The organism is Streptomyces sp. DI166, assembly GCF_900091315.1.
Classification (GTDB): domain Bacteria; phylum Actinomycetota; class Actinomycetes; order Streptomycetales; family Streptomycetaceae; genus Streptomyces; species Streptomyces fuscus.
This window is the reverse complement of sequence record NZ_FLSP01000003.1, coordinates 55396-112218: the sequence shown is the minus strand read 5'-3', so window position 1 is coordinate 112218 and position 56823 is coordinate 55396. Positions and strand designations below refer to the sequence as shown.

At 69.2% G+C, this 56823-nt stretch carries 56 protein-coding genes (2 of these 56 cut by a window edge); 26 read left to right on the top strand and 30 right to left on the bottom strand.

From position 1 onward, the window contains the following. The 4 genes in view from GA0115233_RS02660 to GA0115233_RS02645 are tightly spaced (at most 19 nt apart) and all read right to left on the bottom strand, a layout consistent with a single transcriptional unit that may run on beyond the window. Nucleotides 1-129: the start of a type II secretion system F family protein gene (locus tag GA0115233_RS02660; RefSeq protein ID WP_093718400.1), read on the bottom strand. Its footprint begins 846 nt before the window's first position; only the first 129 of its 975 coding nucleotides appear in the window; it begins with the start codon at nt 127-129; its stop codon lies beyond the left edge, outside the window. Between the two features lie 4 nt (nt 130-133). Then, nucleotides 134-1441 (bottom strand): CpaF family protein, encoded by a 1308-nt coding sequence (locus GA0115233_RS02655; protein ID WP_093718399.1) that lies wholly within the window; start codon nt 1439-1441, stop codon nt 134-136. After that, nucleotides 1438-2271: a hypothetical protein gene (locus tag GA0115233_RS02650; protein WP_093718398.1), complete on the bottom strand. Its 834-nt coding sequence runs from the start codon at nt 2269-2271 to the stop codon at nt 1438-1440. The genes GA0115233_RS02655 and GA0115233_RS02650 overlap by 4 nt, the downstream gene beginning before the upstream one ends. 19 nt (nt 2272-2290) lie before the next feature. Next, nucleotides 2291-3034 carry a hypothetical protein gene (locus GA0115233_RS02645; protein ID WP_093718397.1) on the bottom strand — a complete coding sequence of 248 codons (744 nt, stop codon included), beginning with the start codon at nt 3032-3034 and terminating at the stop codon, nt 2291-2293. A 438-nt stretch (nt 3035-3472) separates the two neighbouring features. On the opposite strand from GA0115233_RS02645, the gene GA0115233_RS02640 reads away from it, so the two are divergent. The 10 genes from GA0115233_RS02640 to GA0115233_RS02590 all read left to right on the top strand — a co-directional run bounded on the left by GA0115233_RS02640 (nt 3473) and on the right by GA0115233_RS02590 (nt 14235). Beyond that, nucleotides 3473-4375, top strand: a complete 903-nt coding sequence (locus GA0115233_RS02640; RefSeq protein WP_093718396.1) for a hypothetical protein — start codon at nt 3473-3475, stop codon at nt 4373-4375. A gap of 93 nt (nt 4376-4468) precedes the next feature. Beyond that, entirely contained in the window at nt 4469-6505 is a 2037-nt protein-coding gene (locus tag GA0115233_RS02635; RefSeq protein ID WP_093718395.1) for a hypothetical protein, read from the top strand. After that, nucleotides 6495-7736, top strand: coding sequence for a hypothetical protein (locus tag GA0115233_RS02630; protein ID WP_093718394.1), 1242 nt, complete (start codon nt 6495-6497; stop codon nt 7734-7736). Before GA0115233_RS02635 ends, GA0115233_RS02630 begins: the two co-directional genes overlap by 11 nt. A gap of 46 nt (nt 7737-7782) precedes the next feature. Beyond that, nucleotides 7783-8415, top strand: a complete 633-nt coding sequence (locus GA0115233_RS02625; RefSeq protein WP_093718393.1) for a hypothetical protein — start codon at nt 7783-7785, stop codon at nt 8413-8415. Between the two features lie 36 nt (nt 8416-8451). Continuing rightward, entirely contained in the window at nt 8452-9117 is a 666-nt protein-coding gene (locus tag GA0115233_RS02620) for a hypothetical protein (RefSeq protein ID WP_093718392.1), read from the top strand. Nucleotides 9118-9376: 259 nt separating this feature from the next. Beyond that, nucleotides 9377-10048: a hypothetical protein gene (locus tag GA0115233_RS02615; RefSeq protein ID WP_093718391.1), complete on the top strand. Its 672-nt coding sequence runs from the start codon at nt 9377-9379 to the stop codon at nt 10046-10048. After that, nucleotides 10039-11124, top strand: a complete 1086-nt coding sequence (locus GA0115233_RS02610; protein ID WP_093718390.1) for a hypothetical protein — start codon at nt 10039-10041, stop codon at nt 11122-11124. The genes GA0115233_RS02615 and GA0115233_RS02610 overlap by 10 nt, the downstream gene beginning before the upstream one ends. 694 nt (nt 11125-11818) lie before the next feature. Continuing rightward, nucleotides 11819-12490, top strand: coding sequence for a hypothetical protein (locus GA0115233_RS02600; RefSeq protein ID WP_093718388.1), 672 nt, complete (start codon nt 11819-11821; stop codon nt 12488-12490). Then, the gene (locus tag GA0115233_RS02595; RefSeq protein ID WP_093718387.1) at nt 12487-13572 is read left to right on the top strand and encodes a hypothetical protein; all 1086 of its coding nucleotides are present in this window, start codon (nt 12487-12489) and stop codon (nt 13570-13572) included. Before GA0115233_RS02600 ends, GA0115233_RS02595 begins: the two co-directional genes overlap by 4 nt. A gap of 21 nt (nt 13573-13593) precedes the next feature. Continuing rightward, nucleotides 13594-14235, top strand: a complete 642-nt coding sequence (locus GA0115233_RS02590; RefSeq protein ID WP_093718386.1) for a hypothetical protein — start codon at nt 13594-13596, stop codon at nt 14233-14235. Here GA0115233_RS02590 and GA0115233_RS40845 read toward each other — a convergent pair. The 4 genes from GA0115233_RS40845 to GA0115233_RS02570 form a co-directional block, all read right to left on the bottom strand. Continuing rightward, entirely contained in the window at nt 14198-15070 is an 873-nt protein-coding gene (locus tag GA0115233_RS40845) for a hypothetical protein (protein ID WP_255310028.1), read from the bottom strand. The genes GA0115233_RS02590 and GA0115233_RS40845 overlap by 38 nt on opposite strands. A 5-nt stretch (nt 15071-15075) precedes the next feature. Further along, complete coding sequence (locus GA0115233_RS02580) at nt 15076-15777, bottom strand: hypothetical protein (RefSeq protein ID WP_093718385.1); 702 nt, start codon at nt 15775-15777, stop codon at nt 15076-15078. Next, a complete protein-coding gene (locus GA0115233_RS02575) occupies nt 15777-17102 on the bottom strand; it encodes a putative T7SS-secreted protein (protein ID WP_093718384.1) in 1326 nt (441 codons plus the stop codon). The genes GA0115233_RS02580 and GA0115233_RS02575 overlap by 1 nt, the downstream gene beginning before the upstream one ends. A 212-nt stretch (nt 17103-17314) precedes the next feature. Beyond that, a complete protein-coding gene (locus GA0115233_RS02570) occupies nt 17315-17617 on the bottom strand; it encodes a WXG100 family type VII secretion target (RefSeq protein ID WP_093718383.1) in 303 nt (100 codons plus the stop codon). A gap of 333 nt (nt 17618-17950) precedes the next feature. Between GA0115233_RS02570 and GA0115233_RS02565 the strand changes: the two genes are divergently transcribed. After that, the gene (locus GA0115233_RS02565) at nt 17951-22615 is read left to right on the top strand and encodes an FtsK/SpoIIIE domain-containing protein (RefSeq protein WP_093718382.1); all 4665 of its coding nucleotides are present in this window, start codon (nt 17951-17953) and stop codon (nt 22613-22615) included. A 28-nt stretch (nt 22616-22643) separates the two neighbouring features. Here the strand turns inward: GA0115233_RS02565 and GA0115233_RS02560 are convergent, their stop codons facing one another. Both GA0115233_RS02560 and GA0115233_RS02555 read right to left on the bottom strand, forming a co-directional pair. After that, a complete protein-coding gene (locus GA0115233_RS02560) occupies nt 22644-24305 on the bottom strand; it encodes a serine/threonine-protein kinase (RefSeq protein WP_093718381.1) in 1662 nt (553 codons plus the stop codon). Between the two features lie 50 nt (nt 24306-24355). After that, complete coding sequence (locus GA0115233_RS02555; RefSeq protein WP_093718380.1) at nt 24356-25204, bottom strand: menaquinone biosynthetic enzyme MqnA/MqnD family protein; 849 nt, start codon at nt 25202-25204, stop codon at nt 24356-24358. A 286-nt stretch (nt 25205-25490) separates the two neighbouring features. On the opposite strand from GA0115233_RS02555, the gene GA0115233_RS02545 reads away from it, so the two are divergent. Both GA0115233_RS02545 and GA0115233_RS02540 read left to right on the top strand, forming a co-directional pair. Further along, nucleotides 25491-25694, top strand: coding sequence for a cold-shock protein (locus GA0115233_RS02545; protein ID WP_093718378.1), 204 nt, complete (start codon nt 25491-25493; stop codon nt 25692-25694). A gap of 168 nt (nt 25695-25862) precedes the next feature. Then, on the top strand, nt 25863-26627 hold the full coding sequence (locus GA0115233_RS02540) for a DUF899 family protein (RefSeq protein WP_093718377.1): 765 nt from the start codon (nt 25863-25865) through the stop codon (nt 26625-26627). A gap of 6 nt (nt 26628-26633) precedes the next feature. Here the strand turns inward: GA0115233_RS02540 and kstD are convergent, their stop codons facing one another. Both kstD and GA0115233_RS02530 read right to left on the bottom strand, forming a co-directional pair. Beyond that, on the bottom strand, nt 26634-28394 hold the full coding sequence (kstD, locus tag GA0115233_RS02535; protein ID WP_093718376.1) for a 3-oxosteroid 1-dehydrogenase: 1761 nt from the start codon (nt 28392-28394) through the stop codon (nt 26634-26636). Beyond that, nucleotides 28391-28888, bottom strand: coding sequence for an ATP-binding protein (locus GA0115233_RS02530; protein ID WP_093718375.1), 498 nt, complete (start codon nt 28886-28888; stop codon nt 28391-28393). The genes kstD and GA0115233_RS02530 overlap by 4 nt, the downstream gene beginning before the upstream one ends. Nucleotides 28889-29003: 115 nt before the next feature. Here GA0115233_RS02530 and GA0115233_RS02525 point away from each other — a divergent pair, with 115 nt between their 5' ends. Together GA0115233_RS02525 and GA0115233_RS02520 are read left to right on the top strand one after the other, a co-directional pair. Next, entirely contained in the window at nt 29004-29834 is an 831-nt protein-coding gene (locus GA0115233_RS02525; protein ID WP_107406409.1) for a helix-turn-helix domain-containing protein, read from the top strand. Continuing rightward, nucleotides 29831-30103 carry a DUF397 domain-containing protein gene (locus GA0115233_RS02520; RefSeq protein WP_093718374.1) on the top strand — a complete coding sequence of 91 codons (273 nt, stop codon included), beginning with the start codon at nt 29831-29833 and terminating at the stop codon, nt 30101-30103. Before GA0115233_RS02525 ends, GA0115233_RS02520 begins: the two co-directional genes overlap by 4 nt. On the opposite strand, the gene GA0115233_RS02515 is transcribed toward GA0115233_RS02520, so the two are convergent. After that, nucleotides 30067-31440, bottom strand: coding sequence for an FG-GAP and VCBS repeat-containing protein (locus GA0115233_RS02515; RefSeq protein ID WP_093718373.1), 1374 nt, complete (start codon nt 31438-31440; stop codon nt 30067-30069). The genes GA0115233_RS02520 and GA0115233_RS02515 overlap by 37 nt on opposite strands. 293 nt (nt 31441-31733) lie before the next feature. Here GA0115233_RS02515 and GA0115233_RS02510 point away from each other — a divergent pair, with 293 nt between their 5' ends. From GA0115233_RS02510 to GA0115233_RS02485, 6 genes are read left to right on the top strand one after another with little or no spacing between them, the layout of a single operon-like run. After that, nucleotides 31734-32381 (top strand): hypothetical protein, encoded by a 648-nt coding sequence (locus GA0115233_RS02510; protein WP_255310027.1) that lies wholly within the window; start codon nt 31734-31736, stop codon nt 32379-32381. Beyond that, nucleotides 32381-33448: a hypothetical protein gene (locus GA0115233_RS02505; protein ID WP_093718372.1), complete on the top strand. Its 1068-nt coding sequence runs from the start codon at nt 32381-32383 to the stop codon at nt 33446-33448. Before GA0115233_RS02510 ends, GA0115233_RS02505 begins: the two co-directional genes overlap by 1 nt. 19 nt (nt 33449-33467) lie before the next feature. Further along, a complete protein-coding gene (locus GA0115233_RS02500) occupies nt 33468-33779 on the top strand; it encodes a hypothetical protein (RefSeq protein ID WP_093718371.1) in 312 nt (103 codons plus the stop codon). Next, complete coding sequence (locus tag GA0115233_RS02495; RefSeq protein ID WP_093718370.1) at nt 33776-35056, top strand: putative T7SS-secreted protein; 1281 nt, start codon at nt 33776-33778, stop codon at nt 35054-35056. Before GA0115233_RS02500 ends, GA0115233_RS02495 begins: the two co-directional genes overlap by 4 nt. Then, entirely contained in the window at nt 35053-35775 is a 723-nt protein-coding gene (locus GA0115233_RS02490) for a hypothetical protein (RefSeq protein WP_141689470.1), read from the top strand. The genes GA0115233_RS02495 and GA0115233_RS02490 overlap by 4 nt, the downstream gene beginning before the upstream one ends. Next, a complete protein-coding gene (locus tag GA0115233_RS02485; protein WP_141689469.1) occupies nt 35766-36455 on the top strand; it encodes a US12 family protein in 690 nt (229 codons plus the stop codon). Before GA0115233_RS02490 ends, GA0115233_RS02485 begins: the two co-directional genes overlap by 10 nt. 20 nt (nt 36456-36475) lie before the next feature. Here the strand turns inward: GA0115233_RS02485 and GA0115233_RS02480 are convergent, their stop codons facing one another. Beyond that, nucleotides 36476-38404: an AMP-dependent synthetase/ligase gene (locus tag GA0115233_RS02480; protein ID WP_093718367.1), complete on the bottom strand. Its 1929-nt coding sequence runs from the start codon at nt 38402-38404 to the stop codon at nt 36476-36478. A 235-nt stretch (nt 38405-38639) separates the two neighbouring features. Here GA0115233_RS02480 and GA0115233_RS02475 point away from each other — a divergent pair, with 235 nt between their 5' ends. After that, a complete protein-coding gene (locus tag GA0115233_RS02475; RefSeq protein WP_255310026.1) occupies nt 38640-39482 on the top strand; it encodes a MaoC family dehydratase in 843 nt (280 codons plus the stop codon). Here GA0115233_RS02475 and GA0115233_RS02470 read toward each other — a convergent pair. The 9 genes from GA0115233_RS02470 to GA0115233_RS02430 all read right to left on the bottom strand — a co-directional run bounded on the left by GA0115233_RS02470 (nt 39475) and on the right by GA0115233_RS02430 (nt 46573). Next, nucleotides 39475-40155 carry a TetR/AcrR family transcriptional regulator gene (locus GA0115233_RS02470; protein ID WP_093718365.1) on the bottom strand — a complete coding sequence of 227 codons (681 nt, stop codon included), beginning with the start codon at nt 40153-40155 and terminating at the stop codon, nt 39475-39477. The two genes, GA0115233_RS02475 and GA0115233_RS02470, sit on opposite strands and share 8 nt — an antisense overlap. 27 nt (nt 40156-40182) lie before the next feature. Beyond that, nucleotides 40183-40482 carry a DUF4229 domain-containing protein gene (locus tag GA0115233_RS02465; RefSeq protein WP_093718364.1) on the bottom strand — a complete coding sequence of 100 codons (300 nt, stop codon included), beginning with the start codon at nt 40480-40482 and terminating at the stop codon, nt 40183-40185. An 86-nt stretch (nt 40483-40568) separates the two neighbouring features. Beyond that, the gene (locus GA0115233_RS02460; protein WP_093718363.1) at nt 40569-41093 is read right to left on the bottom strand and encodes a GNAT family N-acetyltransferase; all 525 of its coding nucleotides are present in this window, start codon (nt 41091-41093) and stop codon (nt 40569-40571) included. Nucleotides 41094-41109: 16 nt separating this feature from the next. Next, on the bottom strand, nt 41110-41748 hold the full coding sequence (locus GA0115233_RS02455) for a UdgX family uracil-DNA binding protein (protein WP_093718362.1): 639 nt from the start codon (nt 41746-41748) through the stop codon (nt 41110-41112). A gap of 43 nt (nt 41749-41791) precedes the next feature. After that, a complete protein-coding gene (gene mqnE / locus GA0115233_RS02450) occupies nt 41792-42955 on the bottom strand; it encodes an aminofutalosine synthase MqnE (protein WP_093718464.1) in 1164 nt (387 codons plus the stop codon). A gap of 38 nt (nt 42956-42993) precedes the next feature. Next, a complete protein-coding gene (locus GA0115233_RS02445) occupies nt 42994-43449 on the bottom strand; it encodes an Lrp/AsnC family transcriptional regulator (protein WP_093718361.1) in 456 nt (151 codons plus the stop codon). 73 nt (nt 43450-43522) lie between these two features. Further along, nucleotides 43523-44170, bottom strand: coding sequence for a UbiX family flavin prenyltransferase (locus tag GA0115233_RS02440; RefSeq protein ID WP_093718360.1), 648 nt, complete (start codon nt 44168-44170; stop codon nt 43523-43525). 52 nt (nt 44171-44222) lie between these two features. Beyond that, entirely contained in the window at nt 44223-45125 is a 903-nt protein-coding gene (gene mqnP / locus GA0115233_RS02435; protein ID WP_093718359.1) for a menaquinone biosynthesis prenyltransferase MqnP, read from the bottom strand. Further along, entirely contained in the window at nt 45122-46573 is a 1452-nt protein-coding gene (locus GA0115233_RS02430) for a menaquinone biosynthesis decarboxylase (protein ID WP_093718358.1), read from the bottom strand. The genes mqnP and GA0115233_RS02430 overlap by 4 nt, the downstream gene beginning before the upstream one ends. Before the next feature lie 87 nt (nt 46574-46660). Here GA0115233_RS02430 and GA0115233_RS02425 point away from each other — a divergent pair, with 87 nt between their 5' ends. Further along, nucleotides 46661-46966, top strand: a complete 306-nt coding sequence (locus GA0115233_RS02425; RefSeq protein WP_093718357.1) for a PLD nuclease N-terminal domain-containing protein — start codon at nt 46661-46663, stop codon at nt 46964-46966. Nucleotides 46967-47042: 76 nt separating this feature from the next. Here GA0115233_RS02425 and GA0115233_RS02420 read toward each other — a convergent pair whose 3' ends face one another. Then, nucleotides 47043-47366 (bottom strand): SCO0607 family lipoprotein, encoded by a 324-nt coding sequence (locus tag GA0115233_RS02420; protein ID WP_093718356.1) that lies wholly within the window; start codon nt 47364-47366, stop codon nt 47043-47045. A 140-nt stretch (nt 47367-47506) separates the two neighbouring features. On the opposite strand from GA0115233_RS02420, the gene GA0115233_RS02415 reads away from it, so the two are divergent. The 3 genes from GA0115233_RS02415 (at nt 47507) to GA0115233_RS02405 (ending at nt 51742) form a co-directional block, all read left to right on the top strand. Then, nucleotides 47507-47956, top strand: coding sequence for a nucleoside deaminase (locus tag GA0115233_RS02415; protein ID WP_176711614.1), 450 nt, complete (start codon nt 47507-47509; stop codon nt 47954-47956). A gap of 166 nt (nt 47957-48122) precedes the next feature. Then, nucleotides 48123-50195 carry a hypothetical protein gene (locus GA0115233_RS02410; RefSeq protein WP_093718354.1) on the top strand — a complete coding sequence of 691 codons (2073 nt, stop codon included), beginning with the start codon at nt 48123-48125 and terminating at the stop codon, nt 50193-50195. After that, entirely contained in the window at nt 50195-51742 is a 1548-nt protein-coding gene (locus tag GA0115233_RS02405; protein ID WP_093718353.1) for a hypothetical protein, read from the top strand. The genes GA0115233_RS02410 and GA0115233_RS02405 overlap by 1 nt, the downstream gene beginning before the upstream one ends. Here the strand turns inward: GA0115233_RS02405 and GA0115233_RS02400 are convergent. From GA0115233_RS02400 to GA0115233_RS02375, 6 genes are all read right to left on the bottom strand, one after another. Continuing rightward, entirely contained in the window at nt 51739-52140 is a 402-nt protein-coding gene (locus GA0115233_RS02400) for an SRPBCC domain-containing protein (RefSeq protein WP_093718352.1), read from the bottom strand. The two genes, GA0115233_RS02405 and GA0115233_RS02400, sit on opposite strands and share 4 nt — an antisense overlap. Before the next feature lie 55 nt (nt 52141-52195). After that, nucleotides 52196-53305 carry a c-type cytochrome biogenesis protein CcsB gene (gene ccsB / locus GA0115233_RS02395; protein WP_093718351.1) on the bottom strand — a complete coding sequence of 370 codons (1110 nt, stop codon included), beginning with the start codon at nt 53303-53305 and terminating at the stop codon, nt 52196-52198. Next, nucleotides 53302-55026, bottom strand: a complete 1725-nt coding sequence (locus tag GA0115233_RS02390) for a cytochrome c biogenesis protein ResB (RefSeq protein WP_093718350.1) — start codon at nt 55024-55026, stop codon at nt 53302-53304. The genes ccsB and GA0115233_RS02390 overlap by 4 nt, the downstream gene beginning before the upstream one ends. Before the next feature lie 3 nt (nt 55027-55029). After that, on the bottom strand, nt 55030-55800 hold the full coding sequence (locus GA0115233_RS02385) for a cytochrome c biogenesis CcdA family protein (protein ID WP_176711613.1): 771 nt from the start codon (nt 55798-55800) through the stop codon (nt 55030-55032). A 1-nt stretch (nt 55801) separates the two neighbouring features. Further along, nucleotides 55802-56392 carry a TlpA family protein disulfide reductase gene (locus GA0115233_RS02380; RefSeq protein WP_093718349.1) on the bottom strand — a complete coding sequence of 197 codons (591 nt, stop codon included), beginning with the start codon at nt 56390-56392 and terminating at the stop codon, nt 55802-55804. A 90-nt stretch (nt 56393-56482) separates the two neighbouring features. Continuing rightward, nucleotides 56483-56823: the final stretch of a polysaccharide deacetylase family protein gene (locus GA0115233_RS02375; protein WP_093718348.1), read on the bottom strand. The gene runs 916 nt beyond the window's last position; 341 of the gene's 1257 nt are visible here — the last part of the coding sequence; its start codon lies beyond the right edge, outside the window; the stop codon is at nt 56483-56485.

The window sequence follows — 56823 nt, the reverse complement described above, 5'->3', positions numbered from 1 at the left end:
GGGCTTGGCGGGCAGTCCGCGTACGGCGACGACGAACAGCGCCAGGCCGCCGCCGACGGCGACGCCGCAGGCGAGGGCGTACAGGACGGTCGTGGAGAACAGGCCGCCCATGGAGCCGAGTCCGGTCATGTGCTCACCCCCAGGTTCCGGCGGGCCGGTAGCCGTGCGCGATCAGGTCGTCCAGGCAGCCGATCGGCGCGTGCGGCACGACGCGTCCGTCGGGTGTCTCGGCGAAGATCTCGCTGGACAGTACGCGCCCGTCGACGCCGTTGACCTCGCGGATGGAGGTGACCATGCGCTGGAGCCGCCCGCCGTTCTGGAAGTTGTTGCGCCGCTGGATGAAGACGACGAAGTTCACCGCGCCCGCGATCAGCATCTGGCTGGCCTCGATGGGCAGCCGTTCGGTGGCCTGGAGCGCGTAGGTCGAAATACGGTTGAAGACCTCGCTGGAGCTGTTGGCGTGGATCGTGGACAGCGAGCCGTCGTTGCCCTGCGACATCGCGTTGAGCATGGTCACGATCTCGTCGCCGAGCACCTCACCGACGATGACGCGGGAGGGGTTCATACGCAGTGAACGCCGCACCAGCTCGGCCATGCTGATGGCGCCCTGGCCCTCGGAGTTGGGCAGCCGCTCCTCGAACGCCACGACGTTCGGGTGGAGTTCGGGGAAGGTGTCGAGCCCCAGCTCCAGGGCGCGCTCGACGGTGATGAGCCGCTCGTGCGCGGGGATCTCGTTGGCCAGGGCGCGCAGCAGCGTGGTCTTACCGGCGTTGGTGGCCCCCGCGATCATGATGTTCTTACGGGCCCGGACCGCGCAGGCGAGGAAGTGGCCGACCTCGGGGGTCAGCGTGCCGTTGCCGACGAGGTCGGAGATGAAGACCTTGCCCATCCGGGCGCGGCGGATGGAGAGCGCGGGGCGCCGGGCGACGTCCATGACGGCCGACAGTCGCGAACCGTCGGGCAGCCGCAGGTCGAGCTGCGGATTGGCGGAGTCGAAGGGCCGCGACGAAAGCCCGGAGTAGGCGCCGAGCACCTGGATCAGCTCGATGAGCTCCTCGTCGGAGTCGGCGACGGGATCGCCCCGTACCTCCCGCCCGTCGCTGTAGCCGACGAAGACCTGGTCGCACCCGTTGATGTCGATGTTCTCGACCTCGGGGTTGTCCAGCAGCGGCTGGAGCCGGCCGACGCCGAAGAGCGCGGCGTGCACGGCGGCCGCGTACTGCTCCTCGGTCTCCGCGTCCAGGGGAGTACGCCCGGCGTTGATCTCCGTACGGGCGTACTCCTCCAGTATCTGCGCGATGACGGCGCGGGCGTACTGCCGCTCGTCCTCGCTGGACATCGGAGTGACCCCGCTGACCTGGTCCAGGCGGCGCTGCTCGGCGATCCGGTCACCGGCCTCCTGCCGGAACCGCTTGACCAGCTGGTGGTCGACAGCGCTCATCGCGGCTGCCCGTTCATCTGGGCCTGGTGCGCCCAGGCGGCGCCGTACTGCTGGTAGATGTCGGCGGCGACCTTGCGCGCCGAGCGGATCAGCAGCGACTTGTCCAGGCGTCCGCGCTTGCGGCCCGCCAGCTGGTCGGCGCCGGTGGGGTCGTCGGCGATGGTGCCGATGACGCGGGCGCCGGTCTGGGCGTGCACGAGCATGTCGTTGACCTGGCCGGAGATCTTGGACGCCTCGCCCGGGTCGGCGACCAGGACGACCCCGATCAGCGGGGTGGCGAGGCTGGCGGCGCCGCGCGGGCCGCCGTGCAGCTTGGTGGCGAGGGCGGCGGCACGGTCCCGGACGCGGGCGATGGCCTCCGGCTCGGTACGGCTGATCAGCAGGACGAGCGCGGCGTGCGGGAAGAGTTCCACGGCCGGAGTGTCCCCGCTGATCCGTCCGCAGTCGGCGATGACGTCGGCGGGCGCGTTGGGTGAGTCGGCGAGGGAGGCGAAGGCCCGGCCGAGGGTGGGCCAGAGCCCGGCGAGACCGGCGGCCTGCTCGGCGATACCGAGCCCGACGAGGACCTCCAGACCACCGCTCAACGGCTGTACGTGGTCCCAGAGTTGGTCGGGTACGAGGCCGCGACGCGCGGTGGCGGCTATGGACAGCATGCCGGTGTTGGGGTTGAGCGGTCCGCCGTGCGCGGCGGCGCTGCGGTACACCAGGTCGCCGCCCGCCGGGTCGGTCTCGGCGAGCAGGACGCGGCGCGGCCAGACCGCCGAGAGGGCGACGGCCGCGGTGGTGACGCCGGGGGAACCCTTGTCGGCGGCGAGAGCGATGAGCGCCATGGGGATGTGCCGCCTCTTCTTAATTACTGCCGTTGTTGCCCGGGACCAGGACGAGCGCCACTGCGCCGTTGGAGGCGGCCTGGGCGAGCGCGGCGGCCTGGTCGGCGTCCACGGTCAGCGTGAGGGCGAGGTTGGAGCTGCCGACGAGGTCGCCCTCGTCCTTGCCCTGGGGCACGGAGGCGACGGTGGCCTGGTCGACGATGAGGCTGTTGCTGCCACCGGCCCCGGCGGCACCGCCGTTCTCCTCGTCGGAGTTGTTGCGTCCGGCGTTGGCGCCGACACGGTAGGCGGCGACGGTGTCACCGGACTTCAGACCGGTCGGGTACTGCCCCGCCTTGAGGGAGAGACCGACGGTGGCCTTGCCCTCGCTGACGCGGACCTCGTCGGTGAACATGTCGCCGATGACGACGGTGCCGGCGTAGATGGTGGACTTGGCCTTGAGGGTCTTGAGGGTCTTGAGCTGGCCCCAGCGGACGTAGTTGATGCTGTCGTCGTCGGCGACGAGTACGGAGGTGACGTTGCCGTCGGTCACCGACTGGCCCGCCTGTATCTCCTTGGTCACCTTGACGACCTCGACACGGTCGCCGGCCTGCAGCACGAGCATGGTGGCGCCGAGGGCGCCGACCAGGATGAGCAGGACGGCGAGGGCGGCAAGGGCGGGTTTGCGCTCGCGAGGAGGAGTGGGAAGCCGGTCACCGACCGAAGGCTGAGCCGGAGCCGCGGAACGTCCCGCGCCCGCCCCCGTACGCTCCTGGATCTTCACGCAACCGCTCCCCGTACACCCAAGAAATTGTCTGCCAAGACTGTCAAATACTCTGCAATTCCGGACACTTCACCCGCCCACCTGGGCCGTTCTCGCGTCCTGCGCGGTACCCATCGGCTGGGGTGAGTGTCAAGCCATCGCACCGTATCAGCCGCCCATAAGCCCCTCAAGGCACGTCCGGCCCCGTGCGGAGCGGGGACAGTTCTGTTACTCATCCGCAACTGGAAGCGCAGGTCACCCAGTTGTCGCGGCACGCACGAACAGGGTGCTGCTGTGCGGGCGCGAAGAGCTACGGGGGTGGGGGCACGTCCCTCACGGGGTGCCCATGAGCCCTGCACGTTTCGCACACGAGGAGAGCCGGGGGCTCGGCTCGCCCGATCGGATGAACCGGAGGCATATGCCGGACCCGTTCAGGGGACCGGGACCACACTTCGACGCATGGTCAGCTCATCCCATGAGGCGATGCACCACATTTTCCAGGAGGATCCAGGCGTCTTCGCCCGGACGTTCCGGACCCTCGACCTACCGTTCCCGGATCCGGTGGCTGTTTCCTTGCTACCGACCGACCTGACGGAGATCCAGCCCACGGAACGCCGGGTGGACACCCTCCTGAGGATCGACACGGCGTCGGGCGACAGCCATCTCCTCATCGTCGAAGCACAGAGCAAGAAGAACTCCCGAAAGCCCACCAGCTGGGCCTATTACGTCGCACATCTGCAAGAGAAGTACGGCATCCCTCCCGTTCTCCTCGTCATGTGCCAGGACATGAATACGGCGGCGTGGGCCTCGAAGCCCTTCACGGTCGGCCCTCCGCAGTGGCCGACACTCACCCTGCGCGCGCTGGTCCTGGGTCCGCACAACGTGCCCGTCATCACGGACCCGTCCACCGCCGCAAGGGATATCCCCCTCGCGACTCTGAGCGCCATTACGCACGCCAAGAATCCAAACGCCCCTGCCATACTGAAGGCCCTGGCCGTCGCCCTGAAAACCATCGACGAGGAGACCGCGAGGATCTTCGCCGAGCTCACCGAACTCGGCCTCGGCACTGCCACGGCCGCCGAGACATGGAGGCAATTGATGTCCGTGGACCTCTCCTTCTTCCGCTCAGAGACCTCACAGCGCCTGCGAGACGAAGGACTGGCCAAGGGGCGGATCGAGGACATTCTGCTGATCCTCGATACGCGGGGCGTCGAGGTCACCGAGGCGGCGCGCGAGCGCATCACCTCCTCCACAGACCTGGACGAACTCCGCGGCTGGCTCACCCGGGCCCTGACGGTGCGCTCAGCCGACGACCTGTTCACGGAGACGGATCCCGAAACCGAAGCCGGCCCCGAAGCCTGAAGCACCCCGCCTCCCCCGGCCTGCGTTTCGCAGCAGTGAAGGCCTGAGTAGAGTGCCTCGTTGAACTGCGGGCCTGGTACGGGGGAGGCGACAGTGGGCGCGGGGAAACTTTTGGTGCGGGTACGGGCGTTCTTCGTACTCGGCGTCCTGGCGGCCCTGTTCGCCACATTTGCCGCCGCGACTCCGGCGCGGGCCGCCGACACACAGGCCGCCTACCTCGCCGACCGGCTGCGCGAGAACCCGGTGTACGTGTCGGACCAGCTCCCGCGCGAGGTGCCGAAGTCGATGACGCCCGACTTCGCCGAGGTGGCGAAGCGGACCGGGGTGCCGACGTACGTCATAGTCCTGCCCAGCGGCGCCGTGAACGACGACGGCCTGCTCGGCGCGGTGCACGACCGGCTCGGCAAGGACGGGCTGTTCGTGATCGTCGACGACTCGTCGGTGTCGTACGCCGAGGCGTTCGGCGTACGCGCCCCCGCAGACGACGCCCTCACGATCTGTCTCTACGAACTCCCCTACGACGCACACCCCTTGGACGAGTTCGAGCTCTTCGCCGAAGTCATCGCCCAGGGGCCGGAGAAGGCGGCGCAGCGGGCGGATGCCGCGCGGGACAAGGGCGCCGACGATGAGCCGGACGAGATGTACGTCGGCCCGTCCGACCGCGAGAACCAGTCGATCCTCACCGGCGTCCTGGCCACGGCCGTACCCGCCGTCATCCTGCTGCTCTTCCCCGCCGTACGGCGCTGGCGGCGGAAGCTGAAGGGCGGTACGCCCAAGAAGGCGAAGAAGGGTAAGAAGAAGGGTGGAAGGGCGGGGCGGCCCCGCCGCTGGATGGTGCCCACCGCCACCGCCCTCCTCGCCTGCGCAGCCGTACTCCTCACCGCCAACGCCGCCTTCGACCAGACCAGGTCCAGCGCCGCCCCCCGCCCCCGCGCGATGGAGCTCAACGCCCGCCTCGACCGGGTCGCCGAAGGGCTCGCCGAGGACCCGGTGTACACCGACCCCGAGAGCCCTCGCATCCTGGACGGCGCCCAACTCGCCCGCCTGCACAGCCGTATCGAGAAGTTCGAGCGCTCCGAGGGCGGCGGCCCCGTCTTCGTCGCCGTCGTCCCGCAGATCTCCGAGGACGAGTCGGAGGGCGACGAGGAGAACTTCGCGTACGCGCTGCACGACAAGGTCGGCCAGGACGGGGTGTACATCGTCGCCGACCCGCTCTACGGCGGCATCGACGCCTTCAACCACGGCCTGCGGCTGGACAGTCTGGACCTGCTCCTCGACCTCCCGGAGTTCATCACCTACGGCGACGACAAGTCCCGCGACGCCGAGGACCACCTCCTCGGCGAACGCCTCGACGCCCTGATGACCCACCTCGACGAGGCCCCCCGCACGGACGCACCCGACAACCCCGGCGACCCGTACCCGGTCACCAACCCCGTCACCGAGGACGACCTCCCGCCGCTCTTCGGCGACGACTTCCAGGGCGGGCTGTTCCTGGGCCTGCTCGTCGCCGGTCTGGCGTACGGCCTGTTGGAGGCCCTCGCCGCGATCGCCATCGTGCTGCTTCGGCGCCGCGGCAAGGCGCCGTTGCTCACCTCCGCGCTGCCCGCCTCGTCACCGACGAAGCCGACGGCGTCGTACCTCCGCCGCACGGCCCGTACCGAACTCCGCGCGCTGAAAGCCGACTTCGAGTCGGCGCCCCCGTCCTCCGACCCCCGCCCCGGCGACTGCCTGGACGCGGCGCTGCTGTTGCTGGAGGGCGACCCGGCCCGTATCGACCACCCGGACACCGACTCCGCCGCCCTGGTCGCGGTCATCGTCCTCTCCCGCGCGGGCCGCGCCGCCCTCGACCGCAAGGGCTACAACCGCTGCTGCGCGGTGAACCCCCTGCACGGCCCGGCCGTCACCCGCCACCAGGTACGCCTGTCCGCCGAGCGCAAGGCACGCCGCCACGTCCACATCTGCGGCGCCTGCAGGGAAAAGGCCACGTCAGAGGCGTCCACCATGCCCACCCACGTACTGGCCCTCCCCGACCCTCCCGTCCGCTACTTGGAAGCCGAGCCCCTGGACGCCGTCCCCGACGGCATCCGCCGCCTGATCGAGAAGGTGAGGGAGATGGCACATGTCGCGTAACCGAGCGGTACTGACGGCAGCGGCACTGACCGCGCTCCTGACCGTGTTCCCCGCGACGGGATCGCAGGCGGCCGACGCCCCGAGCGCGGGCGAACGCATCGCGAAGGCGTTGCGCGACACACCGGTGTACGTGGACAAGGCATACACAGAAGCCGTACCACCCTCCCGCCAACGGGAGTTGACGCAACAGATCAAGAAGACCGGCCTGCCGATCAAGGTGGTGTTGACCCCCCTGACCAAGGGCGACCCGTTCAACGGCGAGGCCGACACCCTCGCCTCCGTCCTCCACGACCGCCTCCCTCAGCGCGAGCTGATCCTCATCACCACGGACGGCGTCTTCACGGACTCCCTCAACGGCTACGAGTGGCCGGCCGACACCCACCAGACCCGCGACGCGGTCGCCGCGACCGGCTTCCTGGACGAGATGCGGGACGCGGGCCTGGCGGACCTGACGTCGAAGGCGGTGCAACTGGTGGCGGAGGGAAACGGGACGGAGGTGTACGAGGAGGCGACGGAGGACTTGGGCGAGGGCGTCCCGGAACAGCCGACGCCGACGAAGAAGCCGGAAGGAAGCGCATGGCCGGTGATGGCGGCGTTCATGGGGCTGGCGCTGGCAGCCCTGACAACAGTGGCCCTCGTCGCCTACCGCCGCCGCCATCGCCGTAGGACAAGCGCGATGACCCCCGCCCTTGGCGCGGCCCGCGCCGCCGAGGAGGCGGAGGTACGGCGCAAGGCGGAGGCGGAGGTCGTGGCGCTCGGCGAGGCGGTCCGTACGGCGGACGCGGCGACGGCCCCGGACCTGTCCCGCGCGCTGGACGCGTACGCGGCGGCGGGCAAGGTCCTGGACGAGGCGAGGGACCTGACGGACCTGGCAGGAGCCCTGGCCCTGGCAGCGGAGGGCCGAGCCGCCCTGACGCCCCACCCCTCCCTCCCCCTCTGCTACTTCAACCCCCTCCACGGCCAGGCCACCACCCGCACGACGTGGCGCCGCTTGGGCCACCGCGAAAGCGTCACGGTCGCCACCTGCCCCACCTGCACCACAACCCTCGCCACTCACCGCACCCCGGACTCCCTGACGGAACTCACGGAGAACGGCCACCTGATCCCGTACTACGAGGGCCAAAGCATCTGGGCAGCCACAGGCTACGGCTCCCTGCCGGGGGACGGGATGGCGAGCCGGGTGGCGCGGGGGGACTTGGGGCGGGACAAGGACCGGGAGACGTCGGCGTGACGCCGACTGCGCCCTTGACCAATCTCACATCACACGGGGAGCCCACGTGAAGCGCCGCACCTTGCCCACCACCGCACTCGCCGCGACAGCAGCACTCCTGCTGACGGGATGCGGCAGCGGGGACGACAAAGCCGGCGGCAAGGACAACATCGCGAGCACTTCGCCGTCACCGAGGACGGACGTCTCCGCTCCCGTCGATCGACCGGAGATCACGTTCCCCAAGGACGTGGAGAACATGTTCGAGCGGTGGAAGACCGGCAACGCGACCGAGGATGCTGTGCTCGCGGACGTGGCGCAGACGGTGAACGCGGTGGACGACGCCATCCTCCAGGGAGACGCCAACTCATCGACGGTCGCGTACTACCGCCAAGGCCAGGCTTTGCTGAGCGCTCAGCAGTGGATCCAGGCATGGCTGGATGAAGGCCTCACCTGGACGGGCGTCACCCGCTATTTCGCCCCGAACGTGAAGGTCGCCGACAAGAACACGGCCGCCGTCACCTACTGCGCCGACGAGAGCAAGGCGTACAACAAGGACCGCAAGACAGGAAAGGTGGACAGGTCCCCGTCCGACGAGAGCCCGTACGTCGCGTACAGCGTTCAGTTGCGGAGGAGTTCCAAGGGCGTCTGGCAAACCACCGAGGTCCAGTCGAAGCGGGGCGACCGGACGTGCGCCTACTGACCCAATTCCATCCTCAAGTCCCACAGGGAGTCCACTGTGAAGCGCCGCACCTTGCCCACCGTCGTCGCACTCGCCGCGACAGCTGCACTCCTGCTGACAGCCTGCGGCAGTGGAGACGACGACGGCAACGACAAGGCCGCGGGCACCAGCCAGCAGTCCTCCAAGCCGGAGCCATCGAAGACAGCCTCCAGCTCACCGGCCGGAGAGAAGCCGGACGGGGTCGACCTCTCGCTCCCCCAAGACATGAACCTCGTCTTCGACTGGGACAAGCCCAAGGACGCCAACGAGGCGGCGGCCATGGAGGACGCGGCGAACTACGTCCGCGCCATCTACCACGGCGTCGACAAGCGCACCTCCAACGTCGCGGCCGTGACCGCCTACTCCACAGGTGGCGGCCTGACCTACGCGAAGACGCAGATCGACGACAGAGTCAAGGGCGGATGGACCGCCACCGGCACCCGGCGCCATTACGAGGCCACAACCCGGTCCGCCCCGAACGGGACCTCTGTGGAGGTGGCTTTCTGTGTAGACTCCGGCAAGTTCTACGGCAAAGAGGTCAAGACCGGGAAAGTGCTCAAGACCGAGCCCAGCATCGAGGACTTCGACCACTACAGAATCATCATGGTCAAGGTCCCCACGGATGAGAGCCTGTGGCAGGCATCCAAGGTGTTCGTCGAGACCAAGGCCGCCCAGTGCAAGTGAAGGCACGGCACCCCGCCCCAGGCCATCGTTTGCGCAGTGGCTCGGGCGAGCGGGGCAAATCTGATCCGTCTACCTGATGCCTGCCGGAGCATCGTAAAACCACCCCATTGCCCGCATTCCAGCCATGCGAGCTCCAGCACATCCGCTTCGAACATCCACAATTGCCCCACTTATCGGGCTAGTTCGCGGTGGCGAACCGGGAACCCCACCGATACCGTTTGTGCTCTTGACTGACCTCAAGTCTCACGGGGAGTTCACTGTGAAGCGCCGCACTTTGCCCACCGCCGCCGCACTCGCCGCGACAGCGGCACTCCTGCTGACTGCCTGCGGCAGCGGGGACGACGACGCCAGCGGCAACGACAAGATCGCCGGTGCCGACCAGCAGTCCTCCAAGCCTGAGCCGTCGAAGGAGGCCTCGGGTGCGCCGGACGAGGACAAGCCGGACGGCGTGGACGTGTCGCTGCCAAAGGACGTGAACCTGGTCTTCGACTGGGACAAGCCGAAGGACAAGAACGAGGCGGCGGCGATGGAGGATGCGGCGAACTTCTTCCGGGCCATCTTCCGGGGCGTCGACAAGCGCACGAGCGAGGACGCGGCGGTCACAACGTATGCCACTGATGGTGGAAGGAAGTACGCCGATACGCAGATCGGCGCCTACGTCGAAGGGGGCTGGACCGTCACCGGCACCCGACGACACTACGACGCCACCACACGGTCCGCCTCGAATGGGTCTTCGGTAGAGGTGGCGTTCTGCGCGGACTCGACCAAGTTCTACGGCAAGGAGACCGAGACCGGGAAGGTACTCAAGACCGACCCCAGTATCAAGGACTTCGACTACTTCAAGATCATCATGATCAAGGTCCCCACGGGTGAAGAGCTGTGGCAGGCATCCAAGGTGTACGTCGAGACGGAGGCGGCCAAGTGCCAGTGAAAGAAGCACGTCGCCCGCTCCTCGCCACCGCAGCACTGACATTGGCTCTCAGTACCCTTGTCCTCACCAGGCCCTCGTACGCGGCAACGGGGGTAGGCAGCGGCCAGGGCTCCGAAACCGAGCAGTCGGGTGGCAGTGACGGCAACGGCATCTACGCCACCGCCCGAATCACCTACTCCGGCTCCGTCGCCAAGAGCGGCGGCACCGGCAACGTGAAGTCCGCCGACGTCAACTGGACGCCTCCGCCCTGCTGGTACGCCCCCTTTCTCGGTGCCAAGGAGTTCAAGGAGAGGATGTCCAAGGACATCGAGCGCCAGATGAACGCCCCGGGCATGGGCGGCCACGCCGGCGCCGCGCTCAGCGAGCTTCAGCGGCACTACGAGGACGAGTACGGCTGGACCGACACCCCCGGCTACAAGGACTACAACGTCGACAAGGACGGCGAAGGCATGTTCTGGGCCGCCGTCGAGAACCCCAACGAGCCGGACATACTCAAGCGCAGCTCCTGCAACGACCTCCCCTTCTGGGTCGACAACGGCGAGGCCCCGCCGCCCCAGTACGAGGAAGCCATCACCCCCGAGATACTCGCGGCCCTCGCCTACCAGCACATGCAACTGCCCGACACCAAGGTCACCCTCGCCCCCGAGAACGTCACCAAGGTGAACCTGCCGACCTGGGCCTGGCTCGACAAGGCCGTGTTCGACGAGGTCCAGGCGACCGCCGCCCTCGACGTCCCCGGCTTCAACATCCAGGCCACCACCACCGCCAAACCCGTCGCCCTCAAGCTGGAACCCGGCACCCCGGACGCCGAGACCTACCCCGCGTCCGGTGAGTGCCTCATCAACGACGACGGTTCCATCGGTGAGCCCTACGCCAAAGGCAAGGCCGACAAGACCCCGCCCTGCGGACTGAAGTACCTCCGCTCCTCCGGCGACGGCACCTACAAACTCCAGGCCACCATCACCTGGGAGATCGAGTGGACCGGCACCGGCGGCGCCGGCGGCGACCTCCCCGACGGCACCTTCGGCAACGACCAGGCCGTCACCGTCCAGGAAATCCAAGCCATCAACCGGTGATCACACCGCGAAGCATGAGCCCCCCGGTAACAGAGGAGGGTAGATGGCAAACGACGGCGACAAGCAAAGGTGGTCAATCCCGAGCGCGAGCGGCTGGTGAAACTGAAGGAGCAGCTCGAAGAGGAACGCCCCGATCTGGTCGACGCCCCGAAGAGGGCGGCAACGGACGTCGGGAAAGGTGGCAGGGACTCCACGAAGGCTGGGAGGCAAGAACGCCGACAAATGGCACAGCGAGGTTGCCGGTCACCGCAACCGCAGTCAGCCACTACCGGCGCCGCGGCGACCCCCTGCCGCAACACCTACGAGCCTGGGCCACCCACCAACCGATCCCACCGATCTGCGACCCTCAAGATCTTCGGCTGTAGTACGAGCTCCGTCCGCCGCCCGCTGGTCGGCGTCCACGGGTGGGCGAGGAGACGAAGACCACACGGCGCCCCCCTCCGTGCATCAACTCGACCCTGGTGGCGCCTCAATGGCGAAGGCGAATCCGCAACACAACCCGAGAATCGGCAGTTCGGCGGCATCGCCCCGCCCGCCTCCCGCTGCAGCACGATCGAGACGCAGAGCACGGTTCTCCGCCTCCCCATACACCCGCATTGACCTGATTGCGGCCGAAGTTCGCGCTGGCGAACCGGGAACCCCACCGATACCGTTTGTGCTCTTGACTGACCTCAAGTCTCACGGGGAGTTCACTGTGAAGCGCCGCACTTTGCCCACCGCCGCCGCACTCGCCGCGACAGCGGCACTCCTGCTGACTGCCTGCGGCAGCGGGGACGACGACGCCAGCGGCAACGACAAGATCGCCGGTGCCGACCAGCAGTCCTCCAAGCCTGAGCCGTCGAAGGAGGCCTCGGGTGCGCCGGACGAGGACAAGCCGGACGGCGTGGACGTGTCCCTGCCCAAGGACATGAACCTCGTCTTCGACTGGGACAAGCCGAAGAAGGCGAACGAGGCGGCGGCGATGGAGGACGCGGCGAACTTCATCCGGGCGATCTACCGAGGCGTGGACAAGCGCACCACGCAAGACGCCGCATTGGCCGCCTACTCCACCGGCAATGGGCTGCGGTACGGGAAGACGCAGATCGAGGACAGGCTTGAAGGCGACTGGACGGCAACCGGGACCCGGCGCCACTACCAAGCCACCACTCGCTCCGCGTCGAACGGGAACTCGGTGGAGGTAGCGTTCTGTGTGGACTCGACCAAGTTCTACTCCAAAGAGGTCAAGTCCGGAAAGGTCCTGAAGACCGAACCCAGCATCACGGACTTCAACCACTTCAAGATCATCATGGTCAAGCTCCCTACCGGAGACGACCTGTGGCAGGCGTCCAACGTGTACATCGAGGCGAAGGCGACCAAGTGTCAGTGAAGAGGTCGCGACGAACGGCTCTGAGCACCGGCGTGGCTGCCCTGACGCTGGCAGTGGGCGTCCTCGCCCTTGCAGAGCCGGCTTACGCTGGAGAGCAGCCAGGCGATATCAACGGCTCCGACCCCGAGCAGTCGGGCGGCAGTGACGGCAACGGCATCTACGCCACCGCCCGAATCACCTACTCCGGCTCCGTCGCCAAGAACGGCGGCACCGGCAACGTGAAGTCCGCCGACGCCAACTGGACGCCTCCGCCCTGCTGGTACGCCCCCTTCCTCGGTGCCAAGGAGTTCAAGGAGAAGATGTCCAAGGACATCGAGCGCCAGATGAACGCCCCGGGCATGGGCGGCCACGCCGGCGCCGCGCTCGGCGAGCTCCAGCGGCACTACGAGGACGAGTACGGCTGGACCGACACCCCCGGCTACAAGGACTACAACGTCGACAAGGACGGCGAAGGCATGTTCTGGGCCGCCGTCGAGAACCCCAACGAGCCGGACGTACTCAAGCGCAGCTCCTGCAACGACCTCCCCTTCTGGGTCGACAACGGCGAGGCCCCGCCGCCCCAGTACGAGGAAGCCATCACCCCCGAGATACTCGCGGCCCTCGCCTACCAGCACATGCAACTGCCCGACACCAAGGTCACCCTCGCCCCCGAGAACGTCACCAAGGTGAACCTGCCGACCTGGGCCTGGCTCGACAAGGCCGTCTTCGACGAGGTCCAGGCCACCGCGGCCCTCGACGTCCCCGGCTTCAACATCCAGGCCACCACCACCGCCAAACCCGTCGCCCTCAAGCTCGAACCCGGCACCCCGGACGCCGAGACCTACCCCGCATCCGGCGAATGCCTCATCAACGACGACGGCTCCATCGGCGAGCCCTACGCCAAAGGCAAAGCCGACAAAACTCCGCCCTGCGGCCTCAAATACCTCCGCTCCTCCGGCGACGGCACCTACAAACTCCAGGCCACCATCACCTGGGAAATCACCTGGACCGGCACCGGCGGCGCCGGCGGTGACCTCCCCGACGGCACCTTCGGCAACGACCAGGCCGTCACCGTCCAGGAAATCCAAGCCATCAACCGGTGACACAGCGAGGAGGAGCAGCGCGTGGGCGGGTCCGCCAAGCCGCGTCGGCGTAGGGCGGCCGCCCCCGCGCTGCGGTACGAACGGCAGCCCAAGAGGCCCCAGCAGGGCAGGACGCGGAGCAAGAGGGACGCCGCCTTCGGGTGTCTCGCGGCGTTCACGGCCATGAGTGCCCTCATCGGGCTCTTCCTTCTCGACCGCTTCTGGGGAGACGACACCTGGCAGTGGGCAGCCGGGTCCTGGCCGGGGGGCGCCTACGGGTTCGCAGGTTTCCTGGGCTTCCTCGGACCGAGTCTCCTCGTGGTCTTCGGGGCCTGCGCATACGGACTGGGCAAGAAGTCCTTGCGGCGGCGTCCTGTCCGCACCGCTGCCCTGACGCTCACCCTCGCCGTCTCCGTAGCCGCGCTCGTGCCGTACGTGGTTCTCGTCCTCAACGCCCTGGACAGCGGCAAGTTGGGCAAGGGCGAGGACACGGAGCCCAGTTGGGTCTCCGCCCACTACCCCTGGCTCTGGGCCCTCGGTCTGCTTTCCACCCTCCTCACCGTCACCGTGTTCCTAGCAGCCGCGACCCTCCACCACAGGCACCGCACGCGGCACACACAGCAGACCAAGCCAGCGGCCACGCCCCTCACTCATGAGGAACTTCCTCAATCACCGTGTCCTTGAACCGCCACGCCCCCCGGTTGCCCACCGCCTCCGCCTTCAGCCCCATCTCCCAGGCGATCCGGGCCGCCCGCCCTTGGGAGAGGGCCGGGAACTCCCCCGGGGAAACCTTGATGTAGCCGCGCCGGTCGGCGGGATACGTCCGCAGCGCCTCCCGCAGCTTCTCCTCCTGCTCCCGCTGCGCGCGGTCACTGGCGGCTGTCTCGTCCCTCTTCCGCGTGCCGACCGATCCTCGCCACGCCATCCACCCCACCGCCACGACCGCGGCGAGCGCGAAACCCGCGGAACCGAGTGCGTCACCCGTCGCGTCCGCCTGGCCCGGGGTCTGCGGGGGCAGTTCGGCCTCGGGGTCTTCGATGACCGTGAGCACCTCGCCGACGTCGTACGCGTCCGAGGTCATCCGCATCTCGGGGCCGGGGACGGGCGTCCCGTCCTCGTGCTCCAGCGTGTAGAAGGTGTCACGGGACTTGCGCCCCTGCGCCTCCTCCAACCGCTCGCTCACCACCGTGGCGACCACCTTCTCGCCCCGCTGCTGCAAGGTGAGGTCGTTCCGGGCCATGTCCGCGACCCCGACCGCCATCACGGACGTGGCCACGACGAAGAGCGCCGCGCCCAAGCCGGAGTCCCTCACCCCGAACACACGGACCCCCACGATGAGCAGCACCACCGTGTGCAGCACCCACAGCGGGATCTGGACCGCCAGCCCGACGTCGTCCGTCAGGACGTACATGCCGGCGATCACGGCGAGCACGTAGCAGGCGGTCCCGACCGCCAACAGCACGACGCGCCAGACCCTGCGCCCGCGAGCCTCGTCGGACATTCCTGCCACGCTGCTCATGTTCGTCACTCCGTTCCTGGACCGGCCTGCGGCTGCTCGCCCCCGGACGTGCCTGCCCCGCCCGGCTCCTCCGCCGAGACCGACTTCATGATGCCGCTGAGCAGATCGAGGTACTCGGTCCAGTGATCGATGTCCTGCGTCATGAAGACGAACAGGGCGGACCCCGGCCCAGTCTTCAGCGGCACATTGAACTGCACCTGCCGGACGGTGGCCGGCACCGGGTCGTCCAGGCCGAACAGCACGCCGGGGATCAGCAGCTCCTCGTCGCGGATGCACAGGGCCGAGATGCCGTACGGCAGCATGACCAAGCCGACCTCCGCGTCCGGGTACAGCTCGCGCCACTGGGCGGCCGTACGCGTGGCCGAGCCCTTGCGGTCCTGGCTCTGCGGTCCGGCCTCCGGGCGCTCGATCATCACGAAGAAGGTGCCCTGGGAGAGCCGGTCGTCGGGCATGCGCAGCAGACAGCTCGACACATGCTCGACGCCTCGCGCGATCATGCTCTGAAGGATGTACTCGCTCGACACCACCATGCTGAGCTTCTGCTCCGCCGTCGCCTCGGCGAACAGCCCGTCGGCCACATCCGTCATCCGAAGCACGCGCGCCTCGGGGTCCTCGTCCAGGTCGAACTCCAGGAAACCCGGCGGCAGTTCGAACCACAGATCCGGTACGTCACGGGGGGCGACGGTCGCCGCGGTCATCGTCGTCATCAGTCCGTCAGCTCCCAGGCACCCAGGCCGATGGCGCTGCCCACGGCCACCAGTCCGCCGAACTTGCCGCCGCCCGCGCCGGTGACGACGTTGGCCACGCCGGTTCCCCAGGTCGCGGCGTCGTAGCGGCCGGTGCTCGTCTCGTAGGCGTTGATCGCGGTGGGCGCCGTCCAGGCGAGCTGGGCCGCGGCCTGCACGCCTTCCGTGGTCGTCAGGGCGGCGCCGCGCGAGACGCCCAGCTTGGCGGCGGCGGCCATGATCGGCTTGTCGATGACGGCGGCCACCGGGTCCGCGGCCTTCATGGCGTTCTTCGCCACCGTCGACCCCGTCTTGATGCCGACCTTGGTCCCGGCGACCACGCCGCCCGCGCCCCGGCCCGCCTTCAGTCCCGCCATGACGCCTGCCTTAGCGGCGCCGACACCGGGGATCATGCCGAGGGCGTCACCGCCGAGGGTGAGCCAGTTGCCGATGTTGGCCCCCGTGGGCGGAAACAGTCCGCTCATGCCGTAGGACGCGGCATGCGCGAGGAACGCCACCGCGCTCAGCCCGATCGCCAGCGGCGCGAGCACCGGGCAGAAAATGGCGATCACACCGATGACCGACGCCGCCACGGTGATCCAGTCGGCGTGGCTCTTGATCCATTCGCCGATGTCGGAGAGCACCTCGCCCACCTTCCCCGGCAGGTCGGCTATCGCCTTGCCGAGGTCCGCTATGGCGTCGCCCAGCTTGTCCCACAGGCCGGGTTCGTTCGGGGCGATGTCCATCGCCTTCTGCAGCCGCTCGGCGATCTCCTTGCCGTACTGCCGGTAGGCCCTGGCCATACCGCGGCCCTGGCGGCGAAGCTCCTCCAGCTCCTCCTCCTTGGCACTCACCGACTTGCCGGCTGCCTTGACCTTGTCCTCGTGGTCGTCGTCCTTGGCGTCGCCGTCCCTGGCGCCCTCGGCCTTCTTGAGCTTCTCCGACTTCTCGCGCGCCTTGTCCAGCTGCTCGTCGACCGCCGCCGCCTCGGCCTCCAGCCGCACGGCGTCGCGCTGCTTGCGCTCCATGTACGACGCCCAGTCCTCCAGGGCGGTCGCGGCGGCGTTGAAGGAGTCCCGGGCCTCGTCCATCCGCGGGCGGAACTCGTCGTCGAACTTCTCCCGGAAGACCTCCGCCGCCTTGCCCTTCCAGTCGCCGACACCGGTCCCGTGCAGGACGTGGCAGATCTCGACGAGCGCCTTCGCCGTCCTGCGTACGGTCGCGGCCACGTCCTCCGCCACCGTCTGGTCTCCCGGGCACGGCACGAATCCCAGTGCCGGGTAGTCCGCCAGTTTCGCCTCGGCCATGACTACTTGCCGCCCCCCTTGCCCTTGTCCTTGCTACGGCTCGCCTCGGCGAGTTCGTGGTCCAGCTTCTCGAAGGACTCCTTGTTCAGCGTCGCGTAGTCAGCGGACAAGTCACTCATCGTGCCCCCGTGTGCGGATTGCAGGTGGCTCACAGCGGCGCGGCGGCCCACATCGGGCCGCCGTGCCGTCGGAAAGCCGTCAGACGACGCAGGTCACTTGCTGCGAGCCTGCTTCGCCAGCTCCTCGTCGATCTGCTCGAACTTGTCGGCGGCCATGGTCAGGTAGTCACCCATGCCGTCGAGGCCGTCCAGCGTGTCCTTGGAGCCCTTGACGAACTCGTCGAAGTTCTCGTCGAAGGCCTTGGACGAGCTCTTGGTCACATAGCCCGACTCGACCAGGTTGGCGATGTACTTGCGGAGGCCGTCGAGCTTGTCCTGGAGCCTTTCCTTCTCCTTCACGACATGCTTGGCCGCGTCCCGCATGTCCTGATATGTGATGTCAAGGTCCTTGGCCATGAAGCCGCTCCCTCTTCAAAACGCCGCAGGGCCAACCCCCGTGGCTCCCTGTTTGCGGTCCGACAGTCACCGGTCGGCGTCAACTCGCGTGTGACTGCCGGTGTGATCGTCCGCTCTTGAGGCAGCAGCTTACGGGGGAGGCCAGAGGTGTCACATCCCGGCGTTGTGAACAACACGTCGTAGAGCCGTCACAACCTCGTGTGCACTGCGTTGCCTTTGGGAAGCACCGCACCCGACCCCCTGTGTCCCTTCCCGCCCCAGCAGATATCGTCGCCTGGAACTGTGACCCGCGTTGCGGAAGCGGTCACGGGGGCAGCGGGGAGGACTACAGACGTGCGCCTGACTCTGACCGTCGTCGATCCGTTCGGCGGCGGCACCGCCGACGTCGTACTCGACGCCGATCCCGAGTCCACGATGGGCGACATCGCCCAGGAACTGGCCAAACAGGTCGGTCACAGTGGCGCTCAGGTCATCCCCATCGGGCAGCAGCACCCGCTACCCAGCGGAAACGCCCCGCTCCTGTACGTCGACGGGTACGCCGTCGACCCGTCCGCCACCATCCCCAACTCGCCCCTGCGCGAGGGCGCCGTCGTCAGCCTCCAGGACCCCTCCGGGTGCCTGCCCGGCGAGCCCACCGGGCTCGTGGAGCTGCGGATCGTCGGCGGGCCCGTCGCCGGTTACGTGCACCGGCTCGGCGTCGGCCGCTACGACATAGGCAGCGGCCCCGCCAGCCACATCCGTATCGACGACCCCGAGGTCGACGCCCGCGCCCTGACCCTCTCCGTCTCCACCGACGGCACCTGCCGCTTCAAGGTCCACGGGGACACCGAGGCCGCCTTCCTCGACGGCACCCCCATCGAGGAGATCCTCAACCCCAAAGAGGACAAGAAAGAAGAGAAGAAGAAAAAGCGGCGGAAGAAGGAAAGCCAGGAAGAGAGCAGCGACAGCGACACCCCGCCCCCCGACCCCGACATCTGGCCCCTCGGCGCCCAGATCGCCCTCGGCAACACCCTCGTCGAGCTCACCCGCTACGCGCCCCCGAACGCCGCCCTCAAGTGGTCCGAGGACGGCACCGGCCTCGACTACAACCGGCCGCCCCGGCTCCGGCCGCCCGAGCGGCAGACGCGGTTCCGGCTGCCGTCCAAGCCGCGGGAGTACGAGGCCCGGCCGCTGCCCTGGCTGATGGCGCTGACGCCGCTCGTCGGTGCCGTCGTCGCCGTGCTGATCTTCCAGCGCTGGTACTACCTGATCATGGCGGGCCTCAGCCCGATCCTGCTGTTCGCGAACTACTACAACGACAAGAAGCACGGCCGTAAGTCGCACGCGAAGCAGGTCAAGGAGTACGAGGAGCAGAAGGCCCGGATCGAGCAGGACGCGCAGGACGCCCTGGTCGCCGAGCGGAACGACCGGCGGCAGGCCATTCCGGACCCGGCGACGGTGCTCTCGCTGGGCACCGGGCCCCGTACCCGGCTCTGGGAGCGGCGCCGCACCGACCGCGACCATCTGCTGCTGCGGGTCGGCACCGGGCAGTTGCCCTCCGAGGTCGTCCTGGACGACCCCGAGCAGGACGACCACAAGCGCGAGGTCACCTGGAAGATCGAGGACGCCCCGGTCGCCCTGAACCTGCGCGGGCTCGGGGTCATCGGCATGGCCGGGCCCGGTGACTCGGCGCGGGCCATGGGGCGTTGGGCCGTGGCGCAGACCGCCGCGCTGCACAGTCCGATGGATGTGCAGTTCTACGTTCTCAGCGAGCAGTCCGCGCAGGGCAGTTGGGACTGGGTGCGGTGGCTGCCGCACGCCAGGCCGTCCGGCGGTCAGGACGTGAACGTGCTCATCGGCACCGACGCGGAGACCGTGGGCGCCCGGATCGGTGAGCTGACGCAGATCCTGGACGCCCGCAAGAAGGCCGCCGAGCAGAACCGCGGCCAGGGTTCCACCTTCAGCGACCCCGACATCGTGGTCGTCTGGGACGGCTCGCGCCGTCTGCGTTCCCTGCCGGGTGTCGTACGGCTGCTGCGCGAGGGCCCGTCCGTCTCCATGTACGCGATCTGCCTGGACGCCGAGGAGCGGTTCCTGCCGGGCGAGTGCCAGGCGTACGTCGTGGCCGAGCCGAAGGCCGAGGAGGCGCCGCGGCCCCAGCAGCAGGCACAGCGGCAGGAGCAGGCCCCCGGTGGGTTCCCCTCCTTCCAGGCCTGGCACCAGAACACCTCCCCCGAGCCGTCCCACACCCAGGAGCCCGACAAGCTGCGGCTGCGGGTGGAGGAGGCCGGTGCCGAGCGGCGCAAGGACGTGCGGCCCGACTTCGTCTCGCCGTCCTGGTGCCTGCGGCTCGCCCGGTCCGTCTCCTCCCTGCGCGACATCAGCGGGGAGACCGAGGACTCGGCGCTGCCCAGTTCCAGCCGGCTGCTGGACGTGCTGCAACTGGAGCCGCCGACCAGCGATGCCATCGTGGCGCGCTGGCGGATGGGCGGGCAGTCGACGCTGGCCGTCATCGGCGAGTCCTACGACGGTCCCTTCGGCATCGACATCCGCAAGGACGGCCCGCACGGTCTGATCGCCGGTACAACCGGTTCCGGTAAGTCGGAGCTGCTCCAGACGATCGTCGCTGCGCTCGCCGTGGCGAACACGCCGGAGAACATGACCTTCGTGCTCGTCGACTACAAGGGTGGCGCGGCGTTCAAGGACTGTGTCCATCTCCCGCACACCGTCGGCATGGTGACCGACCTCGACGCGCACCTCGTGGAGCGCGCGCTGGAGTCGCTGGGCGCCGAGCTGCACCGCCGCGAGCACATCCTGGCCGCCGCCGACGCCAAGGACATCGAGGACTACCAGGACCTGGTGCGCCGCGACCCGTCCCACCAGCCGGTGCCTCGACTCCTCATCGTCATCGACGAGTTCGCCTCGATGGTGCGCGATCTGCCGGACTTCGTGACGGGTCTGGTCAACATCGCCCAGCGAGGCCGTTCCCTCGGCATCCACCTGCTGCTCGCCACGCAGCGGCCCTCGGGTGTGGTCTCCCCGGAGATCCGCGCCAACACCAACCTGCGGATCGCGCTGCGCGTGACCGACGGCGGCGAGTCGTCGGACGTCATCGACTCCCCCGAGGCCGGGCACATCTCCAAGAGCACACCGGGCCGGGCGTACGTACGGCTCGGGCACGCCTCGCTGGTGCCGTTCCAGTCCGGCCGCGTGGGTGGCCGCCGGCCCGGCGCCGCGGACCCCGCCGTCCTCAAGCCCTGGGTCGGGCCGCTGGCCTGGGAGGACCTGGGTCGGGCCGCGCTGACCAAGCCGAAGGCCGAGTCGCGCGAGGACGAGGAGATCACCGACCTCAAGGTGCTGGTGGACACCATCCGGGACGCCAACCGGTCGCTCGGCATCCCGCCGCAGCACAGCCCGTGGCTGCCCGCGCTGGACGAGCAGTTGCTGCTCGACGAGATCCCCGAGCCCGAATTCAGCCCGGCGCCGGGCAGGTTGGCGCCCGTGGCCTACGGCATCGAGGACCTGCCCGCGCTCCAGTCCCGCCGCCCGGTGACGATCGACTTCGAGAGCTTCGGCCACCTCATGATCGGCGGCGCCCCGCGCAGCGGACGCTCGCAGGTGCTGCGTACGATCGCCGGTTCGCTGGCCCGTACGCACTCCACCGCCGATGTGCACATGTACGGCATCGACTGCGGCAACGGCGCGCTGAACGCGCTGACCCGGCTGCCGCACGTCGGCGCGGTCGTCGGCCGTAACCAGACCGAGCGGGTGGTGCGGCTGATCAACCGGCTCAAGGGCGAGATGGACCGCCGCCAGAACCTGCTCTCCGACAAGGGGTTCGCGGACATCGGCGAGCAGCGGGCCGCGGTGTCCGAGGACGAGCGGCTGCCTCACATCGTGGTCCTGCTGGACCGGTGGGAGGGCTGGGTGCCCACCCTCGGCGAGGTGGACCACGGCGCGCTGACGGACGAGCTGCAGACGATGATGCGGGAGGGCGCGAGCCTCGGCATCCACCTGGTGCTGACCGGTGACCGGACCCTGCTGGTGGGCCGGATCGCCACGCTCACCGAGGACAAGTACGGTCTGCGACTGTCGGACCGCAGCGACTTCTCCATGCTCGGCATCCCCGCGCGCAAGGTGCCGGAGGAGATCCCGCCGGGCCGTGGCTTCAAGAACGAGGCCGGTACGGAGACGCAGTTCGCGCTGCTCGCCGAGGACACCACCGGTCAGGGTCAGGCCGCTGCACTGGCCGCGATCGGGGAGGCGGCCACCGCGCGCGACGCCGAAGTCCCGCGCGCCAAGCGGCCGTTCCGGGTCGACAGCCTGCCCAGCCGGATCTCCTTCGACGAGGCGTGGGAGCTGCGCGACCCGGAGGTCTCGCGCTCCAGGCTGTACGCGCTGGCCGGTATCGGCGGCGACGAGATCGTCGGCTTCGGCCCCGACCTCGCGCAGGGTGTGCCGTCGTTCGTGATCGCGGGTCCGGCGAAGTCGGGCCGTTCGACGGTGCTGATGAACTTCGCGCAGTCCTTCCTGAAGCAGGGCGTGCGCCTGGTCGTCGCCGCGCCGCGCCAGTCGCCGGTCCGCCAACTCGACGGCGTGGAAGGCGTACTGAAGGTCTTCACCAGCGACGACATCGACGAGGACGAGTTCGAGGAGCTGATCGACGACGCCGAGCCGTCGGTCGAGAACCCGGTCGTCGTGCTCGTCGACGACGGCGAGATCCTGGAGGACTGCGACGCCGAGAGCCAGATGAAGAAGATCGTCTCGCGTGGCGCGGAGCGCGGTCTGGCCCTCGTCATCGCCGGTGACGAGGAGGACGTGTGCAGCGGCTTCTCCGGCTGGCAGGTCGACGCCAAGAAGGCCCGCCGCGGCATCCTCCTCTCGCCGCAGGAGTCCTCCAGCGGCGACCTCATCGGCGTCCGCCTCAACCGCAGCATGGTGGGCGGCCAGGCCGTCCCCGGCAAGGGCATGCTGCACCTGGGCGACGGGGAGCTGCGGACGGTTGTGGTGCCGGGCTGAGCCGGTCCGGACCGGCCGGCCCGGTCTGCTACTCCACCTTCGACAGCCGGGCCGTCGGGTTGCCCGACTCCGGGCTGTCGTTGGCGTAGTCGAGGTCGTCGCCCACCGGGGTGAGGGTGACCGTCGTGGTCGCCGGGTTGCAGCCGCCGTGGTTGGTGGGGGCGCCCGTCGAGCTGGCCACGAGCTTCTTGGCGGTCACCGACTTCAGGGTGAGGATGTCGTCGCAGACGTTGCCGATGGCGTCCGTCTGGCGCAGGGTGCCGAGTTTCCCGCCCTGCTCCGCTTCCTTGACGGTGAGGCGGAAGGTGCCGATCGGGAGTTTGCCGTTGAGGGCCGTGGCCTGGCCCTCCCAGGTGCCCAGGTAGGCCGACAGGGGGCCGCCCGCGGGGGCGTCCGTGGCGCTCGGGGCCTCCGAGTGCGACGGCTCGGCGCCCGCCGCGGAGTCGTCGGCGTCCTTGGGCAGCAGGTCGAACACGAACACCGACCCCACCGTGACGGCGGCCAGCGCCCCGGCCACCGCCAGCGCCACCGTGCAGCTCATCCGGCGCCCCCGGCCGCCGGCACCCGGCGTCGAGGCCGCCGCGACCGACACCGACAGCTTGCCCGGCGTACGGCGCCGCTCCTGCTCGGGCACGGACACGGCGGGCGGCGGAGTCACGGCGGGCGGCGGAGTCATGACCGGCGGCGGAGTCATGACCGGCGGCGGCCCGAACTGGCCCACGACCCCGGTACCGCCCGTGGCCGCGACCGACGGACTGCTGAACCCCACCACCCCCGACCCCTGGTCCGCGCCCGTCGCCTCCAGGTTCAGCACCTCCACGGCGCTGCGGCTCACCCGCTCCACCAGCGGCCCCGGCAGCCATCCCGTGGCCACCAGGGTCGCCGCGCCGTTCGGGGCGAGCCGCCGGGCCAGCTCGGCGGGGGTGGGCCGGTCGGCGGGCGTCTTGCTCAGGCAGGCCTCCACGACCTCCCGCAGCTCCCCGTCCAGCGCGCCCAGCTCGGGCTCCTCGTGCACGACCTTGTACAGCAGCGCCGCCGAGGAGTCGCCGGGGAAGGGCTGCGCCCCGGTCCCCGCGTACGCCAGGACCGCGCCCAGGGAGAAGACGTCGGCCGCGCCGGTGACGCCCTTGCCGAGGATCTGCTCGGGGGACATATAGCCGGGCGAGCCGATGGAGACGCCGGTGGAGGTCAGGGACGCTGTGCCGTCCGTCGCCCGCGCGATGCCGAAGTCGATCAGCAGCGGTCCGTCGAGGGTGAGCAGGACGTTGGAGGGCTTCACGTCCCGGTGCACCAGGCCCAGCCCGTGCACGGCCGACAGCGCCTCGGCGAGACCGGCGCCGAGGACCCGTACGGTGTGCGCGGGCAGCGCGCCCGCGTCGGTGACCGCCGTGGTCAGGGACGGGCCGGCCGCGTACGCCGTGGCCACCCACGGCACCGACGCCTCCGGGTCCGCGTCCAGCACGGGCGCCGTCCAGGCGCCGCCCACCCGGCGCGCCGCCTCCACCTCGCGGCGGAAGCGGGCCCGGAACTCCTCGTCCAGCGCGAAGTGCGGGTGCACGATCTTGACGGCGACCGTGCGGCCCCCGGCGCTGCGCCCCAGGTAGACCCGGCCCATACCGCCGGAGCCGAGCCGGCCGAGCAGCCGGTACGGCCCCACCACGGTGGGTTCGTCGACTCCGAGCGGCTGCATGGCGTTCCCCTCCCCCGTACAACTCCCAGCAGGGTACGGCCCCGCGGCCGCTACGGCTGAAGCAGATCCACCTTCACGTCCGCCGGGAACCCGGTCGTGGGCCCGACCCGGCGCGCGAACTCCGCGACCGCCTCCAGCTGCGGCGCCCCGAAGCGGAAGTCGAGGGTGGTGAAGTAGCGCTCCAGGACGGCCTCGTCGAAGGCCTCCCAGCGGGACGCCTGCTCGGCGACCTTGCCGACCTCCTCCAGGGAGAGGTTGCGGGAGGCGAGGAACGCCTCGTGCACCTTGCGGGTGATCACCGGCTCGCGCTCCAGGTAGTCCCGGCGGGCGGCCCAGACGGCGAAGACGAACGGCAGGCCCGTCCACTCCTTCCACAGCGCGCCGAGGTCGTGCACCTGGAGGCCGAACCGGGGGCCGTCGTGCAGGTTCGCCCGCAGCGCCGCGTCGCCGATCAGTACGGCCGCGTCCGCCTCCTGCATCATCAGGCTGAGGTCGGGCGGACACGTGTAGTAGTCGGGCCGTACGCCGAAGCGGTCGGCCAGCAGGAGCTGGGCCAGGCGTACGGAGGTGCGGGAGGTGGAGCCGAGGGCGACACGGGCGCCGTCCAGCCGCTCCAGCGGGACCTGCGAGACAATCACGCACGACATGACCGGGCCGTCGCAGCCGACGGCGATGTCGGGAAAGGCGACCAGGTCGTCGGCGTTCTTGAGGAACTCGACCAGGGTGATCGGCCCGATGTCGAGATCTCCCTGCACCAGCTGCTCGCTGAGCTTCTCCGGGGTGTCCTTCGTCAGCTCGAAGTCGAGGAGCGTGCCCGTTCTCGCGAGCCCCCAGTACAGGGGCAGGCAGTTCAGGAACTGGATGTGGCCGACGCGCGGCCGGGTGCGAGAATTGTCCACATCGCGAGGCTAGACCCTGAGGAGTACGCTGCAGACTCCGACCCCGGCGTCAACCCGATTTTCTCGATCTTCAAACATCCGGGGGACGTGATCTTGACCTCTATTGCTTTCGGCTGCCTGCGTGCTAGGCTCGCCGCAAGTTGCAGTTTGGTTTCCCTTGCAGTACAGAGCCTGCGGAGCATGTGACCGCGGGCTCTAGTCGTTTTCAGACGTATGCAGTGCGGCGTTAGCTTTCACACTTGCAGGTTCTGGAGCAGGGCAACCCTTTTGAGCCCAAGGAGGGCTTATGGCTACCGGAACCGTTAAGTGGTTCAACGCCGAAAAGGGCTTTGGCTTCATCGCCCAGGAGGGCGGCGGCCCCGACGTCTTCGTCCACTACTCCGCGATCAACGCGAACGGCTTCCGTTCGCTGGAGGAGAACCAGGCGGTCTCCTTCGACGTGACCCAGGGTCCGAAGGGCCCGCAGGCGGAGAACGTCACCGCGCTCTGAGACAACCGTCTCTGATCCGGACCTGAGAGCAGTACCCAAGGAGCCCCGCGCCGCAAGGCGGCGGGGCTCCTGCCTTTTCCCGCGATGAGTTCCGCCGGGCAGCAGGGTCTGTACTCGTGGGCGCCGACCCGACGGCGCCGTACGCGACGAGACCGCCCGGAGGACGTCATGACGACCACCCCGCTGCCCGGCCGTCCGCCCGTCGTCGACCTGGACACCTGGCGGGCCGCCCGGGAGGAGCTGCTGGTCCGGGAGAAGACCCACACCCGTGAGGGCGACGCGATCGCGGCGGCCCGGCGCCGGCTGCCGATGGTGGAGTTCGACGGGGCCGTGGAGGTGGTCGGGGCCGACGGGCCGGTGCCGTTCCTGGACCTCTTCCAGGGGCGCGACGAGCTCGTCGTCTACCAGCACATGTGGTACGACGGCGCCCCGCCGCAGGGCCAGTGCGAGGGCTGCACCACCACCGCCTGGCACCTGAGGGACGCCGTGTACCTCAACGCCCGGGGCGTCTCCTTCGCCTTCCTGACCACCGGCCCGTGGCCGGAGGTGGCCGCCTTCGTCGACTTCATGGGCTATACCCAGCCCTGGTACTCGGTACGGGACACTCCCCCGCCGGTCGGCGGCGCGATGGGCTACCTGTCCTCCTTCCTGCGCGACGGCGACCGCACCTTCCTCACCTACTCCACGACCGGCCGCGGCACCGAACGCGCCAACAGCGCGATCGGCCTGCTCGACATGACGCCCTACGGCCGCGGCGAGGCGTGGGAGGACAAGCCGGAGGGCTGGCCCGAGGGGGACGAGCCGTGCTGGTACTGGCGCACGGACGCGGACGGCACCGCCACCTGGGGTCCGACCAGCCGCCCCGTACCGCAGTGGTCCCGGCCCGGCGCGGCCCCGGTGGAGACGCTCGGCAGGACCGGCGACTGGCACTGACCGGCGTCAGCGGGTCGCCGCGATGTGCCGGGCCGCGATGTAGCCGAACGTCATCGCCGGGCCGATCGTGGAGCCCGCCCCCGCGTAGCTGTGCCCCATGACCGCCGCGCTGGCGTTGCCCGCCGCGTACAGCCCCGGGATCGGGGTGTCGTCGGCGCGCAGCACCCGTGCCCGCGGGTCGGTGCGCAGGCCGCCCTTGGTGCCCAGGTCGCCGGGCACGATCCGGAAGGCGTGGAACGGTGGCAGCCAGAGCGGGGCGAGGCAGGAGTTCGGGAGGACGGCGGGGTCGGTGTAGTAGTGGTCGTAGGCGCTGTCCCCGCGGTGGTGGTCGGGGTCCTTGCCGCGCAGGGCCCGGGAGTTGAAGCGGTCCACGGTCGCGCGCAGGGCGCCGGGCGGCACGCCGATCGAGCGCGCCAGGGCGTCCCAGCTCCACGCCTTGTGGACGGCGCCGGAGGAGTACCAGGAGTCCGGGAACGGCAGCACCGGGGCGGTGTCCCGGAAGAGGTAGCGGTTGCGGTAGTTCTGGTCGACGATCAGCCAGGCCGGGATCGCGGGGTCGGTCGGGTTCTGGTCGTACATGGTGTGCACGACGTCGCTGTACGGGGCCGCCTCGTTGACGAACCGGGCACCCGCGCCGTTGATCATCAGCCCGCCCGGCAGGGTGCGCTCGGCGAGACAGAAGTACGGCTCCCCCGGCAGCGGAATGGCCGGCCCCCACCAGGCGTCGTCCATCAGCGCCAGCGAACCGCCCACGCGCCGGCCCGCGCGGATGCCGTCCCCGGTGTTCTCCTTCGCGCCCACGGTCCACTCGGTGCCGATCGGCTGGCGCTGGTACTCGGCGCGCATGGCCGCGTTGTGCTCGAAGCCGCCGGAGCCGATGATCACCCCCTTGCGGGCCCGGACGAGACCGGGTGCCGAGCCGTCACGGGTGACCACGGCACCGGTCACGACCCCGCCCTCGACATGGAGGTCGGTGAGCGGGGTGTTCAGCCACACCGGGACCCCGGCCGACGCCAGCCCCGCCCGCAGCCCGGCCGCCAGCGACTGCCCCATGGTCAGCGGCTTCTGCCCCAGCGCCGCCGCCTTCACGCCCCGCGCGAGACAGGCGGCGGCCACGGCGGCACCCTTCGGGTTCACGGCGGCGAGGGTCAGCCACTTGTAGTCGGCGCTGAAGACCACCATCCCGGCCGGGACGGGCATGTACGGCGGGTTCAGCCGCGCCAGTTCGGCGCCGAGGACGTTCCCGTCGAGCTGATCGGGCTCGACCGACCGCCCGCCCGGCAGACCCCCCGGAAGCTCCGGGTAGTAGTCGCTGTACCCCTCCATAAACCGGAACCGCAGCGGGCTGTGGTCCATGACGTACGACAGCATGGCGGGCCCGTTGCCGAGGAAGGCGGCCTGCCGCTCGGCGGAGACGTCCGGCCCGACCACGGCGGCGAGGTAGGCGGCGGCCTTCGCCGGGGTGTCCGGCACCCCGGCCGCGAGGATCACGGAGTTGTTGGGTATCCAGATCCCGGCCCCCGACCGGGCCGCCGAGCCGCCGAAGGTCGGCGCCTTCTCCACGGCCACGCAGCTCAGGCCGTGCCCGGCGGCGGTGAGGGCGGCGGTCATCCCGGCGGCACCGGAGCCGACGACCACCACGTCGTAGGTGCCGAGGAGGGGTAAGTCGGCGGCGGAGGCGCGCGGTTGGCTCAGGGCGACGGCCGCGGTCGTGGCGGCGGCGGTGGTGAGGACCCGTCTGCGGGTGGGCGAGGCGTTCCTGGTCATGGCATGGCGCTCCAGCGTCCCGGCACAGGTAACTCTGACGAGGTGTCAGAAGGGGGAATGTCGCGCGACGGTCTTGTGAAGTCAAGGCCGACCTCGGCCCAGACCGTCTTGCCCACGTCCCGCTCCGCGACGCCCCAGGTCCGCGCGAGCAGCGTCACGATGACCAGCCCCCGCCCGTTCTCGCCCTCGGCCTCGGTCACGTACCGCAGTTTCCGTTCGCCCCGCGCGTCGCTCACCTCGATACGCAGCGTGTCCTCCGCCAGCAGCATCAGCCGCAGCTCGAAGGCGCGGCCGGGGACCCGGCCATGAATAACGGCATTGGCGGCCAACTCCGCCACGATGTGCTGCACGGTCACGCTGACCTGGCTGTCATGGGGAAACCCCCAGACGCCGAGCTGTTGCGTGGCCAGATGACGGGCCAGCCGGGCGCCCCGTGGGGTGGCGCTGATCCGCCGGGCCAGTTCAGCAGTGGGGGTGATGATTTCGGCGTTCACGTCACCGAGAGTGGCGGCTTCTCCCTACCCTGACCAGGAGCGAACCGTCGACGCTCCGTGTCCGTACGGCTGCGTCGAGTGTCATGTGCGGGGTTGTCGGACGGGAGGGTGCGGCATGAGCGACACCAACGGCACGTCGGGACTGTTCATCGTCATCGGCAAGCAACTGAAGATCCTGCGCGAGCGGAAAGGGCTCACGCAGAAGGAGTTCGGGGCGCTGGTGAACTACGGCCCCGACGCCATCTCCGCGATGGAACGCGGCGTACGGACCCCACAGCCCGACCTCCTGGAGAAGGCCGAAGAACTCCTCGACGCCGGGGGCCTGTTGAGGGAGGTTGTCCCCGAGGTCAGGGAGGAGATGTCGAAGGCGAGGACTCGGCATCCGGAGTGGTACCGGAACTATGCGGGGTTGGAGGCGGAGGCGGTTGAGCTGCATTTCTATGCCAACAACGGGGTGCCGGGGCTGTTGCAGACCGAGGAGCACGCGAGGACGGTCTTCGGCAAGCGTCGGCCGTTCCTCGATGAGGCAACCATCGAGAAGCGGGTCGCGGACCGACTCTCACGGCAGCAGGTCTTCGAGCGCTGGCCTGCCCCGATTGTCAGCTACGTCCTTGAGGAACACGTACTGGACCGGCCCATCGGCGGGCGGCGTGTGCACGCGGAACAGCTTCGGCGCATCCTCCAGGTCGGTCAGATGCAGAACGTAGAGATCCAAGTGATGCCTACGACGATGGAGGAACACCCCAACCTGGACAGCGCGTTCAACCTGCTGACGCCCAAGGGGCACGGGCAGGTGGCGTACACCGAAACTCAGGGGCATCCACGGTTGATCGTCGATCCCGAAGAGGTCAGGAAGATCGCGGACCGCTATGGGATCATGCGAGCAATGGCACTCTCCCCCGCGGAGACAAGGAAGTTGATCGAGAGCAAGCTGGAGGAGCTATGACGGGCAAGCTCACTTGGTTCAAGTCCAGCTACAGCAGCGGCGAGGGCGGCGAGTGCCTCGAAGTCGCATACGCCTGGCGCAAGTCCAGCTACAGCGACGGCGAGGGCGGTGAGTGCGTAGAGGTCGCTCAAGGAGTGACCGACATCCACGTCCGCGACTCCAAGAACCCCACCGGCCCCCGAGTCACCCTCGCCCCCGCCGCCTGGTCCGCTTTCCTGGCCGGGGAGTTGGGCTACGGCTGGAACGACGCCACGACGTTGACCTCGTAGGCGCCGGTCGCGGTCACGCCCCCGCTGGTCCCCGGCAGCAGCACGCTCGGGCTGTAGTAGTTGGACGACACCAGCAGGTCCTTGTCCCCGTCGCGGTCGATGTCGCGGAGGCGGACGAGCTCACCGAACATGCCGTACTCGGTCACACTGCCGGGAACACCGGCGGTGGACCGGGTGAACCACTGGGACTTGCTGCCGGTGAGCCCGGACTTGCTGCCGCGGAGGATGTGGACGCCACCGGCTGCCTCCTTGCCGCCGACGGTCTCCCAGGGGACGCCGACGGCGAGGTCGGGGTAGCCGTCGCCGTTGGTGTCGGCGGCGGCGAGGCTCCCGCCGAAGCCGTCGCCCTTGGTGGCGGCGGTGCCGACGCCGGAGGTGGACTGGGTGAGCCGGTACTTGGTGGTGGGTCCGGTGCTGCCACCACGCCAGACGACGACGGAACCGGCGCTCTTGTTGTACGCGGTGTCGCCGACGGCGAGGTCGCCGTAGCCGTCCTTGTTGAAGTCGGCGACGACGCCGGTGGTGTCGTAGTCCGGGGTCGAGCTGTTGTAGGTGGTGATCTTGCCCGGCTTGATGGTGGAGCCGCCGCGAATGAACCAGGCGTCCTGGGTCATCTTGTCGCTGTGGTAGCCCTGGCCGAGGAGGAAGAGGTCGGTGGCCTTGTCCTTGGTGACCTTGCCCGCGACCATCCCGGTGGGTTCGAGGATGTCGGGGGTTTCGAGCTTGGTGACGGAGCCGGTCGTACCGGACTTGCTGAAGCCACCGCGGTAGATGTAGACGGTGTCGATGCCGTTGGCGACGGCGAGGTCGGTCTTGCCGTCGCCATTGAAGTCACCGGCCTCGATCTGCTTGCCGAAGGCACGGTGGGAGCCGGCGGTGACCTTGAGCCGGACGGCACCGGTGCCGGTGAGCCCGGACTTGGAGCCCCAGAGGATGGTGACAGCGCCGGAGGACACCTTGCCGCTGACCTTCTCGGTGAAGTCGGCGACGGCGAGGTCGGCGTAACCGTCGCGGTTGAAGTCGGCGGCGGCGACGTCGTCACCGAAGCGGTCGCCGTAACCACCGGCGTCACCCGCGGTGCCGGGGACACCGGCGGTGGCCTGGGTGAAGGTCTTGGTCTTGGTGCCGGGACCCTTGGCGGTGCCGTACGTGACGACGACCTTCCCGTCGGGAGAGGCCTGGGCGAAGTCGCGGTACCCGTCGCCGTTGAAGTCGTCCGCGTACTTCGCCGGGGTGGCCGCCTGCGCGGTGCCCGTAGAGAGGGCGAGCATCCCGCCGGTGAGGGAGGCTGCGGTGGCCGTGGCGAGCGCCAGGCGCACGGTTCTGCGCGTGAACATGCGTCTCCTGCGATGATCAAAGATTGGCGAGGAGGAGACTCACGGAGACGGCCGAAGGTTGTAGGGCTGTCCGAGGCCGCCAGGCCACGGTGACTTCAGACCGTATGGCTCTGATCACAGCATCGGTTGCGATACGAAACACAGCACGCTGAAGCCCTGAACTTCCCGCAACTTGTCTGCCGCTTCGCCCAGTTCAGGAGAGCGCGTTCTACGCAAACCCGGTTGGCGTCACCCAAGCTTCTCTCGATAGCGTTGGCAACACTTGAGAATTCTCGCCCCACCGGGAGTCGTCCGTGAAACGCCGCCACACCTTGCCGTCAGCCACCGCACTGGCCGTTGCAGCAGCTCTGTCGTTGTCCGCCTGCGGGAGCGACGACGACTCGTCCTCGGACGGCATCAAGGGAGCGGACAAGGGCGGCAACACAGCCTCGGCGAGCCCTTCCGCATCGGCAGCACAGGGGGGTGCGAAGCGGCCCGAGATCACGCTGCCCGATGAGTTCCAGGCGGAGTTCGAGGGGTGGACGAAGAACGATCCCAAACTGCAGGCCATCCTGAACGACGGCCGTGAGGAGCTGCGTTCCAAGTACGCGGCGATTATCGAGGGGAAGCCGGAGTCGGAGGCGGTCGCCTTCTACAACTCGGACGCCACGCTGGACAGTGCTCGCAAGTGGATCAGACAGTTCACCGATGAGGACGATAGCCTCGTCGGCAAGGTGAGGGTCTTCGACGCCCAGGTCCACATCAACGACACCGGTTCCGGCGTGCTGTTCTACTGCGTCGACGAACGCAAGGCCTCCACGAAGAACCGCAAGACCGGCAAGGTCGTCAGCACACCGGACAAGCCCGAATCGCTGATCCAGTACCGCGTCCGCCTGGACGAGAACGCTCAGGGTGTATGGAAGACCGTCTCCCTGACGACCGTCCCCGGGGCGTGCCGTTGATGCGCTTCCCGGCCAAGGCATGCCCACTCCTGGCAGCCACCGTCACAACCCTCGCCCTGTCCTGCACGACGGCGCACGCCATTGGTGGCAACGACAGCCAGGCACCGCCGACCGGCGGCCCCTCAGGCAGCGCGTCCGGAAGCACCCTCACGGCGTCTGCGACGACCACCCGCATCAAGGTCACTCAGGTCGGCGGCGGCAAGTCCGGCAACTCCGTCAAACCGCTCGCACCCGTGGCCCCCGACTGGGAGCCCCCGGCGTGCTGGTACGAGCCCGTCGCCACGCCTCAGCATCTCAAGAACGCCGTCGAACGGCTCAAAGCCGGCGGCGACCTGGTACCGGTCACTCCCACGCTCAGCTGGGGAGAGCAGCTGATGGTGGACCACTACGAGAAGGGCAAAGCCCAGATCGACGGAGAGGGGTACGAGGACTACAACCTGGGCCAGGACGGCATGTTCTGGCGCGGGGTGATCAACAAGGACAGGGAGAACGACCCCGCTTCGTACGACTGCGAGCGCAACCTGTTCTGGCAGGACGCCAACACCCTGCCCGACGACGAGCACGCCCCCACCCCTGACGTCCTCGCCGCCTACGCCTACGACAGAATCAATGTCCCCGCCACCGAGGTCGAGCTGAAGCCCGCGGCCCGGTCGACGGTGAATCTGCCCACCTGGGTGTGGTTGGACAAGGCCACGTTCCAAGAGGTCACGGTCCGCGCCGAGCTGCCCGACGCCGGGGTATGGGCGGAGACCACCGCAAAACCCGTCGCCCTGCACCTGCAACCGGGCACCAGCGACGCCGAGACCTACCCGGCCTCCGGGGACTGCGAGATCAACGACGACGGCTCCATCGGCACCCCGTACACCAGGGGCGACGCGGACAGGACCCCACCGTGCGGTATCCGCTACCTCCGCGCCTCCGCAGACGGGCCGTACAAGCTGACGGCGTCCATCACGTGGCAGATCTCCTGGACAGGTTCCGGCGACACGACCGGCGACCTGCCCGACGGCACGTTTGAGACCACGCTGGACATGGCCGTCCAGGAGATCCAGGCCATCAACCGCTAGAGCACAGAACGGGGGAACGATGAGTGATCTGTACATCGACTACGAGATGTTGGTGAAGACACAGAAGGACATCGAGGACATCCATGAAGTGATGGCGGCGCCGTGCCGTGAAATGGAGGATGTCGACGGCGCATCAATGGGTGTCTACAAACTCGCCCAGCGGATGGATGACTTCGGCGACGAGTGGTCCTACGGCATCAAACAGATGTCGAAGTTCTCGAAGTCCGCCGCGAAGGCTCTGGGACAGATCAAGAAGACCTTCGAAGAGACGGACGAGCAGTTCGCCCGCGAGCTGGAGAAGGCGCGATCCCCGAAGGGCGGGAAGAAGTGACTGACTACGGTCAGCCGACCTGGCTCCTGCCGGACCCGGCCGCCGACGCCCGCTTCCCCGCGATCGGCTTTTGCCCGTGCCCCGGCAACAAGAAGGACGCCACGCATGTGGCAGCGATCGTCCGCCGTACAGCACGGGCACTCCGGGACATCGCTGACGTCCTCAATGGCACCGGACGCGGAGAGTGGAAGGGCAAGGCCGCCGAAGCGTTCCGCGAGCAGTTCCACGACGACTTCCGGCCCAAGGTCAACGACGCGCGGGACTCCTTCTCGGACGCGGCCCAGGCCTTGGAGGACTGGGCACGCTACATGGCCGACCAGCAGGCGATCGCCGACCGGCTGGAGTCCGAGGCCCAGGACGCCAAGGACAAGGCGGCCGGTCTTCAGCGGGAACTCGACCGGATGCCGCCGAAGCCGGGCTTCGCGGACCAACTGCGGGACCAGTCCCACGAGGAGAAGGCGAAGCGGGAACGGCTGGAGGAGAAGCGCAGCGGCAAGGAGAAGTCACTGCACTCGGCCAACGCCGACCTGGAGGAGATACGCGGCCGGGCGGAGCGCCTGAGGAAACGTTACGTCGAAGAGGGCGAGGCCGTCGCCGACCGGCTCAAGCACGCGATGGACATCGCGCCGAACGAGCCGGGCTTCTGGGACAAATTGGCAGACGGCATCGGGGCCGCTCTCAAGGCGCTCGAAGCGGTCAGCGACATGCTTCTCGACGGGCTCAAGGAACTTCTGAAGGAGTACTCCTGGCTCTTCGCCTTCATCGGAAACATCGCAGGCACACTCAGCGCGATCACCGGCCTGCTGTCCCTGGCCTTTCCGGGATTGGCCGCCCTGAGCCTGGCACTGGCGGGTATCGGACTGGCAGCTCACTATCTTCAGGCCGTAGGAGAGACCGGAAGCTTCGCGCAGGCACTTACCTCACCGACCGTGCTGGTCGATGCTGCCGGACTGGCCCTGGGCGGAGGTGCTTTCGCCGCAGGTAAGGCACTTGCCCGCATGGGGGCACCTGCTGCGGGGCTCTTCAAGTCGGTACTGACCCAGCCCGGCAGGTTGGTGGGTGGTGCCGAGTTGGCGGGAAAGACGATCCAGTTCGCCGGTAACTGGGGCGCGAACGCGGTGGCGCAGGGGCCAGGGGGCGCGGCCAAGATCACGTACGAAGCCATCAAGCACCAGATCCCCGGTGATCAGACTTCGGGATCAGGGAAGGACCACTGGCCGGATGAGCTCAACCCCTGGGCATTGAAGAAGGCGGCGGAAGGGGCGGAGGCGTCGTGAATATCAGCACAGAGCGGACAATTTCCCGGCGTCAACCGCAGGGAGAAGTGCACCTCCAGGTGCCCACAGACTGGTTCGACCTGCTGGAAGACGGAGAGAACGACGAGGCGGCACATGAGCGAATCTCCGACCTCGCCAACCAGGTATATGCCCATAAAGATGAGAACGTCCGCTCGTCCATCATCCGAACGCTCATGGCTGCCCGGAGGCTGTTCCTCGACGACGGCATGATCAGCTACGGTCTGGTCGCTCTGCCTGACTCCGAGGACGGCCCCGTCACCTGGCACATCTGTGCCGGAGTGGTCGAAGCTCCCCGATGCGCCTCGGACATCAACGCCGGCGAGGCTCTGGCGCGTTACTTCGGCGAGCAGTTGGAGGACAGGCAGGTCTACCTCGAATCCTTCCCAACCGCCATGGGACCAGGGTTTGGCCTGGTCTCCCAGCCTGGCATCCGGTCCAACGGCCAGGTCGACATCTTCCCCGCGCTTCCCACCACGGATGCGCCGCCTGCGCAGTACGCGGCAAGGATTGGTATGGCTGCCGCCCTGAGCTGCCCCGCCAGTGGTGGTCCCGCGCTGCTGGTGGTCGGCAGCTGCCTGGATCCGGAACAGGTAGTGTCAATGGCCAGCCTGGTAGCCGTGATCTGCGGAAAGGCAACAGTCCAGCCCTACGGAGCAGCCGACGAACACTCGGACGAGGTGGTTCAGCCATGGAAGTGAGACGGCGACGAGGCATCGACACCACCCGCCCGCCTGCCTGGTTGGCGTGGCTGGAGCTGGGCATGCCTCCCCGCAGGCTCTACGTCCTGTCCGGGGCATTCGCCTTCCTGGTGGGAGCCATGATGTCTGCGGTGATCAGTCTGTGGCTGGTCTTGCCCGGCATCGTGCTCACGCTCGGACTGCTGTGGTTTGTCGCCGTGAACACGGACCAGCGGCTGTGGCTGATGGCACCCTTCCTTTTCGCCGCCTTCGCGCTTGTTGTGTTCGGGATGTTCATCAGGCAGGACCGGGCCCTGGCCGAACGTGGGCGCCCCGTCGACCTGGTGGTCGTCGAGACGTCCCAAACGAGAAGTGAATCGTCGTGCAAAGTGCGCCTTCCCGACGGGGATGTCGCCGAAGGACCGATCGGCGGTTGTCGCGGCGCTGACGTCGGTGAGTCCATCCGCCTCGTCGTGGACCCCGAGGGCCAGGTGCAGCCGAGCAACACCTCCCCCCATGTCGCCCTGTGGATCTGGCTGGCAGCGGCTGCGAACCTCGTCTTCACAACCTGCGTAGTCCGATCCGCCGTCCGTGGTGTACGCAGGCTTCGGGAGTTGCGGGCCATGGAACAGCCCATGCCCTCGCGTGGTTTCGTCCCACCGCCCCCGTCGACTCCACCCCCCTTGCAGGGATCTCGCTGACGGGATCTTGCTCTCAAGGATCAGCGCTCGTACAGCTCCTCGATCTCGTACGCGAAGTCCTTCATGATCGTCTCCCGGCGGAGTTTCATCGAGGGGGTCAGGTGGCCCGCCGTCTCCGTGAAGTCCGTGGGGAGGATTGTGAAGCGGCGGATGGATTCCGGGCGGGAGACCAGGCGGTTGGCCTCGTCGATCGCGCGTTGCAGGATGGCGTGCAACTCCTCGTCCTGGACCAGGAGTTCGGCTGGGACGGGGTGGCGGCCGTTCATGCGGCGCCAGTGGGTGATGCCGTCCAGGTCGAGGGTGATGAGGGCGGCAACGTAGGGGCGGCGGTCGCCCACCAGCATCACCTGGGAGATCAGGGGGTGCTGGCGGAGCCAGTTCTCCAGCGGGGCCGGGGCCACGCTCTTGCCGCCCGCCGTGATCAGCAGCTCCTTCTTGCGGCCGGTGATGGTCAGGTAGCCCTCGTCGTCCAGCTCGCCTATGTCGCCCGTGGCCAGCCAGCCGTCCGTGGTCGCCGGGACCACTCCTCCGGCCGCCGGGTCCCAGTAGCCGTGCAGGACCTGTTCGCCCGCGATCAGGATCTCGCCATCGGCTGCGATACGGACCCGCGTGCCCGGCAGGGGCCAACCCACCGTGCCCAGGCGGGGTTTGAGGGGTGGGGTCACCGTCGCCGCCGCCGTGGTCTCCGTCAGGCCGTAGCCCTCGTAGATCTCGATGCCCGCGCCCGCGTAGAACGCGGACAGGCGGCGGCCCAGCGGGGAGCCACCGCAGATCAGGTAACGGACCCTGCCGCCGAGGGCGTTGCGCAGGCGGCGGTAGACCAGGGGGTCGTAGAAGGTGCGGGCCATGCTCAGGGCTCGGCCCGGTCCGGACCCGGTGCCGTGCTGCTTGGCCTCCTTGGCCTCGCCGTAGCGGCCGGCGATGGTGGCGGCGCGGTCGAAGAGGGCGGCCCGTCCGCCCTCCTCCGCCTTGGCGCGGGCGGAGTTGTAGACCTTCTCCAGCATGTACGGGATGGCCAGCAGGCAGGTCGGGCGGAAGGCGGAGAGGTCCGAGAGGAGGTCTTCCGCCTGGAGGCTCGGCGCGTGGCCCAGGCGGACACGGGCGCGGACGCAGGCCACCGCCACCATCCTGCCGAAGACATGCGACATCGGCAGGAACAGCAGCACCGAGGGCTCGTCCTTGGACCTCGACTTGAAGACGGGGTAGAGGAGTTCGATGGCGTTGTCGACCTCGGCGAAGAAGTTGCCGTGGGTCAGCGCGCAGCCCTTGGGGCGGCCGGTCGTGCCCGAGGTGTAGATCAGCGTCGCGAGCATGGACGGGCCGAGCATGCCCCGGCGGACCTCCACCTCCTGGTCTGGCACGGCCGCGCCCGCCTCCGCGAGCCGGTCGACGTGCCCTTTCTCCATGACCCACAGGTGCCGCAGGTCGGGGATGTGCTCCAGTTCCGGGCCGAGGGCCGCGGCCTGGGCGACCGACTCGGTGACCAGGGCGACCGCGCCGGAGTCCTGGAGGATCCAGCGGGTCTGGAAGACGGAGGAGGTCGGGTAGACGGGGACGGTCACCAGGCCCGCGGCCCAGGCCGCGAAGTCGAGCAGCGTCCACTCGTACGTCGTCCGGGCCATCACGGCGAGCCGGTCACCCGGCATCAGCCCCTCGGCGATCAGTCCCTTCGCCACGGCCTGCACCTGCCCGGCGAATTCGGCCGCCGTGACGTCCGTCCAACTCCCCTCCTGGGTACGGCGGCTGAGCACCACCTTGTCCGGTACCGCGAGAGCGTTGTCGAACGGCAGGTCGGCGAGCGACCCGCGGGTGACGGGCGGGGCGAAGGGCGGTACGTACGCCTCGCGGACGACTCCGTCCAGCTTCCGCGTCTCGGGCTGTACGAGCGTGGGCGCGGGAGCGTCGTCGAAGGCCGCGGACGCGGCGAAAGAGGGCAGTGGCGTGGACACGGGCGGCTCCTGGCACGGCGTTCGCGGACGGCTCCCCTGGCGCGGACATGGGGTTACCGCCGGTTAGACAGGGATCGTACGAGGCGGACGTGTGGGGGCTGTGCGTGTTCGGGGAGGGCTGGGGGGTGGGGCTGTGCAGCCTCGGGGGTAACCCGAGGGTTGCTCATGTTCGCGCAGCACACGAAGCATTACCTCCGGTAACCTTACTCCGGAGTCAGAAGCCCCGGAGGTGTGTGTGACCGTCCTTACTCATACGCCCGCGCTCGCGCCGGCGTTCGCCCGTGGCGCGGTGCTTTCTCCGTTCAAGCGCCCGCGCCCCGAGGCGGAGTTCCCGCGCACACCTCTCGTCCTGCCCGGCCTGCGGGTCGACTTGTCCCGCCTCGCGGCCTATGAACGGGTCTGCGGCGTCGCGACCGGCGAGGACGCGCTCCCCCTCACCTATCCGCACGTCCTGGGCTTCCCGCTGGCCATGCGGCTGATGAGCGGACGGGACTTTCCGCTGCCGCTGCTGGGGCTGGTCCATACCTCGATCGAGATCACGGCGCGGGAACGGCTCGCCGTACACGACTCGTACGAAATCGCCGTGTACGTCCAGGGGTTGGCGCCGCACCGGCGCGGCACACAGGCCACGCTGGTGACCGAGCTGAGGGGTTCGGGCGGGAAGGCGGTGTGGGAGTCGCGCAGTACCTATCTGGCGCGGCACCGGACGCAGGAGGGCGGCGACGGGACCTCGGTGCGCGAGGAACGGGTGCCCGGGGTGCCCCTTCCCGTCGTCGCCGAGTGGCGGCTGGGCGGGGACGTGGGGCGGCGGTACGCGGCCGTGTCCGGGGACCGCAACCCCATCCACCTCCACCCGCTCACCGCCCGCCCGTTCGGCTTCCCGCGCGCCATCGCCCACGGCATGTGGACGGTGGCCCGCTGCCTGGCCGCGTACGGGGCGCCCGCGGTCGCGCACGTCACGGCGGAGTTCCGGGCGCCGGTGGGGCTACCGGGCGTGGTGCGGTACGGCTCGGAGCCGGGGCGGTTCGAGCTGCGCGGTGAGACCGGACGCCTGCACGTGCTCGGGAGGGTCAGCTGACGGGCGGGCTCCACGGGCGGCCGTCCATCAGGTTGCCGAGTCCGGCCCAGGCGAAGTTCATCAAGGTGGCGGCGGCCTGGCGGGCGGTGACGCCGGGGGTGGCGTTGGCCCAGTCGGCGAGCGACTCGGCGGCGCCGACGAGGGCCTCGGCGAGCCCGGCGACCTCGGTCTCCGGCAGGTCGGGGTCGATGGGGGTCCCCCCGCACGAGCGAAGTCGAGGGTGGGGGAGGGCGGCGCGGGCGGCGGCGAGGATCAGCTGGGTGACGAAGGCCACGATCTCCTCGCGCATCGCGGTCACCTCGGCGGCGAACACGTCCCCGTGGGTGCGGGCCTGGAGGTGCAGTACGGCCCAGCCGTCCGGGTGTTGCGCGGTGTGCGTGAAGAACGCCCGCAGACCGTCCCAGAGTTGGCGGTCGGCGGGCGCGTGCGGCTCGACGCCGGCCCGTACGGCGGCGGTGAGCGCGTGGGCCTCGCGGCGGATGCAGGCGGTGAAGAGGTCTTCCTTGGAGTTCAGGTACAGATAGACCAACGGCTTGGAGACACCGGCGACTTCGGCGATCTCGTCCATCGAGGCGGCCATGTACCCGCGGCGCCCGAAGATCCGCACGGCGGCGTCCAGCATCTGCTGTTCACGGACGGCGCGCGGCATCCGCTTCGTCTTGACTGCACCCATGGGGGCAAGACTAGAGCGGGAACCGGGTCAGGAGGTCTGCCCCTGGGCGCGGGCCGCGTCGTCGGCGAGGTCCTCCTGGCTGCGGTTGGCCTCCAGGTTGGCCTTCATCCTGTCGACCTTCGTGACGATCTGGGCCGAGGCGCGGTCCCGCTCCTTGCGCAGCGCGACGAAGCTGATCGGGGCGGAGATCAGCAGGGCGAGCAGAATGATCCACATGCCGTTGGAGTCGCCGAGACCGCGCGGGGCGAGACCGGAGTAGACGAGGCCCCAGACGACCACGAGGCAGCCCACGAAGATCCCGAGGCGCATCAGCGTGTAGCGGAGCATCTCAATCCAGTCTTCCGAATCCAAAAGGGACGACATCCAGTGAAGCATGCCGGTGGGTGGATCTTGGGGCCGGGTCCGGGCCTGCCTCAGTCCAGCGGCAGCAGCAGGATCACGTCGTCCCGGAAGTCGTCGTCGGCGACGCGGATGGCGCCGGGGATCCGGCCGACCTCCTTGTAGCCGCAGGACCCGTAGAACCGCTCCAGGCCCTCTCCGCCGCGGCAGGTGAGCCGTATCGCCCGGATCCCGTCGAAGCCACGGGCCGCGTCCTCGGCGGCGGCGAGGAGATCCCGCCCGTATCCCTTGCCCTGGTGCCGGGGATGCACCATCACGGTGTACAGCCACACCCAGTGGGTCATGAGCCGGTGCGTGTTGAAGGTGAAGAAGGCGGTGGCGGCGACGCGCCCGTCCGCGTCGTGTCCGACCAACAGCCGCGTCCGCCCCTCGGTCATCGCCGCGAAGTGCTTGACCAGCTCGGGCCGTATCGCCTCCCGCGTCACGGGCGGCACGAACCCGACGGACCCTCCGGCATTGGACACGTCCGCCCACAGATCGAGAATGCCGTCACGCAGGGCGGGGTCCACGACGGGATCGAGAGTGAAGGTAAGGGTCACGCGGACATAGTAGACATTACTTGAGGATGCGAGCCGCTACTTCCAGATCGGTGACCAGCCCTTGATACGCCGCGTCCCGGTCGTCCGCCCGCAGCACGGAAGAGGGGTGGACGGTGGGCAGCAGACGCTCCGGCCTCCCGTGGATCTCCTCCTCCAGCACGGTCCCGCGCACCTGCGTGACCTTGAACCCCGATCCGAGCAGGGCCTTCCCCGCGGTCGCGCCGAGCAGGACGATCAACTCCGGCTCGACCAGGGCCAGCTCGGCAGCCAGCCAGGGGCCGCACGCCGTCATCTCCCGAAGGCTGGGCGCCTTGTGGATACGCCGCTTCCTCGGCTCGGCGCGGGTGAACTTGAAGTGCTTGACGGCATTGGTGACGTAGGCGTCGGAGGGGTCGATACCGGCGTCCGCGAGTGCGCGGTCCAGCAACCTTCCCGCGGGGCCGACGAAGGGTTTGCCCTGGCGGTCCTCCTGGTCCCCGGGCTGCTCCCCGACGAACATGACGCGAGCGTCGCCGCTTCCCGCCCCGAAGACCGTCTGGGTGGCGTCCCGGTACAGCGGACAGCCACGACAGCCCGCGGCGGCACGCCGAAGAGCGGGAAGACCACCGCGCGACGGAAGGAAGGGTTCCGCGCCGTACACGTCCTCGGGAGGCATACGGGCCGGGTACCCACGAGGGCGGCGCGGACTCGCGCCGGCCTCAGACGCGCATCGGCTGCGGGGACTCGCGGCGCGTCGGGTCCGGGCCCTCGTACTCGCGGATGACTTCGTAGCGCGTGTTGCGCTCCACCGGGCGGAAGCCGGCGTCGCGGATGAGGTCCAGGAGGTCCTCGCGGGTCAGTTTGTTCGGCGTGCCGAAGTTGTCCGCGTCGTGGGTGATCTTGTACTCGACCACCGAACCGTCCATGTCGTCGGCGCCGTGCTGGAGGGCGAGCTGGGCGGTCTGGACGCCGTGCATGACCCAGAAGACCTTGACGTGCTGGACGTTGTCGAAGAGCAGCCGGGAGACCGCGAAGGTCTTCAGCGCCTCCGCCCCCGTCGCCATCTTCGTCCGCGCCTGGAGCCGGTTGCGGACCTTGCCGTCCTTCACGTCCACGAAGTCGTGCTGGTAGCGCAGCGGGATGAAGACCTGGAAGCCGTTCGTCTCGTCCTGGAGCTCGCGCAGGCGCAGGACGTGGTCGACGCGGTGGCGCGGCTCCTCGATGTGGCCGTAGAGCATCGTGCAGGGCGTCTTGAGGCCCTTCTCGTGCGCCAGGCGGTGGATCCGGGACCAGTCCTCCCAGTGCGTGCGGTGGTCCACGATGTGCTGGCGGACCTCCCAGTCGAAGATCTCCGCGCCGCCGCCCGTCAGGGACTCAAGACCCGCGTCGATCAGCTCGTCGAGGATCTCGGAGGCGGAAAGACCGGAGATCGTCTCGAAGTGGTGGATCTCCGTCGCCGTGAACGCCTTCAGCGACACGTTCGGCAGCGCCGTCTTCAGCTCGCGCAGCGACCGCGGGTAGTAGCGCCACGGCAGGTTCGGGTGCAGCCCGTTGACGATGTGCAGCTCGGTCAGGTTCTCCGACTCCATCGCCTTGGCGAGCTTCACCGCCTCCTCGATGCGCATCGTGTACGCGTCCTTCTCCCCCGGCTTGCGCTGGAAGGAGCAGTACGCACAGGACGCCGTGCACACGTTGGTCATGTTGAGGTGCCGGTTGACGTTGAAGTGGACGACGTCACCGTTCTTGCGCGTGCGCACCTCGTGCGCCAGGCCGCCGAGCCATGCCAGATCGTCCGACTCGTACAGCGCGATGCCGTCCTCACGGGTCAGCCGCTCACCGGCCATGACCTTCTGCTCCAGCTCGCGCTTGAGCCCGACGTCCATGCCCACACCTTTCTCCGACAGCACCGCCAACCGTATCCCTAGACCTCCTCGGGCAGCGCCCCGACCCGGTTCTCCCACTTGGTGGAGAGCACGATCGTGGTACGGGTCCGGGAGACGCCCTTGGTCCCGCTCAGCCGCCGGATGATCCGCTCCAGACCGTCCACGTCGGAGGCCCGCACCTTGAGCATGAAGGAGTCGTCGCCGGCGATGAACCAGCAGTCCTCGATCTCGCTGAAGTCCTTCATCCGCCGCGCCACGTCCTCGTGGTCGGCCGCGTCCGAGAGCGAGATACCGATCAGGGCGGTGACCCCGAGCCCGAGCGAGGCCGCGTCCACGGTGGCGCGGTAACCGGTGATGACACCGGCCGCCTCCAACCGGTTGATGCGGTCGGTGACACTGGGTCCCGACAGGCCGACGAGGCGCCCCAGCTCCGCGTAGGAGGCCCGGCCGTTCTCCCTCAGGGCCTGGATGAGCTGCCTGTCCACCGCGTCCATGCGATTCGAAGCCTTCCGCTGAAAAAGTCGCTGAGTTCCTGAAGTACTGGATACCGCTGATGCTGCGTGCTGCTCAGGTCGTGCGCGCGCCGCCGAGATCGCCCTTCCAGCGGCGGTAGAGCCGGTGCTCGACGCCCGCCACGTCGAGTACGCGTCCGGCGACGAAGTCCACCAGGTCCTGGATGTGGGTGGCGCCCGCGTAGAAGGCGGGCGAGGCGGGTACGACGGTGGCGCCCAGATCGTCGAGGGTGACGAGGTGCCGCAGCGTCTGACCGTTCAAGGGGGTCTCCCGAACGGCGACGACCAGTTTGCGTCCCTCTTTCAGGGTCACACTCGCGGCCCGCTGCAGCAGGTCCTTGGACAGCCCGAGGGCGACCCCGGCGACGGCCGCGGTGGAGGCGGGCACGATCAGCATGCCCTTGGTGGCGTACGACCCGGACGACGGCCCGGCCGCGAGATCCCCGGCGCTCCAGTGCCGTACCCCGCTGATGTCCACGTCGAAGGTGTCCGGCTTGCCGTCCGCGCCCCGGGACAGCCATTCCCGCAGGTCGCCCTCCCACTGCGAGTCCCGGAAGGCGATCCCGGTCTCGTCGAGCAGGGTGAGCCGCGAGGCCCGGCTGACCACCAGATCGACGCTCTCCCCGGCCGCCAGCAACGCCCGCAGCACCGCCGCCGCGTACGGCGTCCCGGAAGCTCCGGACACCCCCACGATCCAAGGCACGCGCTGCGTTTCTCCTGCGTTCACATCTTGAGCGTACCGGTGGACGCGACGGTCAGACGGTCAGCCCCCGTACCAGCAGATCCAGCAGGGCACAGACGAAGAGCGCGATGCCGATGAAGCCGTTGACGCTGAAGAACGCCCTGTTCAGGCGGGAGAGGTCGTGGGGGCGCACGATGTTGTGTTCGTATACGAAAGCACCGGCGACGATCATCAGTCCGAGCCAGAAGAAGAAGCCCGCGTCGGTGACGACGGCGTACCAGACGAACAGGGCCATCACGATCACGTGGCAGACCCGGGCCGACCAGATCGCCGCGGGGATGCCGAAGCGGGCCGGGACCGACATCACGCCGATCTCGCGGTCCGTCTCCACGTCCTGGCAGGCGTAGATCAGATCGAAGCCGCCGATCCAGATGCCCACCGCCAGCCCCAGGATCACCGCGTCCCAGGACCACTCACCGGTGATCGCCAGCCAGCCGCCGACCGGGCCCATCGCCTGGGCCAGGCCCAGGATGGCCTGCGGGAAGTTGGTGAACCGCTTGCCGTACGGATAGACCACCATCGGCACCACCGCGACCGGCGCGAGCGCCAGGCACAGCGGGTTCAGCAGGGCCGCCGAGCCGAGGAAGACCACGAGCGCGATCAGGGCGCCGGTCCAGGCGTGCTTCACCGAGACCGCGCCGGTCACCAGTTCGCGATGCGCCGTCCGGGGGTTCCGCGCGTCGATCTCGCGGTCGATGATCCGGTTGACCGCCATGGCGAAGGTGCGCAGGCCGACCATGCAGACCGTCACCAGCAGCAGCCGGCCCCAGTGGATGTTGCGGTCCCACTCGTACATCGCGGTGAGGGCGGCGATGTAGGCGAAGGGCAGCGCGAAGATCGAGTGCTCGATCATCACCAGGCGCAGGAAGGCCTTGGTGCGTCCCGGCTGCGGGAGGGCGGCGGAAGCCGAGCTCACAGGCCGTACTCCTTCCAGCGGCGGTCCACTTTCGCCGCGGTCCGCGGGTCCGACTCCACCATGTCCGGCCACCCTCCGTCACGGGTGTAGCCCTCCTCGGGCCACTTCTTCGTGGCGTCGATGCCCGCCTTGCCGCCCCAGAACTGCTGGTAGGAGGCGTGGTCGAGATGGTCGACGGGGCCCTCGACGACCGAGAGGTCGCGGGCGTAGTCGGTGTTGCCGAGCGCGCGCCAGGCGACCTCGTGCAGGTCGTGGACGTCGCAGTCGGAGTCGACGACCACGATCAGCTTGGTCAGGGACATCATGTGGGCCCCCCAGATCGCGTGCATCACCTTCTGCGCGTGCTTCGGGTACTTCTTGTCGATCGAGACGATCGCGCAGTTGTGGAAGCCGCCCGCCTCGGGCAGGTGGTAGTCCACGATGTCCGGCACGATGATCTTCAGCAGGGGAAGGAAGAAGCGCTCGGTGGCGCGGCCCAGCGGCCCGTCCTCCGTGGGCGGCCTGCCCACCACGATCGACTGGAGCAGCGGCCTCTTCCGCATGGTCAGACAGTCGATCTTCAGCGCCGGGAACGGCTCCTGCGGGGTGTAGAAGCCGGTGTGGTCGCCGAAGGGGCCCTCCGGGAGCATCTCGCCCGGCTCCAGCCAGCCCTCGATGACGACCTCGGCCTGCGCCGGGACCTGGAGCGGCACGGTCTTGCAGTCGACCATCTCGATCCGCTTGCCCGCCAGGAACCCGGCGAACAGGTACTCGTCGATGTCGCCGGGCAGCGGCGCGGTGGAGGCGTAGGTGACGGCGGGCGGGCAGCCGAAGGCGATGGCGACCGGCAGCCGCTCACCGCGCCGCGCGGCGACCTGGTAGTGGTTGCGGCTGTCCTTGTGGATCTGCCAGTGCATGCCGATGGTGCGCTTGTCGTGGCGCTGCAGCCGGTACAGACCGAGGTTGCGGACGCCGGACTCCGGGTCCTTGGTGTGGGTGAGCCCCAGGTTGAAGAAGGAACCGCCGTCCTTGGGCCAGGTGAACAGGGCCGGGAGCTGCTCCAGGTCGACGTCGTCGCCGTGCAGCACCACCTCCTGCACCGGCGCGTCCTTGACCTTCCTCGGCGGTACGTGGGCCATCGCGCCGAGCTTGCCGAAGGCCTCCCGGACGCCCACGAAGCCGTGCGGCAGCTCGGGCCTGAGCAGTCCGCCGATCTTGTCGCTGATCTCGGCGTACGACTTCAGGCCGAGCGCCTTCAGCAGCCGCCGGTCGGTGCCGAAGACATTCATCGCGAGGGGCATCGAGGAGCCCTTCACGTTCTCGAAGAGCAGTGCCGGGCCACCCGCCTTCTGCACCCGGTCGACGATCTCCCCGACCTCCAGATACGGATCGACCTCCGCTTTGACGCGCTTGAGGTCGCCTTCGCGTTCCAGTGCCCTGAGCAGGGAACGAAGATCGTCGTAAGCCATGCGGTCAAGTATCCCCGAGCGGCTACCCTGGCCTTGTACCTGGGGGCTTCGATCGCATCCCCCACGACCATCTCGCGGGAGGCCCCCATGCTCCGGGTGCTGATGTTCCTAGTACCGCTGGCGCTCAGCATCTACGCCTTCATCGACTGCATCAGCACGCAGGACGAGGACGTCCGGCACATGCCGAAGCCGCTGTGGGCGATCCTCGTGCTGCTGTTCCCGATGGTCGGCTCCATCTCCTGGCTGATCGCGGGCAAGAAGCGCAGCCCGGCCGCCGAGGGCTGGTCCGGAGTGCGCTCCAACCGCGACCGGCGCTGGGTGGCGCCGGACGACAACCCGGAGTTCCTGAAGTCCCTGGACGACGAGAAGAAGGACGAACGGGACGAGTCCTGACGGCTCAGTCCGTCCCGGACCGCAGTTCTTCGAGCTCGGGCGGCAGCTTCCCGCCCCGGCGGGGTGCGGAGGTTGGTCAGGGCTTCTTGACGGGGTTGCCCTCCTCGTCGAGCTCGATGATGTTGCCGTGCTCGTCCATGCTGTGGCTACGCCAGTAGACGTCCCACTTGTCGTCGACGTACTGGGGGACCTTCCCCTCCGGGTACCGGAAATTGCCCTCGCCGGGCTCCTCCCCGTCCTTGCGGCAGTCGCCGCCGGCACTGTTCACCGGCTGGACGGGGTAGTAGCCGTCGGAGCAGATGCTCTCCCGGAACTCCAGCCCGGAGCATCCGGTGAGGGTCAGCGCCGCCGCGGCGGCGAGGGCGGCGGCGAGGGTCTGGACGCGGCGGGACCTGGTCATGGTCGGCTGTCTCCTGTGAGTGCTGTCGATCCGGTGACCCCCACTCTTCCGGCGCGGGCCACTCGCGGCCTGAGCACGCGTACTCAGAACGGCGTGCGCACTACGCGCAGGGCCAGGGGCGCTCGTGCACAGTGGGACGTATGGATCAGGCACAGGCACGGAGTTGGCTGGCGGTCGCCGTGGCGGAGGCCCGCGCGGGGCTCGCCGAGGGCGGTATCCCGATCGGGGCGGCACTGTTCGGCGCCGACGGCACACTGCTCGGGCGGGGGCACAACCGGCGCGTGCAGGACGACGACCCGTCCGTGCACGCGGAGACGGCCGCGTTCCGGGCGGCGGGGCGTCAGCGGTCGTACCGGGGCACGACGATGGTGACCACGCTCTCGCCCTGCTGGTACTGCTCCGGTCTGGTGCGGCAGTTCGGGATCTCGCGGGTGGTGATCGGGGAGGCCGTCACCTTCCACGGCGGGCACGACTGGCTGGCCGAGCACGGGGTGGAGATCGTGCTGTTCGACGACGCCGACTGCGTCGCGATGATGCGGGAGTTCATCCGGGAACGTCCCGAGCTGTGGCATGAGGACATCGGTGCGTAAGCGGGATTCGATCGACACCGGCTGACAACCCGCAAAATTCGTAATCCAACGGACACCGTGCGATCTAGTCCGAATCAACTCCCCCTACTTACTCTGGTGTTGGTAGATCTCACGCGTGAGCAGCACCACGGTTGGATCGACAGCGACCGCCTCGGGGGGAGAAGCGGTGGGCAGACGATTGCACGGGCGCGGGGCGTTGTTCGAGACCGATCCGGCCGGGCTGGCCCCCCGGCTCGTGGGCCTGCGCCCGCACCAGCACCGGGTCACGCCGTACGAGCATCCCCGGGAACCGCCGCTGGTCGTGCTGTCCGGGGCGCGCGGACTCGGCAAGACGGCGGTGCTCGCGGAACTGCGGGAGTCGTACAAGGGGCACACCCCGGTCGGGCTGATCGACTGCGAGGACCCCGAGTTCGCGGCGCCGCCCACCGGACGGCCCGCCGAGGCGTGGTCACCGGTGTCGCAGGCGCTGCTGGTGCTCGCCGAGCAGCTCGCGGAGCAGGTGACCGGGGCGGGGCGGATCCAGTTCCCGCGGCTGATGTCGGGGCTGGTGGCGGTCGCGGCCGGGGGCTGGGGCGACGCGGACTCCGAGCGGATACGGCGCGAGGTGCAGCGGATCCTGCTGCTCAACGAGAGCGGGTCCTGGGTCGGCGGCTTCGCCGGGCGCTGGGCGGGCCGGGTCGCGGCGAAGGTGGTCGCGGCGGCGACCGGTACCGGGCCACTGCTGTCGGCGGCGGTGGAGGCGACCCTGGAGTCCCTGTCCGAGGGGTTCGCGGGACGGCGCCACCAGCGGGCCTCGGCCTGGTACCGGGACTATCCCAACGCCGGTGACAACGCCCGGCGCGGGCTGATCCTGCTCTCCGGGCACTTCCGGGCCGGCGGCACCTCGCGGGAGCACGCCGAGCGGCATCTGGTGCGGGCGCTGCGCGCCGATCTCACCGACGCCTACACGGGCGTACTGCCCCGGATGAAGCGGCTGGGGCGGCCGCTGGTGCTGCTGGACAACGCGCACACCGCGCCCGGCCCCGGCCTGATCGAGGCCGTGCTGCGGGACCGGACGGAGGGCGTCGGCGACCAGGTCGTGTTCTTCGCCGCCGTACGGGGCAACGGGCGCCCGGCGCTGCGCAACGCGACCCGGCGGGCCCTGCCCGAGCTGGCCCGGAGCAGCGACTGGACCCCGGAACCCGGCTCGGCGTCCTCACGGGCGCTGGTGGTGTCGCTGCCGCCGCTGAGCGGTGACGACACCCTGCACATCGTCGGCGCGGACCCTACGGTGCCGCCCCAACTCCCGCAGGCCGCCCACCGGTTGACCGGCGGGAACCCGCTCGGCATCACCCTGGTCGCGGAGGCCGCCGCACAGCACCCGACCGAGGCGTCCTCGCTCGGCGAGCTGCTCACCGCGGATCTGCGCGTGCACCCCGAGCACGACGGCAGGCCCGCCTACCTGGAACTGCTGGACCGGCTGGTGCCGCCGGACCGGCTGGACGAGCTGACGGTGCTGGCCGCCGCCCACGACCACGACTCGGCGTGCGCGCTGGCCCGCGCGCTGCTCCCGGAGCACTTCGGGCCCGCCGACGTACGGGCGTTGGGCGAGCGGCTGACGACGGAGGGACTGCCCGCCGTGCCGGGGCAGTTCGTCGGCGACCCGTTCGTACGGACGCTGCTGCTGCTCCGGCTGCATCACCGGGACACCGACCACGGGCAGTGGCGCAAGGCGCACGAGACGCTCGTCGACCACTACGCCGACCCGGCGGACGAGCAGGTGCGCTACCGGCTGCACCACGAACTCGCCCTGGGCTCAGCGGATTCGGCGGTGGCCTACCTGAGGGACTCCTTCACCACGCTGCCGGCCCGCGAGTGGCTGGCGGCGCTGCGGTTCGTCGCCTCGGCGCCCTACTTCCACGCGCACGACGCCGACGGCCGCGACCACTGCGGTAGCGAGGACCGGCGTACGGCGGTGGCGCTCGGCCGCACCGACGCCGGGCACGAGCCGCCGGAGGGCGCGGACGCGGCGCTGCATCTGCGGGTGCGGCGACTGCTGCACGCCGTATGGCAGTTGACCGATCCGCTGACCCTGCCGGACCGGACGGTGGGGCAGCGGCTGCGGTTCGAGCTGGAGCAGCTGTCCAATCTGCGGCCCGCCGGGAACGCCCTGCTGTGGCGGGCGTCGCGGGACTGGCCGGAGGACGCCCTCGCGGGGCGGGAACCGCACATCCCGGACGAGGGCGAGGGGGAGGCGTGATGGCGCGCACAGGCGTGTGGACGTGGCTGCGCGAGGACGTCTGGGAGATCCCGCTGCGCCGGTATCTGGCCCTGCTGGTGACGGCCGCGCTGGTGGTGGGCGGCTGGTTCGGGGTGGGCGCGCTGGCGCGGGAGGACCGGTCCTGCGCGCCGGGGGTGGAGCGGCCGGAGGGCAGCGAGGAGTGCGTGGGGGTGTCGACCTCCGCCTACGACTTCGACCGGCCGCAGCTTCGGGAGGTGATCCGGGCGATCGACCGGGAGAACCGGTCGCTGAAGCCGGGGAGTTATGTGACGGTGGCGCTGCTGGAGCCGTTCACCGCGTCCGACCCGGACAACCTGGGTGATGTGCTGCACGAGATGCAGGGCGCCTATCTGGCGCAGTACCGGGCCAACCACGAGTCCAACCGGAAGTCCCCGGCGATCCGGCTCGTCCTCGCCAACCCCGGGGCCACCGGGGCGCACTGGGAGTTCACGGTCGACCGGCTGGAGGAGATGACCAAGAGCCCCGACCGGCTGCGGGCGGTCACCGGGGTGGGGATGAGCACCGAGAACAACAAGCGGGCCGTCAAGGAGCTGACCAAGCGCGGGATCCCGGTCATCGGCAGCTCCATCACCGCCGACAACCTCGCCAACGGGCAGGGGGGCAAGGACCCCTTCCCCGGTCTGGCGCGGGTCTCCCCCACCAACACCGACGAGGCCCGTGCGCTGACCTCGTTCGCCGATGTGACGGCGGGGCGGGCGCTGCTGGTGTACGACAAGCCGGGCGACCCGTACACGCGGACGCTGCAGAAGTCGTTCATGAAGCTCCTCGCGGGCTCGCCGTACGAGCCGCAGCCGTTCACGCCGCCCACTGACCGCAGCGAGGAGGGGACGACCGCGAACACGTTCTGGCAGATCGCGTCCCTGGTCTGCGGGACGGCTCCGGAGACGGACACGATCCTGTTCGCCGGACGCCACACGCAACTGCGGCAGTTCATCAACGAGCTCGGCAACCGGTCCTGCCAGCACCGGAAGTTCACCGTGCTCACCGGTGACGAGGCGTCGTACCTCACCGGGGACAAGGAGCTGGACCGCAGCGCGCTCACGCACAAGCTGTCGGTGCGCTACACCGCGCTGGCGCATCCGGACGCCTGGGCGGAGGACGGTGCGAAGTCCGGGGGCTCGGCGGCGGACGCGGCCGAGCTGGCGGAGCTGGTGGCCACGGCCGCGCGCAGGCCGGTCGGGCCGATCGGCGAGGTGTCCCTGGAGGACGGCCAGCTGATCATCGCGTACGACGCCATGCGGCTGGCGGTCACCGGCATCCAGCGGGCCACGTCGAAGGGCAGGATGGTGCCGCGGCTCGCGGACGTGGGCCTTCAGTGGCCGCAGGTGAAGGGGCCGCTGCGGGTGTACGGCGCGAGCGGGTGGATCTGCCTGGACGCGCACGGCAACCCGTACGACAAGGCGGTACCGATCGTGGAGCTGACGCCGGAGGGGAAGGCGCGCTTCGTGAAGATCGCCTGGCCGGAGGAGAAGCCACCGGCGAAGGAGTGCCTGCCGCCGTCCTAGGACGCGTCCAGAATCTGGATCAACCGTTCGAATCGCTCTCGCCAGCGCTCCTCCGACTCCCGCTCACCCCGGAACTCATGGGTGAACCGCAGCGCGCTGCCCTCGTCCCCGTCCCGCTCCAGATGGAACCGGATCCGGCCGCCGTCCCCGACGGTGTACTCCGCGACCCGGTCCACGTCCCATGCGGTCACCCTCCCCGCCCCCACCTCACGCAGGGTGACGGCCCCGCCGAGCCGGGGTTCGAGCAGATCGACCCCCGTGAACCACTTCGCGAGCCCTTCGGCCGTGGAGAACACCGGCCACACCGACTCCATCCGTCCGGGCAGCCGCACCAGGAAATGCAGGATGTGCGTACTCCCCTGCACCTGACTCATGCCCTGCTCAATGGATCCGGACATGCCTCCAGCGTGGCCCCGCGACGGGAATCGTGCACCTGTTCTCGCGAACCGGGCCTCAGAACCCCACGGAGTGCAGCGCGCCCAGGCCCACGTCGGCGTAGGAGTGCTTGCCGGAGACGAAGATGTTCACGCCGTAGTAGTTGAAGAGCCAGCAGCCGAAGGCGGCCAGGGCCAGGTAGGCGGCCTTGCGGCCCTTCCAGCCGGCCGTGGCGCGGGCGTGCAGGTAGCAGGCGTAGGCGACCCAGGTGATGAAGGACCAGGTCTCCTTGGGGTCCCAGCCCCAGTAGCGGCCCCACGCGTCGCCCGCCCAGATCGCGCCCGCGATGATCGTGAACGTCCACAGCGGGAAGACGGCCGCGTTGACGCGGTAGGAGAACTTGTCCAGCGAGGCCGCCGCGGGCAGCCGGTCCAGGAACGAGGACGCGAACCGGCCCGGCGTACCGCCGCCCGCCAGCTTGTTCTCGTAGGAGTCGCGGAACAGGTACAGCAGCGTGGCGACCGCGCCGACGTAGAATACCGCGCCGCACAGGATCGCCGTGGAGACGTGGATGTACAACCAGTACGAGTGAAGGGCGGGAACCAACTGGTCACTCTCGGTGTACAAGACAGTGACAGCGAGACCGAGATCCAGGAGGACCGTCGTGGTCAGGAACAGCCCGAGCCAGCGCACGTTCTTCTTCAGCGCCAGCAGCGTCAGGAACACACCCACGGCCACCGTGGAGAAGGTGATGTTGAACTCGTACATGTTGCCCCACGGCGCCCGCTGCACCGACAGGGCCCGGGTGAGCACACCACCGGCCGCGATCAGGAACGCGAGCACAGTCAGGGACACGGCGATACGCCCGTAGAGGTCGCCCTGCTCGTCCCCGCCGTGCGCGCCCGGCCCGTCCGGTACGTCACGGGTGTTCCCCGTCGCCCGCACGACGACCTTCGGGCGCTCCAGTACGGCGGTCCCGCCGCCCTTCTTCACCGTCACCGCGGGAGCCGCCGAGGTCTTCGCGGACGCGGTCAGCGCGGCGGCCGTGCGGCCGACCTTGCTGCGGCTGCCGAAGAGCCACTCGGTGATGTACGCGAAGAAGGCCAGGGTGTAGACGGCCATCGCGGAGTAGATCAGCGTATTGCTGAGGTTCGCGAGGTTCTCGTTGGTAGCGGCGGCGAGAGTCACTTCTCAGCCCCTTCGGCAGGTACAGCGGAGTCGGTTGCGGTGGTCTGCTCAGTGTCGTCCGGCGCGTCAACGGCCGGTTCATCGGGGTCCGGCGCACCCGGCGCCTGTTCGTACAGGGTCCCGGCGAGGTCGCCGAGCTCCTCGGGCACCTTGGCGGACTCGCTGCGGCCGAGCCCGGCCATCTCCACGACGGTCACCCCGTCGGCGCCCTTCACCGCCCGCACCCACACCCGGCGGCGCTGGATGAACAGGGAGGCGGCCAGACCGAAGATCGCGGCGAGCGCACCGGTGAGCGCCCAGCCGCTCGCGGGCTGCTCGGTGATCTGGAAGTTGGCCCACTCCTTGGTGCCCTCGTAGGTGACCGAGCCCGCGCCGCCCGGCAGCTTCATGGTCTGCCCGGGCCGCAGGTTCTGCCGCAGCTGCTTGCCCTTGGCGTCCTTGAAGCCCTTCATGTGCTTCTTGTCGAGCTGGTACACGCTCTGCGGGATGCCCGAGTCGACGCCCAGGTCGCCGTGGTACGCCTCAAGGTTGAGCACCGGGTTGAGCAGGGCGGGGAAGGCGGAGGAGACCTCGTTGCCGGCCTCGAAGGTGGGCAGGAAGGCGGCCTGGAAGGCGAGCTGCTCGCCGACGCCCTTGGCGTTGCGGTAACCGTCGAGCACCTTGATCACACCGGAGGAGGTGACATTGGAGTCGAGCGGCAACAGCGGCACGGCGTCGCTGAAGACGACCTTGCCCTTGCCGTCCCGGACGGTGATCACGGGGGCGTAGCCGTGGGCGGTGAGGTAGACCTTCGAGCTGCCGATCTCCAGCGGCTCGTTGACCTTGACGACGGTGGACTTCTCCTTGCCGTACGCGCCCTCGGCGTAGGTGAGGGACGCCTGGTAGGTGCGCGGGGTGCCCTTGTTGGGGCCGGAGGGCTCGTAGGTGCCCTTGAAGTCCTTCAGGTCGAAGGAGAAGGGGGTCAGGTCGTCGGTGCTGAAGAGGGTGCCGGACTTGAAGTCGTCGTACTGGACGAGGGTGTTGGCGAACCCGCCGCCCTCGACGATCAGCTTGTTGCCCTCCATCTTGAACAGCTGGCCCCAGGCGAAGGCCACCAGCATCACGATCAGCGCGATGTGGAAGACGAGGTTGCCGACCTCCCGCAGGTAGCCCTTCTCGGCGGCGACGGCGTCACCGGCGATGTGGGCGCGGAAGCGGTTCTTCTTCAGCAGCGCGAGCGCGGCCTCGCGGACCTGCTCGGGCTCCGCCTCCGTGCGCCAGGTGGTGTGGGCGGGCAGCCGGGTCAGCCGCTTGGGCGCGCCCGGCGGACGGCCGCGCAGCTGGCCGACGAACTGCCAGGTGCGGGGCACGATGCAGCCGATGAGGGAGACGAACAGCAGGATGTAGACCGCGGAGAACCACACCGAGCTGTAGACGTGGAAGAGGCCGAGCTTGTCGTAGACCGGCGCGAGCACCTCGTGCCGCTCGCGGAAGTCGGCGACCTTCGTCTCGTCGGAGCCGGTCTGCGGGATCAGCGAGCCGGGGATCGCGCCGAGCGCGAGCAGCAGCAGGAGCAGCAGCGCGACCCGCATGGAGGTCAGCTGCCGCCAGAACCAGCGGACCCAGCCGACGAACCCCAGCGCGGGGACGCTCGACAGCTCCTCGGTGGGAGCGGTGGAGAGCTGGGAGCCGGCGGCGCCGAGATCCTGCTCTTCGGCGCGGTCGGTTGTCGTCTCGCTCATTCCTCAGATCCCCACAGTGAAGCCGTTGGACCAGGACTGCATGTCCTGTACGAGGCTGTCCCAGGCACCGGTCAGCAGCAGCACGCCGGTCACGATCATCATCGTGCCGCCGACGCGCATCACCCAGACATAGTGGCGCTTGACCCACCCGAAGGCACCGAGCGCCTTGCGGAAGGCGACCGCGGCGAGCACGAAGGGCACGCCGAGGCCGAGACAGTAGGCGACGGTCAGTATGGCGCCGCGGCCCGCGCTCGACTGCTGCGCGGACAGCGTGAGCACGGAGGACAGGGTCGGGCCGATGCACGGCGTCCAGCCGATGCCGAACAGCGCGCCGAGCAGGGGAGCGCCGGCCAGTCCGGCGGCGGGCTTCTTGTGGAAGCGGAACTCCCGCTGGGTCATCCAGGGCATCAGCCCCATGTAGAAGACGCCCATGAGGATCATGAGCACGCCGAGGACGTTGCTCAGGACGCCCTTGTTGGCCTGGAGCGTGTCCCCGAAGTACCCGAACAGGGCGCCGCTGGAGACGAAGACGGCGGTGAAGCCGAGGACGAAGAGGGAGGCGCCGGCCACCATCCGGCCGCGGCGGGCCTCGGCGAGGTCGGTGCCGGTGACGCCGGTGACGTAGGAGAGGTAGCCGGGGACCAGCGGCAGGACGCACGGGGAGAAGAAGGAGACCAGGCCGCCGAGGAGCGCGATGGGCAGCGCGAGCAGCAGGGCGCCGCTCATCACTGTCTCGTTGGTGCCGGTGGCGGCCAGTGTCGTGAGGGTGCTCACGTCACTTCTCCGCGAGGACGGGGGCGATCATCTTGCGCAGGTTCTCCTCACCGAGCCCGGCCAGGGAGCGCGCGGCGAGCTTGCCGTCCCGGTCGATGACGAGCGTGGAGGGGATGGCCTGCGGGTTGAGGGTGCCCTTCTTGAAGCGCAGCATCAGCTTGCCGGTGGGGTCGTACAGGCTCGGGTAGGTGACGCCGCGGTCCTCCTCGAAGGCGCGGGCCTTCTGGACGGTGGCGTCGCGGGTGTTGATGCCGACGAACTCCACGCCGTCCTTCTTGAGATCCTGGTAGACCTTCTCGAAGATCGGCGCCTCGGCGCGGCAGGGCGCGCACCAGGAGCCCCAGATGTTCAGTACGACGACCTTGCCCTGGTAGGAGGCGAGGTCGAGCTGCTCACCGTCGACGGTCTCGCCGGACAGGTCGGGTGCCGCGTCCCGCTCGCCCTTCTTGACGGTCGCGATGCCGTCCTCGCCCATGACGAACCCGGTGCCTCCGGAGCCCCCGGACGTGCCGCCCGAGCTGCACGCGGACAGCAGCAGCGCGGCGACGACGGCACCGGCGAGGGTCAGGGGGGTACGGCTGGCGGCACTCATGTGAAAAGTTTCGCATGTCCGTTCCGGGGATCTTGCGCACCCCCCCTTGCAGGTGAAAACCCGCATATCAGATCACCTTTCGACGCCCTCTCACAGCTTCTTCCAGCCCCCGGCGGGCGCCTGCCCGACATCGAGGGTGCGCAGCTTGTCGAGCACCTCCGGCGGCTGTACGTCCAGCCAGTCCACGAACTGCCGGAAGGAGACCAGGCGTACGTCCTCGCCCTTCTCCTTCTCACGCGCGATGTGCTTGAGGGCCTTCTCGACGGCGTCCATGTAGATGCCGCCGTTCCACTGCTCGAAGTGGTTGCCGATGAAGAAGGGTGCCCGGTTTGACTCGTATGCCCGCTTGAAGCCGGATATGTAGGCGTTGGTGGCCTGTTCGCGCCAGCCGGGGTAGTTGTGGGCGGGGGCGTTCGTGGAGTTGATCGACT

Bases quoted from the DNA above. Each gene is read 5' to 3' on its own strand.
- GA0115233_RS02655 (WP_093718399.1), bottom strand. From the start codon at position 1,441: ATGAGCGCTGTCGACCACCAGCTGGTCAAGCGGTTCCGGCAGGAGGCC.
- GA0115233_RS02650 (WP_093718398.1), bottom strand. From the start codon at position 2,271: ATGGCGCTCATCGCTCTCGCCGCCGACAAGGGTTCCCCCGGCGTCACC.
- GA0115233_RS02640 (WP_093718396.1), top strand. From the start codon at position 3,473: ATGGTCAGCTCATCCCATGAGGCGATGCACCACATTTTCCAGGAGGAT.
- GA0115233_RS02630 (WP_093718394.1), top strand. From the start codon at position 6,495: ATGTCGCGTAACCGAGCGGTACTGACGGCAGCGGCACTGACCGCGCTC.
- GA0115233_RS40845 (WP_255310028.1), bottom strand. From the start codon at position 15,070: ATGAGCAGCGTGGCAGGAATGTCCGACGAGGCTCGCGGGCGCAGGGTC.
- GA0115233_RS02580 (WP_093718385.1), bottom strand. From the start codon at position 15,777: ATGACGACGATGACCGCGGCGACCGTCGCCCCCCGTGACGTACCGGAT.
- GA0115233_RS02575 (WP_093718384.1), bottom strand. From the start codon at position 17,102: ATGGCCGAGGCGAAACTGGCGGACTACCCGGCACTGGGATTCGTGCCG.
- GA0115233_RS02570 (WP_093718383.1), bottom strand. From the start codon at position 17,617: ATGGCCAAGGACCTTGACATCACATATCAGGACATGCGGGACGCGGCC.
- GA0115233_RS02560 (WP_093718381.1), bottom strand. From the start codon at position 24,305: ATGCAGCCGCTCGGAGTCGACGAACCCACCGTGGTGGGGCCGTACCGG.
- GA0115233_RS02545 (WP_093718378.1), top strand. From the start codon at position 25,491: ATGGCTACCGGAACCGTTAAGTGGTTCAACGCCGAAAAGGGCTTTGGC.
- GA0115233_RS02540 (WP_093718377.1), top strand. From the start codon at position 25,863: ATGACGACCACCCCGCTGCCCGGCCGTCCGCCCGTCGTCGACCTGGAC.
- kstD (WP_093718376.1), bottom strand. From the start codon at position 28,394: ATGACCAGGAACGCCTCGCCCACCCGCAGACGGGTCCTCACCACCGCC.
- GA0115233_RS02525 (WP_107406409.1), top strand. From the start codon at position 29,004: ATGAGCGACACCAACGGCACGTCGGGACTGTTCATCGTCATCGGCAAG.
- GA0115233_RS02520 (WP_093718374.1), top strand. From the start codon at position 29,831: ATGACGGGCAAGCTCACTTGGTTCAAGTCCAGCTACAGCAGCGGCGAG.
- GA0115233_RS02515 (WP_093718373.1), bottom strand. From the start codon at position 31,440: ATGTTCACGCGCAGAACCGTGCGCCTGGCGCTCGCCACGGCCACCGCA.
- GA0115233_RS02505 (WP_093718372.1), top strand. From the start codon at position 32,381: ATGCGCTTCCCGGCCAAGGCATGCCCACTCCTGGCAGCCACCGTCACA.
- GA0115233_RS02500 (WP_093718371.1), top strand. From the start codon at position 33,468: ATGAGTGATCTGTACATCGACTACGAGATGTTGGTGAAGACACAGAAG.
- GA0115233_RS02485 (WP_141689469.1), top strand. From the start codon at position 35,766: ATGGAAGTGAGACGGCGACGAGGCATCGACACCACCCGCCCGCCTGCC.
- GA0115233_RS02470 (WP_093718365.1), bottom strand. From the start codon at position 40,155: ATGGGTGCAGTCAAGACGAAGCGGATGCCGCGCGCCGTCCGTGAACAG.
- GA0115233_RS02465 (WP_093718364.1), bottom strand. From the start codon at position 40,482: ATGCTCCGCTACACGCTGATGCGCCTCGGGATCTTCGTGGGCTGCCTC.
- GA0115233_RS02455 (WP_093718362.1), bottom strand. From the start codon at position 41,748: ATGCCTCCCGAGGACGTGTACGGCGCGGAACCCTTCCTTCCGTCGCGC.
- mqnE (WP_093718464.1), bottom strand. From the start codon at position 42,955: ATGGACGTCGGGCTCAAGCGCGAGCTGGAGCAGAAGGTCATGGCCGGT.
- GA0115233_RS02445 (WP_093718361.1), bottom strand. From the start codon at position 43,449: ATGGACGCGGTGGACAGGCAGCTCATCCAGGCCCTGAGGGAGAACGGC.
- GA0115233_RS02430 (WP_093718358.1), bottom strand. From the start codon at position 46,573: ATGGCTTACGACGATCTTCGTTCCCTGCTCAGGGCACTGGAACGCGAA.
- GA0115233_RS02425 (WP_093718357.1), top strand. From the start codon at position 46,661: ATGCTCCGGGTGCTGATGTTCCTAGTACCGCTGGCGCTCAGCATCTAC.
- GA0115233_RS02420 (WP_093718356.1), bottom strand. From the start codon at position 47,366: ATGACCAGGTCCCGCCGCGTCCAGACCCTCGCCGCCGCCCTCGCCGCC.
- GA0115233_RS02415 (WP_176711614.1), top strand. From the start codon at position 47,507: ATGGATCAGGCACAGGCACGGAGTTGGCTGGCGGTCGCCGTGGCGGAG.
- GA0115233_RS02405 (WP_093718353.1), top strand. From the start codon at position 50,195: ATGGCGCGCACAGGCGTGTGGACGTGGCTGCGCGAGGACGTCTGGGAG.
- GA0115233_RS02400 (WP_093718352.1), bottom strand. From the start codon at position 52,140: ATGTCCGGATCCATTGAGCAGGGCATGAGTCAGGTGCAGGGGAGTACG.
- GA0115233_RS02390 (WP_093718350.1), bottom strand. From the start codon at position 55,026: ATGAGCGAGACGACAACCGACCGCGCCGAAGAGCAGGATCTCGGCGCC.
- GA0115233_RS02380 (WP_093718349.1), bottom strand. From the start codon at position 56,392: ATGAGTGCCGCCAGCCGTACCCCCCTGACCCTCGCCGGTGCCGTCGTC.